The 57671-nt window shown below is 56.7% G+C and carries 47 protein-coding genes and 3 tRNA genes (2 of these 50 only partly in view); 19 read left to right on the top strand and 31 right to left on the bottom strand.

Annotation, left to right across the window (positions count from 1 at the left end; genetic code table 11):
* The 12 genes from ACAM29_RS04185 to ACAM29_RS04130 all read right to left on the bottom strand — a co-directional run.
* Nucleotides 1-727, bottom strand: the 5' portion of a protein-coding gene (locus tag ACAM29_RS04185; protein ID WP_369623296.1) for an acyl-CoA dehydrogenase family protein. 470 nt of this gene lie to the left of the window's left edge; only the first 727 of its 1197 coding nucleotides appear in the window; it begins with the start codon at nt 725-727; its stop codon lies off the left edge, out of view.
* Nucleotides 724-1920: an acyl-CoA dehydrogenase family protein gene (locus ACAM29_RS04180; protein ID WP_369623295.1), complete on the bottom strand. Its 1197-nt coding sequence runs from the start codon at nt 1918-1920 to the stop codon at nt 724-726. The genes ACAM29_RS04185 and ACAM29_RS04180 overlap by 4 nt, the downstream gene beginning before the upstream one ends.
* 68 nt (nt 1921-1988) lie before the next feature.
* Nucleotides 1989-3368, bottom strand: a complete 1380-nt coding sequence (locus ACAM29_RS04175) for a DUF1329 domain-containing protein (RefSeq protein WP_369623294.1) — start codon at nt 3366-3368, stop codon at nt 1989-1991.
* 17 nt (nt 3369-3385) lie between these two features.
* The gene (locus tag ACAM29_RS04170) at nt 3386-5017 is read right to left on the bottom strand and encodes a DUF1302 domain-containing protein (protein WP_369623293.1); all 1632 of its coding nucleotides are present in this window, start codon (nt 5015-5017) and stop codon (nt 3386-3388) included.
* Between the two features lie 141 nt (nt 5018-5158).
* Complete coding sequence (locus ACAM29_RS04165; protein WP_369623292.1) at nt 5159-5989, bottom strand: SDR family NAD(P)-dependent oxidoreductase; 831 nt, start codon at nt 5987-5989, stop codon at nt 5159-5161.
* Between the two features lie 78 nt (nt 5990-6067).
* Complete coding sequence (locus ACAM29_RS04160) at nt 6068-7228, bottom strand: helix-turn-helix transcriptional regulator (RefSeq protein ID WP_369623291.1); 1161 nt, start codon at nt 7226-7228, stop codon at nt 6068-6070.
* A gap of 95 nt (nt 7229-7323) precedes the next feature.
* Complete coding sequence (locus ACAM29_RS04155; protein WP_369623290.1) at nt 7324-8262, bottom strand: electron transfer flavoprotein subunit alpha/FixB family protein; 939 nt, start codon at nt 8260-8262, stop codon at nt 7324-7326.
* 11 nt (nt 8263-8273) lie between these two features.
* Complete coding sequence (locus ACAM29_RS04150; RefSeq protein WP_369623289.1) at nt 8274-9023, bottom strand: electron transfer flavoprotein subunit beta/FixA family protein; 750 nt, start codon at nt 9021-9023, stop codon at nt 8274-8276.
* Nucleotides 9024-9038: 15 nt separating this feature from the next.
* Nucleotides 9039-10136 (bottom strand): alkene reductase, encoded by a 1098-nt coding sequence (locus ACAM29_RS04145; protein WP_369623288.1) that lies wholly within the window; start codon nt 10134-10136, stop codon nt 9039-9041.
* 10 nt (nt 10137-10146) lie between these two features.
* Nucleotides 10147-10917, bottom strand: a complete 771-nt coding sequence (locus tag ACAM29_RS04140; protein WP_369623287.1) for an SDR family NAD(P)-dependent oxidoreductase — start codon at nt 10915-10917, stop codon at nt 10147-10149.
* A 201-nt stretch (nt 10918-11118) separates the two neighbouring features.
* Complete coding sequence (locus tag ACAM29_RS04135) at nt 11119-12159, bottom strand: 2Fe-2S iron-sulfur cluster-binding protein (protein WP_369623286.1); 1041 nt, start codon at nt 12157-12159, stop codon at nt 11119-11121.
* Nucleotides 12160-12170: 11 nt separating this feature from the next.
* Complete coding sequence (locus ACAM29_RS04130; RefSeq protein WP_369623285.1) at nt 12171-13397, bottom strand: acyl-CoA dehydrogenase family protein; 1227 nt, start codon at nt 13395-13397, stop codon at nt 12171-12173.
* Nucleotides 13398-13657: 260 nt separating this feature from the next.
* Here ACAM29_RS04130 and ACAM29_RS04125 point away from each other — a divergent pair, with 260 nt between their 5' ends.
* Both ACAM29_RS04125 and ACAM29_RS04120 read left to right on the top strand, forming a co-directional pair.
* Nucleotides 13658-14638, top strand: a complete 981-nt coding sequence (locus ACAM29_RS04125; protein ID WP_369623284.1) for a WD40/YVTN/BNR-like repeat-containing protein — start codon at nt 13658-13660, stop codon at nt 14636-14638.
* Nucleotides 14639-14640: 2 nt separating this feature from the next.
* The gene (locus ACAM29_RS04120; RefSeq protein ID WP_369623283.1) at nt 14641-17091 is read left to right on the top strand and encodes an RND family transporter; all 2451 of its coding nucleotides are present in this window, start codon (nt 14641-14643) and stop codon (nt 17089-17091) included.
* Between the two features lie 142 nt (nt 17092-17233).
* On the opposite strand, the gene ACAM29_RS04115 is transcribed toward ACAM29_RS04120, so the two are convergent.
* The 9 genes from ACAM29_RS04115 to ACAM29_RS04075 all read right to left on the bottom strand — a co-directional run bounded on the left by ACAM29_RS04115 (nt 17234) and on the right by ACAM29_RS04075 (nt 29518).
* The gene (locus ACAM29_RS04115) at nt 17234-18973 is read right to left on the bottom strand and encodes an anti-phage dCTP deaminase (protein WP_369623282.1); all 1740 of its coding nucleotides are present in this window, start codon (nt 18971-18973) and stop codon (nt 17234-17236) included.
* Nucleotides 18974-19255: 282 nt separating this feature from the next.
* Nucleotides 19256-19699, bottom strand: coding sequence for a nuclear transport factor 2 family protein (locus tag ACAM29_RS04110; protein ID WP_369623281.1), 444 nt, complete (start codon nt 19697-19699; stop codon nt 19256-19258).
* Between the two features lie 14 nt (nt 19700-19713).
* A complete protein-coding gene (locus tag ACAM29_RS04105; protein WP_369623280.1) occupies nt 19714-20607 on the bottom strand; it encodes an SDR family NAD(P)-dependent oxidoreductase in 894 nt (297 codons plus the stop codon).
* Between the two features lie 105 nt (nt 20608-20712).
* Nucleotides 20713-22320, bottom strand: a complete 1608-nt coding sequence (locus ACAM29_RS04100) for a FadD3 family acyl-CoA ligase (protein WP_369623279.1) — start codon at nt 22318-22320, stop codon at nt 20713-20715.
* A 1-nt stretch (nt 22321) separates the two neighbouring features.
* Complete coding sequence (locus ACAM29_RS04095; RefSeq protein ID WP_369623278.1) at nt 22322-23080, bottom strand: SDR family oxidoreductase; 759 nt, start codon at nt 23078-23080, stop codon at nt 22322-22324.
* Nucleotides 23081-23091: 11 nt separating this feature from the next.
* On the bottom strand, nt 23092-24777 hold the full coding sequence (locus ACAM29_RS04090) for an FAD-binding protein (RefSeq protein ID WP_369623277.1): 1686 nt from the start codon (nt 24775-24777) through the stop codon (nt 23092-23094).
* Nucleotides 24774-26507 (bottom strand): FAD-dependent oxidoreductase, encoded by a 1734-nt coding sequence (locus tag ACAM29_RS04085; protein WP_369623276.1) that lies wholly within the window; start codon nt 26505-26507, stop codon nt 24774-24776. Before ACAM29_RS04085 ends, ACAM29_RS04090 begins: the two co-directional genes overlap by 4 nt.
* Nucleotides 26508-26712: 205 nt before the next feature.
* Nucleotides 26713-28407: a class I adenylate-forming enzyme family protein gene (locus tag ACAM29_RS04080; RefSeq protein WP_369623275.1), complete on the bottom strand. Its 1695-nt coding sequence runs from the start codon at nt 28405-28407 to the stop codon at nt 26713-26715.
* Between the two features lie 34 nt (nt 28408-28441).
* A complete protein-coding gene (locus ACAM29_RS04075; protein ID WP_369623274.1) occupies nt 28442-29518 on the bottom strand; it encodes an MBL fold metallo-hydrolase in 1077 nt (358 codons plus the stop codon).
* A gap of 161 nt (nt 29519-29679) precedes the next feature.
* Between ACAM29_RS04075 and ACAM29_RS04070 the strand changes: the two genes are divergently transcribed.
* The 5 genes from ACAM29_RS04070 (at nt 29680) to bktB (ending at nt 36677) form a co-directional block, all read left to right on the top strand.
* Nucleotides 29680-31011 (top strand): spinster family MFS transporter, encoded by a 1332-nt coding sequence (locus tag ACAM29_RS04070; protein ID WP_369623273.1) that lies wholly within the window; start codon nt 29680-29682, stop codon nt 31009-31011.
* Nucleotides 31012-31157: 146 nt separating this feature from the next.
* A complete protein-coding gene (locus ACAM29_RS04065; protein WP_369623272.1) occupies nt 31158-32252 on the top strand; it encodes a Rieske 2Fe-2S domain-containing protein in 1095 nt (364 codons plus the stop codon).
* A 216-nt stretch (nt 32253-32468) separates the two neighbouring features.
* A complete protein-coding gene (locus ACAM29_RS04060) occupies nt 32469-33860 on the top strand; it encodes a DUF1329 domain-containing protein (RefSeq protein WP_369623271.1) in 1392 nt (463 codons plus the stop codon).
* A gap of 18 nt (nt 33861-33878) precedes the next feature.
* A complete protein-coding gene (locus tag ACAM29_RS04055; RefSeq protein ID WP_369623270.1) occupies nt 33879-35411 on the top strand; it encodes a DUF1302 domain-containing protein in 1533 nt (510 codons plus the stop codon).
* Nucleotides 35412-35498: 87 nt separating this feature from the next.
* Entirely contained in the window at nt 35499-36677 is a 1179-nt protein-coding gene (gene bktB / locus ACAM29_RS04050; RefSeq protein ID WP_369623269.1) for a beta-ketothiolase BktB, read from the top strand.
* Between the two features lie 91 nt (nt 36678-36768).
* Here bktB and ACAM29_RS04045 read toward each other — a convergent pair whose 3' ends face one another.
* Together ACAM29_RS04045 and ACAM29_RS04040 are read right to left on the bottom strand one after the other, a co-directional pair.
* Nucleotides 36769-37512 carry an enoyl-CoA hydratase-related protein gene (locus ACAM29_RS04045; protein ID WP_369623268.1) on the bottom strand — a complete coding sequence of 248 codons (744 nt, stop codon included), beginning with the start codon at nt 37510-37512 and terminating at the stop codon, nt 36769-36771.
* 7 nt (nt 37513-37519) lie between these two features.
* Entirely contained in the window at nt 37520-38965 is a 1446-nt protein-coding gene (locus ACAM29_RS04040) for a coniferyl aldehyde dehydrogenase (protein WP_369623267.1), read from the bottom strand.
* A gap of 202 nt (nt 38966-39167) precedes the next feature.
* On the opposite strand from ACAM29_RS04040, the gene ACAM29_RS04035 reads away from it, so the two are divergent.
* The 8 genes from ACAM29_RS04035 (at nt 39168) to ACAM29_RS04000 (ending at nt 47307) form a co-directional block, all read left to right on the top strand.
* Nucleotides 39168-40136 carry a flavin reductase gene (locus ACAM29_RS04035; RefSeq protein WP_369623266.1) on the top strand — a complete coding sequence of 323 codons (969 nt, stop codon included), beginning with the start codon at nt 39168-39170 and terminating at the stop codon, nt 40134-40136.
* Nucleotides 40137-40182: 46 nt separating this feature from the next.
* On the top strand, nt 40183-40953 hold the full coding sequence (locus ACAM29_RS04030; protein ID WP_369623265.1) for a glucose 1-dehydrogenase: 771 nt from the start codon (nt 40183-40185) through the stop codon (nt 40951-40953).
* 10 nt (nt 40954-40963) lie between these two features.
* Entirely contained in the window at nt 40964-41755 is a 792-nt protein-coding gene (locus ACAM29_RS04025; RefSeq protein ID WP_369623264.1) for a fumarylacetoacetate hydrolase family protein, read from the top strand.
* A 34-nt stretch (nt 41756-41789) separates the two neighbouring features.
* Nucleotides 41790-42701 (top strand): acetaldehyde dehydrogenase (acetylating), encoded by a 912-nt coding sequence (locus ACAM29_RS04020; protein ID WP_369623263.1) that lies wholly within the window; start codon nt 41790-41792, stop codon nt 42699-42701.
* A gap of 14 nt (nt 42702-42715) precedes the next feature.
* A complete protein-coding gene (dmpG, locus tag ACAM29_RS04015) occupies nt 42716-43744 on the top strand; it encodes a 4-hydroxy-2-oxovalerate aldolase (protein ID WP_206840176.1) in 1029 nt (342 codons plus the stop codon).
* A gap of 23 nt (nt 43745-43767) precedes the next feature.
* On the top strand, nt 43768-45063 hold the full coding sequence (locus ACAM29_RS04010; protein WP_369623262.1) for an MFS transporter: 1296 nt from the start codon (nt 43768-43770) through the stop codon (nt 45061-45063).
* Between the two features lie 94 nt (nt 45064-45157).
* On the top strand, nt 45158-45925 hold the full coding sequence (locus tag ACAM29_RS04005; protein WP_369623261.1) for an SDR family oxidoreductase: 768 nt from the start codon (nt 45158-45160) through the stop codon (nt 45923-45925).
* 26 nt (nt 45926-45951) lie between these two features.
* Nucleotides 45952-47307 (top strand): serine hydrolase domain-containing protein, encoded by a 1356-nt coding sequence (locus tag ACAM29_RS04000; RefSeq protein ID WP_369623260.1) that lies wholly within the window; start codon nt 45952-45954, stop codon nt 47305-47307.
* 289 nt (nt 47308-47596) lie between these two features.
* On the opposite strand, the gene ACAM29_RS03995 is transcribed toward ACAM29_RS04000, so the two are convergent.
* The 4 genes from ACAM29_RS03995 to ACAM29_RS03980 form a co-directional block, all read right to left on the bottom strand.
* Nucleotides 47597-47893 (bottom strand): IS3 family transposase, encoded by a 297-nt coding sequence (locus ACAM29_RS03995; RefSeq protein ID WP_369623259.1) that lies wholly within the window; start codon nt 47891-47893, stop codon nt 47597-47599.
* 525 nt (nt 47894-48418) lie between these two features.
* Nucleotides 48419-48503: transfer RNA gene (locus ACAM29_RS03990), tRNA-Leu, on the bottom strand.
* Nucleotides 48504-48539: 36 nt separating this feature from the next.
* Nucleotides 48540-48615, bottom strand: a tRNA-His gene (locus ACAM29_RS03985).
* A gap of 46 nt (nt 48616-48661) precedes the next feature.
* A tRNA-Arg gene (locus ACAM29_RS03980) sits at nt 48662-48738 on the bottom strand.
* A gap of 232 nt (nt 48739-48970) precedes the next feature.
* Here ACAM29_RS03980 and folD point away from each other — a divergent pair.
* Complete coding sequence (gene folD, locus ACAM29_RS03975; RefSeq protein WP_354406099.1) at nt 48971-49825, top strand: bifunctional methylenetetrahydrofolate dehydrogenase/methenyltetrahydrofolate cyclohydrolase FolD; 855 nt, start codon at nt 48971-48973, stop codon at nt 49823-49825.
* Between the two features lie 104 nt (nt 49826-49929).
* Nucleotides 49930-51777: a PAS domain S-box protein gene (locus tag ACAM29_RS03970; RefSeq protein ID WP_369623258.1), complete on the top strand. Its 1848-nt coding sequence runs from the start codon at nt 49930-49932 to the stop codon at nt 51775-51777.
* Nucleotides 51778-51834: 57 nt separating this feature from the next.
* On the opposite strand, the gene cysS is transcribed toward ACAM29_RS03970, so the two are convergent.
* The 3 genes from cysS to ACAM29_RS03955 form a co-directional block, all read right to left on the bottom strand.
* A complete protein-coding gene (gene cysS / locus ACAM29_RS03965) occupies nt 51835-53226 on the bottom strand; it encodes a cysteine--tRNA ligase (RefSeq protein WP_091823032.1) in 1392 nt (463 codons plus the stop codon).
* 69 nt (nt 53227-53295) lie between these two features.
* Entirely contained in the window at nt 53296-54189 is an 894-nt protein-coding gene (locus tag ACAM29_RS03960) for a hypothetical protein (RefSeq protein WP_369623257.1), read from the bottom strand.
* A gap of 7 nt (nt 54190-54196) precedes the next feature.
* Nucleotides 54197-55876, bottom strand: coding sequence for a glutamine--tRNA ligase/YqeY domain fusion protein (locus tag ACAM29_RS03955; RefSeq protein ID WP_369623256.1), 1680 nt, complete (start codon nt 55874-55876; stop codon nt 54197-54199).
* Nucleotides 55877-56062: 186 nt separating this feature from the next.
* Here ACAM29_RS03955 and ACAM29_RS03950 point away from each other — a divergent pair, with 186 nt between their 5' ends.
* Nucleotides 56063-56566, top strand: coding sequence for a peptidylprolyl isomerase (locus ACAM29_RS03950; protein WP_091823037.1), 504 nt, complete (start codon nt 56063-56065; stop codon nt 56564-56566).
* A complete protein-coding gene (locus tag ACAM29_RS03945; RefSeq protein ID WP_369623255.1) occupies nt 56566-57327 on the top strand; it encodes a UDP-2,3-diacylglucosamine diphosphatase in 762 nt (253 codons plus the stop codon). The genes ACAM29_RS03950 and ACAM29_RS03945 overlap by 1 nt, the downstream gene beginning before the upstream one ends.
* On the opposite strand, the gene ACAM29_RS03940 is transcribed toward ACAM29_RS03945, so the two are convergent.
* Nucleotides 57311-57671 carry the 3' portion of a tRNA-(ms[2]io[6]A)-hydroxylase gene (locus tag ACAM29_RS03940; RefSeq protein WP_369623254.1) on the bottom strand. 269 nt of this gene lie beyond the right edge of the window, so only the last 361 of its 630 coding nucleotides appear in the window; its start codon lies beyond the right edge, outside the window; its stop codon occupies nt 57311-57313. The two genes, ACAM29_RS03945 and ACAM29_RS03940, sit on opposite strands and share 17 nt — an antisense overlap.

Genomic DNA, 57671 nt, shown 5'->3' with positions numbered 1-57671 from the left:
CTTTCCAGCCATCACCCGGCTCTCCGACAATATCACCGGCATCACAGACCGCATCGTCGAAGAACACTTCGTTGAACTCGGAGGTGCCGGTAATCTGCTCGATGGGGCGTACTTCAACACCCGGCTGATCCATCTTCACCAGGAAGAAGCCCAACCCCTTGTGCGCCACCGAGTCGGGATCGGTGCGGGCGATCACGAAACAGTAGTCGGACTCATGCGCCAGCGAGGTCCAGACCTTCTGGCCGTTGATCACCCACTGGTTGCGCTCGGTATCGAAGCGGGCCTTGGTCTTCACATTGGCCAGGTCGGAACCGGCACCCGGCTCGGAATAGCCCTGACACCAGAGCTCGGTCCCGCTCAGAATTCCGGGAAGGTATTTGGCCTGCTGCTCGGGGGTGCCAAAGGCGATGATCGTCGGACCGGCCAGCCCCTCGCCAATATGCCCCACTCGCCCCGGTGCACCGGCGCGGGCATATTCTTCAAAGAAGATCACCTGCTGCTCAATGCTGCAGCCTCGGCCGCCGTGTTGCTGTGGCCACCCAACGCAGGTCCAGCCCCCCTCGGCCAGTTTCTGCTCCCAGCGCTTGCGCTCTTCAGGGAAACTGTGTTCGTCACCGGGGCCACCACGGAATTTCAGTTTGGCGAACTCGCCGGTCAGATTGGCGGCCAGCCAATCGGCCACTTCGGTACGGAAGCGTTCGTCTTCGGCGCTGAAGCTGAGTTTCATGCGGCAGCTCCTTTTGTTTGGGTGGAATGGGCGTACTGATCGTTATCCAGCAACAGCACGGCGAGGGATTCGAGGTGGTCGCTGGCAGCACCCAGCATCAACTCGCTGGCCTTGGCGCGCTTGAAATAAAGGTGCACGTCATACTCCCAGGTAAAACCGACCCCGCCATGCATCTGCAGCGCTTCACCGGCGTTACGGAAAAAGGCATCCGAGCAGTAGGACTTGGCAATCGCCGCCGCCTCCGGCAACTCGGCGGCAAGCTCGCCCCCCTGCCAGGCTTCGTCAGCAATACAGGCGGCGTAATAACAGGCGGAACGGGCTACTTCGGTGCGCAGCATCATATCGGCGGCCTTGTGCTTGATCGCCTGAAAGCCGGCGATGGGACGACCGAACTGCTCACGCTCCTTGGTGTACTGCACGGTAAGATCCTGTACCTGCTGCGCCGCACCCACCTGCTCGGCAGCCAGAGCAACCGTTGCCAGTTGCAGCACCTGCTCCAGCACGGCACCGGCCTGTCCCGCCTCGCCCAGACAGGCATCGGCCGGCAGCTCAAGTTGATTCAGCTGAATGCGTCCGAGGTGGCGCGTCTGGTCCAGCGTGGGAGTCCAGTAACGCTTGATGCCATCGGCTGCAGCATCTACAACAAACAGACTGATGCCTTCTCGTCCGATCGAGCCAGGCGTGCGCGCAGCCAGAACCAGAATCTCGGCGCTGTGACCATCGACCACCAGCTGATAATCACCTGATAAACGGTAACCCTGCGCGGTCTTCTGAAAGGTTGCGGTAACGGCATCGCAGCCGGGAGCTTCCTGTCCGATCCAGCCCAGTGTTGCGGTCGCGCTACCGAGAATACGTTCCAGCCAGGGACTGGCCTGCTCCCCGGCCGCCGCCAGCTGCAGGGCCGGAACGGCCTGACACACGGTGGAGAAATAGGGTGCGCACACCAGATGACGTCCCATCTGCTCCATGACCGCGATCAGTTCCACATAGCCCAGCCCCATGCCGCCAAGGGATTCCGGAAGGGTGATCGCGTGCAGGTAAAGGTCTTCGCAGATCTGTCGCCAGAGCGACAGGTCATAACCACGCTCGGTGGCCATCGCCTCTCGCACGGCTGCGGAGGTAGAGCAGTCGGCGAAAAAGCCGGCGGCGGTTTCGCGGATCATCTGCTGTTCTTCAGTAAAGCGGAACTCCATGGTTCGTCGCTCCCTGTTGGTTGGAATAGAGGTAAAGTGCGGGTATCCAGACGGACACCCGCGAACATTTAAAGTCCTGCGCGCCGTGCGGCTTGAGGACCAAAGTCACGCTCGGACAGGTCACCGACGTTCAACGTATAGCCTTTTGGCTGTTCGTTGATGAGGTTAAACGCCTGGTAGCTGCCTGCCTGAAGGTCATGGTAGAAACCGACACCCGCTTGCCAGGTTTGAGCTTCATAGGCGTAGAAGTAGTTCACCATGGAGGTGCGCCAGAGACTGCCGCGGGCGTCATAGTTGTCACCCATCACCATGAACAGAGTGTCCTCATCGACATACATGTGGCGTTTGCCGTATATATGGCGGTAGCCATCCTTCAGAGTGGCCTCCAACACCCAAACGCGATGCAGCTCGTAACGCATATGCTCCGGATTGGCATGACCAGGCGTCAGCAGATCTTCGTAACTAATATCAGGAGAATGCACTCGGTAGGTGTTGTACGGTATATACATTTCCTGTTTACCGACAATGTTCCAGTCATAACGCTGGGGTGAGCCATTGAAAATGCGGACCTCATCCACGGTAATCGAGCCCCCTGTGCCGGGGAACGACATGTCAAAACCGTATTCCGGCGACTGGCGCACACGACGGGTACCCGGGTCGTAGCGCCAGCTCTGACGGGGATCGGTGGTGTGGTTCCAGAATTCCATACCGGTGTTGATTTCGCCGCGATCACGCTCAGGCAGTACCGTTTCATTCAAGTAAAAGGATGATTTACCTTGGGTTTCACCCATCACACCGGTTTTGAGATGCGGTGCCAGGTTGCGGGATTTGACTCGCCCCCAGTTGATGTTGCCATCGTTCAAGACATAGGCATTGTCGTAGACCATCTCTTCTGTCCAGGGACGATAGGTAAAGAAGGATGAGGTCCAGAGCAATTCAAGCCCTGTCTTGGGAAACGGAAACAGAATTCCACCGGTAGTGGCTTCTACCCCTTCCCCTTCACTGACCAGTTTGGCGTCTTCGGCATTGCGCCGTGTGGCCTCACAGACCGAATCGGGAAAACGAAAATCACGGCGTGATTCATAGATCGGCATTTGGAAGCTGTCCGGGTATTGCTCAAACAGCGCTTTCTGACCCGCTGACAGCTTGTCGGCATGTTCAGCCATATTCTGCGCCGTAATCACGAACAGCGGTTTGTCTTCCGGGTAGGGATCGACCGGGTGGTTGCCTGTACCCTCGAAATTGACGTGTGGCGGTACTCCCAGCCATTTTCCGCCCCATTCGGGAATCGTCCCTTCGGCATTGCCGGCTTTGACTGCGCCCACACAGGTACGTGTAGCGCCCAGCTCCGCCAGCTCTTCGGCGGTGGCCGCAGCCAGTGCGGTACCCGTCATCAGGAAAGTCTGCAGCGCGACACCCGCTGCCAGCATTGAATAGTTCAGTTTCATCTCATCATCCCTGCCAGTTAGAAGGTGTATTTGGCGCTGAGCGACACATAGTCACGGTCAGCCATGGTACGGCCCTTTTCGAGGTTGGCTGAGCTGAGGTAATTCACCCAGGTCAGACCCACCTGCATGTTGCCCAGATACTTGAAGTCGGCACCGAGGGTCAGACGCTTCTCGTCACGGCCAAGACCGGCACTGGCCATACCGCTGCCATCGATGTTCTGGGTCCAGATCGCCTTGGTGGTCAGATCCCAACCGCTGAACAGGTTGGGGTAGTCCATATAGATAGCTGCCGCGAGGACGGCGTTGTCTCGGGTTTGACCGTCGTAGACAAAGTTGTCATGCGCAGTACTCACACCAGCGGATGTGATGGTCAACGTGTCCACATCATGAATACGTTCGTGCACCAGTTCAGCCATCAAGGTCGTTTGATGCGCCAGCGCTGACGGGCCAATCATGTAAACGCCGTTCAGGTTGGTCTGAAGATAACTGCCTCGTGCAGGAGCACCATTATCGAGATAGACCGGTGCGCCATCGCGGTAGCTGATATCACCGCCCAGCTGCACATCACCCACTTTGGAACTGATGCTGGCACCGGTCAGCTTGATGTCATCGAAATAGGCCAGTTGATAGCATGGGTTGCCGCCAACGCTTGCGGTACAGCCATTGAAGCTATCGAAGGATGAGTAGCGGGTATCACCGCTGAAATCGGTAAGCAATGCACCCACGCGGTCATGATAACGGTAGTGGAACAACCCTATCTCGGTGCTGTCACCCAGCAGATAACGCGCCCCCAGGCCCCACTGGCCGCTATCGTCAGGCTTGATTTCGCCGGCATAGTTGATGACGCCTGCATTGGGCAGGCTTGTAATCGCTCCTGCGCCAAAGCGGATGAACTGTGCGCCCGGACCAAAGGTATCGCTGCCGAAGAAATCCCCGACCGGATTCAGGCGCGTCTTTTCCCAGTCGTACTGATAAAAGCCTGTCAGGGTCAGGTTATCCGTGAGTGTGAGACTTGCAGACAACTGACCTACCGGCAGATACCCTTCCTTGGCCTCGGTGCCCGGCACGTTGAACACTGCCGCATCCACCGGCAGCTGGCCCTGGCTGATATTGGCAAAAAACAGACTTTCGCCCCAGGCGACAATGTGACGACCGGCTTTAACGGATAGATACTTATCGTCACCGATCACGAAGTTGCCGTAGACGAAAGCATCCAGCAAGCGAGGGTCGTAGCCACTCATCTCACGGGTTTTATCAGTGAACTGATTGACCGCGCCGATTTTGTTGACCGTATCCAGCGAGTCGTTGTCGTTACTGCTGCGATAGACATCATCGTAAAACACACTGCCTCGCAGCATGGCTCCAACATTGTCGTGCCGCAAGCGTATTTCACCCAGTGCATTGAGACGATTATTGATCAGACTGCCCCGATCAAAATTGCGGGTCGCGTCATCATCATTCGGGCTGTTCAGATACACGTCCGATGGTGATGAAGTTCGCGCTGACGCGGTATAGGACAGCGTAACCGATGCATCCAGTGTGGTGTTGTCACCCAGATAGACGGTTTCAAATGCATTGGCCTGACTGACAGCGAGCGCCAGTGCCAAAGGCACACAGCCCTTGGGCCCGACCAGGGTCCTTGTAATCATTGGGAATGCCCTCCGATGAGCATGATTCTTGTTGTTGTGCAGTAGCCGAAGTTCGGCCACGACAACATGCTCGGACAGCCTCCAATCTGCCTCATCGTTCAGACAGACTAGAGCGCGAACCAACGTACCGCCGACAGAGGGTTAAACCTCAGCTGAAATCCCGAGTTCGCGGGCAAGAGGCTGGGCCTGGATGGTCTGGTATTGGTACTGATCCGCCTCAGAGTTCTGCGCCAGCCACAGCAACACGGCGGCGGGCAGTTCAGGCGGTGCCGAGCCGTTGCGCAACGCAATCAGGCCCTTGTCACCGATGGTGGCCTTGAGCGTTTCCGTGGTCACGACGCCGGGGTTGACGGTGAAGGCACGGATGCCCTGCTCCCCCAATTCACGACAGAGAATGCCGGATAACCGCGAGACCGCCGCCTTGCCCGCCCCGTAGGCATAGCCCCAGCCTCCCTTTCCGGCCGGTACAGGCGGATCGCTTTCACCGGCGCCGGAGGTCATATTGATGATGGTGGCACCGCCCTGTTCCAGCATTCTAGGCATCAATCGGCGGGTCAGCAGGAAGGGCGCCAGAATGTAGCCCTGGGCTACACGCTGCAGGGTTTCGGCTTCCAGAGACATGAACGGCAGGTTGAGATCGCTGCCTTGGTAGACCGCGTTGTTGATCAGCACATCAACCCGGCCAAAGTGCTCAAGTACCTGGTCGGCTGCGCTGATGACCGACTCGGAATCCAGCAGGTCCATGCGAAACACCTTGACCTCAACACCGTATTCACGCGCTTCGGCAGCAGTTGCGTTCAGGCTGCCACTCAGGGCGCTGCCATCGGCATGACGCACGGCATGGGTAAAGGTTTCGCCTTCTTCAAGGGTGCGGGCGCTCAGTGCCAGATCGTAACCGGCACGGGCAAAGGCGATGGCGGTAGCGCGACCGATGCCACGGCTGGCACCGGTGATAAAAGCGACGTGTCTCATGGCTGCAGCTCCTCTGTTTTTATCCAGAGTGCTACAGCCCTTGGCTGATCACATACCCCAACAGGACGAGGCCGTTGATCAGTCTTCCTGATCACCCTGGCCAAGTGCCGCAACGCTGTTGAGGAAGATACGCACCAGTTCGGTCTGACGCCGCACGCCGGTCTTGGAGAAGATCGCACGCAGGTGGGCACGCGCGGTATTGCGACGGATATTGAGTGCTTCTGCCGCTTCCTCCAGCGACAGACCATTGGCCAGCTGGATCGACAGGGCCGTTTCGGCCGGTGTCAGACCGAACAGTTTTTTGGCCACCTCGTTACTGGCCTGGGACTTGCCCACCGCATCACGAATATAGACCACTGCCGCCGGCTGCCCTTTGCCTTCGGCCCAAGCGGTTGACGGAATGGGTTCAATAACCACACCGAGACTCACCTCACCGGACGGGCGGGTGATCGACATTGCTTCGGGTGGCTTGTGCACCTCAGGGCCGTAACCGGCTTCAAAGGTTTCTTTAATCAGACGACGCAATTCTCGATTGTCACTGGGGTAGCTGGCTTCAAGTCGACCACCCACAACCTTAAGGCCGTCGCCACTCTCGAGGATTTCGCGCGCGAAAACGTTTTGATCAAGAATCTGCCCGTTTTCGTCGATCAAAACTGTCGCAATCGACAGGCGACCGATCGCCTTGGAGTACAGCGAACCCAATGTCTGGCTGCGTTCCAGCAGATTTCGAATATTCAGAGAGCGTCTCAAATGCGGCAACAGAAAACTGCAAAGCTCGCGATCATCGTCAGAAAACGGCGGTGATCCTTCCGGTCGCGTCACCCGAAAGCGCAGCGTACCCGAATCAGGGGTGGAAATATCAACGGCCATTACATGGTAGACATCATTGCAGGCGCACCAATGGATACGATAGGAACAGTCGTGCCATTCCTCGGGGCTCATCAGATCCCGTTCTGTAAACACCTTATCGGGCGACTGATTGACGAAGGGCGTCAGGTTGTGGCGGTAGGGAAAAAATACCACCTTGCCCGAGTCGTTAAGGTCGCCAACGGAAACCATCAGGCCCAAATCATCCTCATCCTGTGGATCAGGCATCCTTAGAATAAGAGTGACATAGTTGGCAGAAAACAGTGCTCTCAACTCCTCAAGCGTATCGCCCCAAAGCGCGTTATCCAAAGAAGCCTCGTACATCGAGGACAGCAAGCTGTCGAGCTGCACTACGTCCAAACGATTCATCATTACTACCCCTGTTATTGTGTTTTATAAGGGTTTGTCGAGCCTGAACCGGTTTTACTGTGCACATTAAGGGGCATCAGGCTCGAACGGGCTGATTGTCAGCCCAATTGTTGGGTCAGTTCGGGCACAGCCTCGAACAAGTCCGCTTCCAGACCATAGTCCGCAATCTGGAAAATCGGCGCATCAGGATCCTTGTTGATGGCCACAATAACCTTGGAGTCACTCATCCCGGCCAGGTGCTGGATGGCGCCGGAGATACCGACCGCCACATACAGCTGCGGCGCGACGATCTTGCCGGTCTGGCCGACCTGATAGTCATTGGGTACAAAACCGGCGTCCACTGCCGCACGCGAAGCCCCCAGGGCAGCGCCCAGCTTGTCAGCCAACGGCTCGAGCACCTGTCGGTACTTGTCACCGTCACCCAGGCCGCGGCCACCGGATACTATCACGTCAGCTGAACCCAGCTCGGGACGGTCGGACTTGCTCAGTTCACGACCTGACAGTGCGGATACACCGACAACGGCGGCTGCCGTGTTCGATACCACCTCGGCACGGCCTTCCTGAGCGGCTGCATCGAAGGCAGTTGGACGAACCGTCAGCACCTGTACCGGTTCTGCCGACTCCAAAGTCAACATGACGTTGCCAGCATATATCGGCCGTACGTAGCTGCCAACCGCTTTAATTTCAATCACATCCGATACCTGTGCCACATCCAGCAAGGCGGCGACACGGGGCGTCAGGTTTTTGCCGAAGGTTGAGCTGGGCGCCAGAACCGCCTTGTAGTCGCCCTGCTGAACCAGCTCAACCACCAGCAATGCCAGTTCTTCAGCCAGTTGACCAGCGTAATGTTCGGCCTCCACCAACACCACACGACCTATGTCTGAAACGGCGGCGGCCTGTTCGGCCACGGCAGCACAGCCCTGGCCGGCCACCAGAATATCGATTTCGCCACCCAAACGGGTCGCCGCATTCACGACATTGAGGGTGACCGCGTTGAGCTGTTGGTTGTCATGTTCTGCAATTACTAGAGTTTTCATCATCATCACCTTCAGATCACACGGGCTTCCTGGCGCAGCTTTTCAATCAGCTCAGCCACATTTCCAACCTTGATACCGCCTTTGCGAGCGGCCGGGGGTGCAAAGTTCACCGCTTTCAGGCGTGGGGCCACATCAATCCCCAGGTCGGCAACCGGCTTCGAATCCAGCGGCTTTTTCTTGGCTTTCATGATGTTGGGCAAAGAGGCGTAGCGCGGCTCGTTCAGACGCAGATCACTGGTGACCACCGCCGGCAGGTTCAGCTTCAGGGTTTCCAGGCCACCATCGATTTCACGGGTCACTTTGATGGCATCGCCGTCCGGCGTTACCTCGGATGCGAAGGTACCCTGGGGCCAACCCAGCAGCGCCGCCAGCATCTGGCCTGTCTGGTTGGAATCGTCATCGATCGCCTGCTTGCCGCAGATCACCAGTTGCGGCTGCTCATCCGCGACCACCTGCTTGAGGCACTTGGCCACCGCCAGCGGTTCAAGATCGACATCGGACTCAATGTGAATGGCACGATCGGCACCCACCGCCAACGCCGTGCGCAGCACTTCCTGGCTGGCCTTGGGGCCGATACTGACCACAACCACTTCGGTTGCAGTACCCGCTTCCTTCAGGCGCACGGCCTCTTCCACGGCAATCTCGTCAAACGGGTTGATCGCCATTTTCACGTTGTTCAGATCGACGCCGCTGCCATCGGACTTCACCCGTACCTTGACGTTGTAGTCGATGACGCGTTTAACCGGTACAAGAACTTTCATCATGCTTTCCTCGAATTACTCAGCCGCTGTGGGGTAGTCGGTATAACCGGCCGCCCCTGCTGTATAAATGGTTTTGCGATCAAAGCGAGCCAGTGCCAGCCCCTTGCGGATGCGGGAAACCAGATCAGGATTGGCAATGAAATGACGGGCAAACGAGACGGCATCACCCTGCCCCTCACTGATGGCAGCGGCGGCTGTCTCAGGCCCGAAGCTGTCATTCAGAATCAGACTGCCGTTGAAGTGCTCACGCGCCAGCGCAAAGGCGTCAATCTCCGGCACGGGTGAACGCATGATGTGCACAAAGGCCACACCGATACGTGCAGCTGCCTGCATCAATGCCACATGACTGGCAACACTGTCATCGTCTGAAGTGTCGTTGTAGGTATTGCCCGGATTGATGCGAAAGCCGACCCGATCTCTACCGATGGCATCACTCATCGCCTGCAGGCACTCGGCGGCAAAACGCACTCGGTTCTCAAGGCTACCGCCATATCGATCGGTGCGACGATTGGTACCGGTGCACAGAAACTGCATTGGCAGATAGCCGCTGGTACAGTGCAGTTCAACACCATCGAACCCCGCCTCACGCGCATTGAGCGCGGCCTGCCGATGTTCTTCGACAACCGCAACAACATCTTCGGTGGTCAACTCACGCGGGCTATCGTAGGGCTGCATGCCTGCCGCATCGGTAAACACCTCGCCCTGCGCCTGCAAGGCGGAAGGTGCAACGGTTTCAACGCCTTCCGGCTTGATGCGACAACTGCCGATACGACCCGCATGCATGACCTGCAGAATGATCTTGCCGCCACGCTCATGGACGGCATCGGTCACCTTGCGCCAGGCGACAACCTGCTCGGCGGTCTCGATGCCCGGCTGGCGGCAGTAGGCCTGCCCGGTCACGCTGGGCCAGGTCCCCTCGGCCACAATCAGCCCCGCTTCTGCACGGGCGGCATAATGTTCGACCATCAATTCGTTGGGCGTGCCGTCAGCGTCGGCACGGTTGCGTGTCATCGGCGCCATCACAATGCGGTTCTTCAGCTCGATGGCACCGATCCGAACGGGTGAGAACAGCGGCTCTGCGCCCACCAGCGTATCCTGTTTGGCTGCTTGCATAGGATTTACCTCAGTCCAGCGCCGTCACCAGCACGGCGGAGCGGCCACCATCCACCGGCAGGGTTGCACCGGTGATATAGGATGCCTGGTCGCTGGCCAGAAACAGGATCGCGTTCGCCAGCTCTTCAGGCTGTCCGACACGCCCCATGGGAATCAGCTTTTCCGTACTTTTGCGGGAATGTTCATCCGCCAGCATCCCTTCAGTGGCGGGTGTCTCCACCACCGCCGGGATCACCACATTGACACGCACACCATAGGGGGCGCCTTCTGCGGCTGCGGCACGGGAAAAGTTGGTTACGGCTGCCTTGGAGGCGGAGTAACCGGACATCCAGGGGGTACCCAACTCGCCACAGATGGATGAGAGGTTGACGATGGAACCGCCATGTTCCTTCATCAGCTGCAGTGCGGTACGCGTGCCCCAGAAAGTGCCATCCACCGAGGTGGTGAAGTTGGCATGCCACTGCTCGGTGGTCATCTCATCGATGCTGCCCCAGGTGAACGCCATGGCGTTGTTCACCAGTACATCCAGCTGGCCGTGTTTTTCGGCCGTGGCGCGCAGCGCACCCACAAAGCCCTCTTCGTTGCTGACATCGACCTGTACCGCTTCGGCCTCGCCGCCGCCGGCACGGATGCGGTCGACAACCGCTTCAAGCGGTTCCATTCGGCGACCACAGATCACCACACGCGCACCTTCCTGCGCAAAACGTTCTGCCGTGGCGGCACCGATGCCACTGCCACCACCGGTAATAAATGCGACCTTGCCCTGTAGACAGCCCTGCATAATGTGTCTCCTGAGTTGTTGTTATCCAGAGAACAGACTCGCTGCCATATGCACTGCACATGACAGACAGGCATTTACACCTGCGCAGTCAGTATTTTCAGAGTAAGAGGGTGAGCGATGGCTGCCATCGTCCAATAAGACTAAAACGAAAAGACCGGCAAAAGCCGGTCTTAACGCATTGAATTAGAAAGGGATTGGTGATCAGGTATATTTGAGACTGACCCTGGCCGTACGCGGCACCGCCTGGCAGGTCAGCGTTAGCCCACGCGACAGATCGCGCTCATCCAGTACATCGTTGTGCAGCAGCTTGACCTCGCCCTCGGTCACTTCACACATGCAGGACGCACACATGCCGGCCATGCACGAGTAAGGCAGCTCAATCCCCGCCTTCTCGGCCGCATCCAAAATGGTCTCATCACCCTGGCATTGAAGCTCGTAGTGCTGGCCATCCAGCTCGATGCTGATCTGTGCCTGCTCGACCTCGGCGGATTCGGTCAGTACCGCCTGCTGCTCCTCGTCTCTCGACTCCTCGGATGGCAGCGAAACAAAGCGCTCCACATGGATATTTTCGGCGGGCAGCTTCAACTCCTGCAACGCCTGCTCGGCGGCATCCATATACGGACCGGGGCCGCAGATAAAGGCTTGCGCATTTTCATAACCACGCGACAACCGCTTGAGCAAACTGACAGTAGGACGCCCCTGAACGCTATCCAGCAGATGGATAACATCCAGGCGATCGGCATACTGTTCCAGGAGCTCTTTCAACGCCTCACGGAAGATGATCGATTCTTCATCACGATTGGCATAGATCAGACGTACCTGGCCACGACCACGCAGCAGCACCGAACGCAGAATGGAGAACACCGGCGTCACGCCACTGCCACCGGCAAACAGCAGGAACTCTCCATCCAGCGACCCTGGTGTAAACACGCCCGCCGGTTGCATCACCTCGATATGATCACCGGCTTTGACATGATCACAGATCCAGTTGGACCCCCGTCCCTCCACCACACGCTTCACGGTTACCCGCAGCCGTGCATCCGCCGTGGGCGCGCTCGACATGGAGTAACAACGCAACAGGTGCTCACCCTGCCAAGGCAAACGCAGGGTCAGAAATTGACCTGGCTTATAGCGGAAACGCTCGGCCTGCTCAGGTGACAGTGCAAACTGCAGGGACACCGCATCGGCGGTTTCCTGCACCACCTGCTCAACCAGCAGGTTGTGGTAGCGGGACGTTGACATCTTACCCCTCCTTAAATGTAGGGATCGGTGTTGGGCAGGCCCAGCATCATGGCACCGCTGGCACGGGCATAGGCATCCGCATTGTTGGCAATGTGGCCACGCGCCTGATGGATATCGCGGAACACACGCTCGATCGGATTGCTCCGGTAAAGACCGGATGCAGCACAGGCCCGCAACAGTTCACTGACTTTTTCAGCACAGAGTTTCGGCACCAGCGAGGCCTGGGCACGTTGCATCAAACGCTCTTCCACCGGCATTTTCTCGCCGGTTTGGGCACAGTGCACAATGCGATCATAGTTGCGGAACATCACCAGCTTGAGCTGATCGACCGCAATCATGGCCTCGGCAACCGCCATCTGGGCATTGGGATCTTCAGCGGTCTTGGCGCCATGCTTGCCAATATGCGCTGCGGCACGAGTGCGGAACTCCTCGATCGCGCCTTCCAGAGCCCCCAAACACGCTGAGGAAACAGCACGCTGGAACACCTGCGTAAACGGGATTTTGTAGGTCCAGTGAGGATTGCTTTCACGCCCCGGACAGCCCGCATCAGAGTGATCGTTGGTGCGGTGGGTGCGGTGCTCGGGCACGAAGGCGTTTTCGACAATGATGTCGTGACTGCCCGTCGCACGCAGACCCAGCACATCCCAGTTTTTCTCTACACGGAAATCACTGCGCGGCAGCAGGAAAGTGGTGTGCTCCAGCTCGTCCGGATTGTCCTTCTTCGGCAGCAGACCTCCCAGGAAGATCCACTCACAGTGATCAACACCGCTGGAAAAGCCCCAGCGACCCGAGAAACGATAGCCGCCATCGACCTTCTCGGCCTTGCCCACCGGCATGTAAGTGGACGCAATCAGGGTACCGTCATTGCCGTTGGCCCAGACATCCTGCTGCGCCTGCTCCGGGAACAGCGGCAGCTGCCAGTTGTGAACGCCGATGACACCGTAGATCCAGGCCGTAGACATGCAGCCCTTGGCCAGTGCCATCTGAACCTTGTAAAACACGCGGGGATCCAGCTCGTAGCCGCCCCAACGTCGGGGTTGCAGCACGCGGAACAACCCGGCTTCCGCCATTTCCTTGACCGTTTCACGCGGCACCATTCCGGCCTCGTCAGCGGCTTGAGCACGCTGCCTTAACCTCGGCGCCAGATCCTCGGCAGCCTTGACCAGGCGGATTGCCTCAGGGGTCATGTAATCTTCTTCGACTGAAGCAGCAATAAAATTGTTTGTTAGCACGCCCATCGCACGAGTCTCCTCGATTATTATTTGTCTGACCGGGCATGACCGGCAGCACCGACCATCTCCTCACGACATGCAGATTTCCACACCCCTTCCACTCACTCATCGTCAATTCGGACTAACAGACTCGCTGATGCCAATAGCCCGTTTGGACGATGCCCGCAGGTATGGGGTGCGAATAATGGAACGCGTACTCGTCGAGCTCCAGGCCAGCAGTACAACAATAAATTTGCCTGAAAGCCTCAGACCAAAGGAGTTAAGTCATGCGCGTGACCCTGGGCATAGCTGTTTCACTGATAGTGGCAGTCGCCGGTATTTTCGCGTTTTCCCATCGTGACACCCTGTCACTTGGCACACGCCAGATACCAATAAACAACATGAACCTGACCAGCCTCGTGGAGACGGATGCCGGACTGGTAACCGCCGGTGAGCTTGGCCACATCCTGATCTCCAAGGATCAAGGTCAAAGCTGGACACCGGCTTCGCTTTCCCAACAACGATACGCACTTTTAACACGCCTGCATTTCAAGGATGGACGGACCGGACTTGCCATCGGCCATGAGGGCTGGATTCTGCGCACCAATGATGGTGGTCTGAACTGGCAGGAGGTCGCGTTCAACCCCGGCGGTGAGCCCTTGCTGGGCATACACCTGCTGCCATCCGGCGCCTGGGTCGCGTTCGGAGCCTTTGGACAGGCACTGATTTCACGTGATGACGGCAACAGCTGGTCTGACCTGCCGCCACCTGAGGGCACCGACTGGCACCTCAACAACATCCTGGCATCCATCGACAAGCGTACCTGGCTGATCGTGGGCGAGTCGGGCACCCTGTTCCGCTCGACAGACGGCGGTGAAAACTGGGAAACCGTCCCTGAGTTCTACAACGGCTCCCTTTATGGCGGCCTCAACCTCGGCGGCGACAACTGGCTGGTGTATGGCATGCGCGGCAATATTTTCCGCAGTGAAGACAATGGTCTGACATGGACTTCAGTGGGCGGTGAACTGCCGGTGTCGATTTTCACCCATCAATCGCTGGATAACGGCAAACTGCTGCTGGCAGGCCAGGGAGGCGTACTGTTACTGAGTGACGATGATGGCAAAAGCTTCAGCTTCCTGCACAAAAGCGGCCGTATGACGCTGACCGATATTACCCGCCTGGAATCGGGGAAATTACTGATGAGCAGTGACACAGGTCTGCTGCCACCGCTTTCTCTCGACCAACTGAAACAGCCGTCTGGAGCCTGATCATGTCGCATCAACACTCTTCTGCCGTGCAAAAATTTGTTGACACATCGGCCCGTCTTCTGATCATCGGTCGAAAGCCGCTGGGTTTTCTGTTCCTGCTGATCACCGTCATGCTGGGCTTCTCTGCGCTGCAAACGCGCTTTGACCCGGGATTCAACAAGCTGATCCCTCTCAAACATGAATACATGCAGGCGTTCCTGGACCACTCGGCCGAATTCACCGGTGCCAACCGCGTTATGGTCAGCCTGGAATGGACCGGCGAAGGCGATATCTACAACGCCGAGTTCATCAACAAGCTGCAACAGGCAACCGACGAGGTGTTTTTCACCCCCGGCATCAACCGCACCACCGTGCGTTCCCTGTTCACACCGGAAGTTCGCTATATCGAGGTCACCGAGTACGGCTTTACCGGTGGCGTGGTGATCCCGTCCCGTTTTACCGCGGATGCAGAGGGTTTGGCCCAGGTACGCTCAAACGTGCAGAAATCCGGACAGGTCGGCAACCTGGTGGCCAACGATCTGAAATCCGCCATGGTGCAGGCCGAATTGCTTGAAATCGACCCTGAAACCGGCAAGAAAACCGACTATGCCGCCGTTGCCGGCCATCTGGAGAAAATTCGCGCCGAACTCAGTGATGACAACATCAACGTCCAGATCATCGGCTTCTCCAAGGTCATGGGTGATGTGATGGAAGGCCTGATGACGGTCGTCATCTTCTTTGCCGTCGCATTCATCATTACCTTTGTATTGCTGTGGGCATACTCACGCTCGATCCGGTTGACCTTGCTCGCCATCGTGGTTGCACTGCTGCCGGTCGTCTGGCTGCTGGGTATCCTGCCGCAGATCGGCTACGGCATCGATCCCATGTCCGTACTGGTGCCCTTCCTGATCTTTTCCATCGGCGTCTCTCACGCCGTACAGATGACCAACGCCTGGAAACTGGACGTACTCTCGGGCATGAGCGCCATCGAAGCGGCGGAAAGTTCGATCCGCAAGCTGGCCATCCCGGGCACCGTTGCCCTGCTGGCCAACGCCCTCGGGTTTATGGTGATCATGGTAATCGACATTCCGATTGTGCATGAACTGGGTGTGACGGCATGCCTGGGCGTAGCCTTGATGATCGTGACCAACAAGATGTTCATGCCGATCATCCTGTCGCACCTGCGACTGGAGAAGATGGCACTGAAAGATAACAGCAGTGGCGAACGTCACCCGGTCTGGTGGGCCATTTCGGCGCTGTCACAGCCGCGCCCGGCCCTGTTCAGTCTCAGTGTCATGCTGATCCTGCTGGCGGTCGGCACCTGGCAGTCCCGCTCGCTGCTGACCGGCGATATCGGCTCCGGCGTGCCGGAACTGCGTGCAGAATCACGCTACAACCAGGATAACGACACCATCATCAACAACTATTCCATCGGCATGGATGTGCTTTCCGTGTACGTGGAAACCGATCGCGCCTCAGAAGCCTGCCTTGACTGGGACGTGATGAACGCAGTGGATCGGTTTGATTTCCACATGCGCGGTGTGCCCGGGGTCGAATCCGTCAGTACCGTGGCGGGCATGGCCAAGCTCTATGTCTCCGGCAACAACGAGGGCAACCCGCTGTGGCGCACCCTGCAGCGCTCCGAAATGGCACTGCGCTCGGGCAGCCAGGCCGCCAACCCGGAACTGGGCCTGAACAACGAACTGTGCAAAACCATCAACATGATGGTGTACCTGAAGAATCACCAGAACGACACGCTCAAGCACGTCATTGGCGAGATTCAGAGTTTCATCAACAGTGTGGAAGTGGAAGGCGTAACCTTCCGCCTGGCCGGGGGTAACGCCGGTGTTGCCGCCGCCACCAACGAAGCGGTGGAAACGGCTGAAGTGCAGATGATCGCATCCATCTTCGCAGCCATTACCCTGCTGTGCTGGATCACCTTCCGCTCCTGGCGCGGTGTGCTCTGCGTGATCGTGCCGCTGATGCTGGTGACCATCCTGTGTAACGCCCTGATGGCGCTGCTGGGCATCGGCCTGAAAGTGGCGACGCTGCCGGTGATCGCGCTGGGTGTGGGCGTCGGCGTGGACTACGGCATCTACATCTACGAACAGATGCAGCACTCGTTGAAACGCGGCATCGACCTGCGCACGTCCTTCTACGAAGCGATGCGCCAGCGCGGCACCGCCGCGGTGTTCACCGCCGTGACCATGACCATTGGCGTAGGCACTTGGGCATTCTCGGCACTGAAGTTCCAGGCCGATATGGGCATCCTGCTGGCGTTCATGTTCATGGTGAACGTGCTGGGCGCCATCTTCCTGCTGCCGGCACTGGCCTGCTGGCTGAATGTTCAGCCCAGTAAAGTACCGGCCAGCAATGCCGACCGCATGGCTGAGCCATCCCCTGCCACAACCGCTGGTACCACTAAACGTTCCAACCTGAACACACGCCAACAGGCCATTGTGACCTCAGACTGACCGACCCGATGGCGGAGGTTAGCCTCCGCCATCGGCTTTTGTGTTGTGACGGTATTCTGTAGTTGACCACCTCTTACCGTTCAACCATGAGTGTCGCAATTATTATCTGAATTCCCACGACCTTAAAGGCATTAAAACATTGCTACGCCCCTTTCAGGTAATTGATTTCATCTTTATAAGACATAATTGGCTCATAGAGCTGGTGATAACCTTTCCCAACAGCTCCTCTAAACTGAATCAAATTTGGTCGACTACTTCCTATAGATAAAATATGATCTATTGCGATACCAGGATACGGATCAATATAGACAATTTCCTTTATACCTAACTGGTAAGCTTTTTTTGCACATAGTTCACATGGACTCGCTGTTGTGAACAATTTACCCCCTTCAATGCCAGCGGTTCCGTACTTGGCAAGCTGGAGGAATGCATTTTCTTCAGCATGTAGGGACCTAGTGTGAACTTGATTACCAGAACGGTCCAAACTGTTCTTTATATCTTTAAAGCAATAGGATAAATTTTTACCTTGAGTTCCATCTTTAGATTGAATTTTTATCAACTCAATCTTGGCTGCCTCTCTAAATGGCTTATCATGACGCTCATAAAGACTATATGTAGCTTCATCAAAGTTATTAATAAGTCCACTTAATGACCTTAGATTACATGGGACCTGACCTTTAGCTACGTCATTCCATCCAACTGCCTTTATAGAGAAATTTTCATCAGTAACAGCAGCACCCACTTGCCTAGATATACATCCTGAGTTCACTTTGGCCGTATATGCAACTTGCATAACCCTTTCAAGGTTCGTTGGTGATATAAGCCCCGGGTGTTTTATCAATGCCAAATACCAAGCTAATTGAGCTTTAAGAACATTGTTATTATCAAGTTCGTTACGCGGGTTAAATATATGAATGTCTGATATTTCAATACATCGTTTCACATTTTGACTTATAAAGTCAGCATCATCTATTTTGGTTTTTCCAGATTCTCTACGCTCAAGCTCGTCAAACTCATCAACAGTATATTTATGTTCGTTTTGCAAATATGCTTTACGATCTTCATTTGGCGCATTAATTGATATCAAGTAGAAAGCCGAATATCTATCCTTAAAAAATTTTGCTTCAAAAGGATTTCTAATAGCATCAATAACAACAAAAGCACCATCTGATTTAATTTGCCTAATATTTTTTATACATCTATTAATTGTTTCAGGCAGGTGAAATACTGATTTAGGTTCAAATGCAAACTCTTCGAAATTAGACTGTACTTTACCCGTTCTACGAATAGAGTTACCTGCCGCCTGATAAACTTTAATATAAAGCTCATTATTCAACGCTCTCAATTCTTTTTTGAAATCATCCGTAAACTTCCTGATCAACTTCATAAAAGAAAAAAACTTTGTTTTTTCTCTAGAAGTTAACTCTATATTACTTTCATGATCTAGTATTTTATCAGATATAGATTTTAATATTCCTTTTTTAGTAAAACTTGAAGAAAAACTTCCTCTCCTTATCAATTCTTCAATCTTAACCTTACTTATTTCACCTGTCTGAGACTTTATAAAATCAATCGCTTGCGTAGTACTTAATGTCAGTATATAAGCAGATATCAAGTCGCTAACTTTTATTGATATGAAAGGGCTATAATTTTCTTTTATATAGTAAGAGGCGATTTTATATCTTTTTGAATCGAGGTTAGAGTAGAATGAATCACCACCATATCTTACATCTTCGACGCTAGGAAAGTCAGCCTTTTCATTTTCAAGTATGTTTGCCGCAGTTGTGCAACCTGACCCCGTCCTACCTGTCAAACCTAAGACAATAAATTTACCTCGCTCATGAAATAGGCTTGATATCATAGAATTATTTTTATCTGACAATTTATAACTCCCTTTATTAAATAAAGTTAATAAATAAAAATATTTATTTTAAAAACAACACTTCACGAAAGGTGATAAGTTAAAAAATGGGCATTAGACAACGCTTCCATCTCCCTTCCGTTGAAAATGCGCAGGCGTACATGTGCTGTCTGGCCGGGCGCTGTGCGCACGGCCTTTAATCCATAAGGCGTTAATCCTGCCCCATTAGCCTCTGCTTTTCCAGACATTACTTGGGCTGTAATACGCAGGAAATCGCCGGTGCTGGCACCGGCCCTACCGCAATCAGGTAGCTGTTGGTGATGACAGCTCTTGCAGCCGTTCAAAGCGCGTCGCCACAATCTTCCATTGGCCATCAATGCGCCGATAGCGGTCGTAATAAACCCCGCCCAGTTGCAGGGTCGCGCCGGTTTCGCCGTCCAGATTGAAATAGAACAGGCCGCAGCGGCCGGTGGCTGTATCTTCGCTGATCAGTTCAATCTCGGGGTTGCTGCCGTGGTGCAGATCTTTAACCCGTTCGTGACAGGCCAGGCGTTGGTAGAGCTCCACAAAGCGGTCACGGTCGCTGAAGCAGCCGATGGGACCGTAGTCGATCTGAATTTCACCTGTGGCGAAGCAATCGCGGATAGTTTCCACTTCCTTCAGGTCGCAGGCATTGAGGTAGCAGTGCTTGAGTTGCCGGATCGCTTCCAGTGCTTCGATGCGGGCAATGCGTTGTTCCAGGGTCATGGCTATGCTCCTTTTCAGTCGATCCGTGCCGGGTGCCAGCTCAGCGGTGCGCCGAGCAGGCGGCGGAAGGATGGCGGCTGACAGCCATCTGCATCGGTGATGCCGTATTGCTGCGCCAGCTCTGCAGTGATCAGGGTCTGCCCGGACAGGCTGTGCAGTTCAAGATCATCCAGCAGCGCATGGATTACCCGGCCGTTAAACTCGGGAGTTTCACCGTTTTGCATGATGTCGCCATAGGCATCGGGACGCGACTGGGCGGCGATAGCGGAGCGTTCGGTGCGTTGGGGACCAAGCCAGAGCGAGACGCAGGCCACGCCGGTGCCCTCGAAGTCCACCGCCATATCGGCCGCCATCTTGTCGCCGCCCGCCTTCTGGGCGCCGTATGCGGGGCCGTGCATGTAGCAACCGGCACCGTAGGACGAGGTAAAGGCGATCAGCCCTCGGCCATTCTTCAGCAGCAAAGGCGCAGCGAAATAGCTGGCCACGTAGGACGATCTCAGGCCCACATCGAGCATGGCGATCATATCGAGCGGCTTGGCCCAGAAGGGGCCGGGGTCAATCAGGTTTTCATGCAGGGCGATGGCGTTGTTGACCAGCAGGTCCAGTCGGCCCTGTTCCCGCGCAACCTGCTCAAACAGGGCCTGTACCTGGGCATCGTCGGCGTGATCACAGGGCACGGCGATGCCAATGCCACCGGCCTGGGTAATGGCATCGGCTGTTTCGGTCAGAGTGCCTGACAACGGCTGCCCGTGCAGGGTCATCTCGCTGTGGGTGGCAGAACGCCCGGTCACGTAGACGGTCATACCCGCCTCGCCCAAGGCAACAGCGATGCCCCGGCCGACACCGCGGCTGGCGCCGGTGACCACGGCTACACGGGGATGGGCATTAGCGTTGGCGGCTTGATTCATGGTTGGCTCCTTCTTGTTGTTCTGTTTTAAGCAAAAAGGGCCGGTGAACAGTTCTCACCAGCCCTTGTGAATGGGTTTCAGCCATTTTGTGGTCAAGTTATCGTGTCAGGCCTGGGCGTAATCCCGCTTGAGGATCAGCTTGTCGACCTTGCTGGACGCATTCACCGGCAGGGCCGACACAAAGCGAACCTGCCGCGGCACCTTGTAGTTGGCCATCTGTTCACGCGACCACTGAATCAGTCCCTTTTCATCGAGGTTGCTGCCGTGGCGCTTGACGATAAAGGCGCAACCCACCTCGCCCATACGCTCGTCCGGCACACCGATCACGGCCGCCTGAGCCACTTCGGGATGCTCCACCAGTGCCGCTTCGATCTCGGCCGGGTAGCAGTTGAACCCGCCGACGATGAACATATCCTTCAGGCGGCCGGTGATACGCAGGTAGCCGTTCTCGTCCAGCGAGCCCACATCCCCCGTGTGCAACCAGTTGTCGGCGTCGATCGCTTCGGCCGTGGCTTCCTTGTTCTGGTAGTAACCCAGCATGATGTTGGGGCTGCGGATGCAGATCTCGCCATCCTCGTTGGGGCCCAGCTGTCGGCCTTCCTGGTCGAAGATCGCCACTTCGGTGCCGGCTATGGCCTTGCCGCTGGTTCCGGCGATCACTTCGGCGGGATCATCAGGATCACAGATGGTGGCGATGCCGCTGCATTCGGTCAGGCCATAGGCGGTGGTGACTACCTTGAAGCCCAGCTCGTTGCGCATCCGCTCGATCAGGATGGGCGGGATGGATGAGGAACCGGTGGACGCCGCACGCAGGCTGCTCAGGTCTTTCTGCGCCAGCTGCGGGTGAGCCAGCAGCGACAGGTAGAGCGTCGGCGGTCCCGGCAGAACCGATACCTTGTCGCGTTCGATCCGCTCCAGCACCTCATCGGCATCGAACACCGGGTGCGGCAGAATGGTAACGCCGCACATCAGGCTGCACAGCCATCCCGCCTTGTAGCCGAAGGTGTGGAAGAACGGGTTCACGATCAGGAAACGGTCACCCGGTACCAAGCCCAAAATTCTGGCGAACTCGGCAAAGGCACGCAGGCCCGCGCCATGGGCACTCATGACGCCCTTGGGCTTGCCCGTTGTGCCGGAGGTAAACATCAGATCGGACAGGCTGTCGGTGGTGAGTTCAGCGGCACGTACCCGTGCGGCGGATTCACTGACCATCTGTCCCTGCTGGATGAATTCATCCCATTCCAGACTGTTGGCCAATGGAGTGCCACTGCGCGGGCTCATAACGATGGTCATGTCGAGCAGGTCGGCATATCGCTCGCTCAATTGAGCCGGATAGTCGATACCGAGAAAATCACCCACCGAGAAAAGGATACGGCTGCCGCTGCGACTGATGATATCCTGGGCTTCAGCGGCTTTCATGCGTGTATTGATCGGCACCAATACCGCTCCAGCCATCTGCAGACCGAGGGTTGCCAGTATCCAGCGGGCGCAGTTCGGTGCCCAAACCGCTACCCGATCACCCGGTTTTACCCCCAATCGCATTAAACCGCGAGCGACCTCCAGTACACGACTGGAGAGATCGGCATAATCGATCTTCTCGTCGTGGTCTTCGATGGCAACCCTGCCGGCAAACTGCCGCGAGGCCTGAAATACCAGTTCCGGCGTGGTCTGTGCCATCAGGGGTATGTTCAGTTGTGTGTGCATGCTGGTCATCTCAAATACTCATGATGAATTGGCCGCTGTCTATCCGCAGCTCGATACCGTTGATCGCCCGCGCCTCGTCCGATGCCAGAAACGCCACCGCAGCCGCCACGTCTTCCGGCTGGCACATGCGGTTCATCGGGTCCTTGTCGATGGTGAAGTTGTTCGGGTCGATGCCCTCCGGATAGGAGGCACGGGTCATTGGCGTCAACACGCCATCGGGGTGTACCGAGTTGCAGCGCACCCGGTATTTTTCACGACGACAGTGTGCCGCCACGACGCGTGTCATGGCTGCAACCGAGCCTTTGGATGCACTGTAGGCCAGGTAATCCGGGCGCCCGGCTAGGGCTGCGATGGACGATACGTTAATGATCGACCCACCCTGAACCTTCAGCATTTCCAGTCCTTTCTGGCAGCCCAGAAACACGCTGTCGGCGTTGATGCGGTGCAGCAGCTTCCAGTCGTCATAGGAGGTGGTTTCGATGCTGCCGGGCTTGAGAATGGCGGCGTTGTTGACCAGTACGTCCAGCCTGCCCTCCTGCTCACGGATGCTGCCCAGTACGCTGTCCCAGTCATCGGGATCAGCCACATCCATGGTCATGAAGCGCACATGCTTGCCCAGCGCTTCGGCTTCCGCTCGACCACGGGCTTCCTGCAGATCGGTCATGATGACGCGAGCACCTGCTGCAACCAGCGCATGTGTCACGGCCAGCCCCACACCACTGGCGGCACCGGTGACCAGTGCGATTTTGTTGTCCATTGAGTTGTTCATGTTGGAATCCTTTAAGCTGTTGCCAGTGCTTCGGCGTGCGTTGCTGCAGGCTGTTCAGCCGCAGCCGCTGCACCGGCGCGGCGGCCTGAAAACACGCAGTCCGCCAGTGAAAGCCCACTGATATAAAGATTGGAAGGTATGCCTATGGCCGTGCGGCCCGCCGCATAAAGGCCCTTGACCGGATTCGCGTTGGCATCCAGTACCTGACCGCTGTCCTCGTCCACTTTTAGCCCGCCCAGCGTCAGCGCTCCCAGCGGCAGAACCCCGGAGCTGACGGAGATATCCAGTGCATAAAACGGCCCCTGGCGCAGGGCCTGGCAGGACTCGGCGGACTTGCCCATGGGGTCAGGCTGGCCGTTGCTGATCGCCTGGTTGTAGGCACTCAACGCAGCTTCAAGCGCAGCGGTGTCCATGCCGGTTTTGCGTGCCAGCTCAGCCGGAGTTGCGCCTTTTTTGGCACTGAGCAGCAACATGGCCAATGCCGGTACCGACTGGAACCACCAGTAGCCGCCGAACAGAGCCTGACGAATCGATTGTCGACGCAGAGGCTTGTCGAGGATCAGCCAGGCCTTGCCGTTCTGCTCTTCGCAGATCGCATGGCCCAGGGTGGCGCCGTACACCTCTTCATTGTAGAAGCGCTCACCCCGTGCGTTGACGACGATCCCCTTGGGCCATTTCTGCGGCGGATTGATAAAGCGCCAGGCGGATACGGTATCCAGCCTGTCCGATGCCGCACCCACCGACAGACCAAGCCGCAGACCACTGCCGTCGCAGCCGGTCGCGCCGATCTTGAAGTTGCGGCGATACTTGGGTGCAACCTCTTTAATCAGCTCTTTATTGAAGATAAAGCCGCCGGTACTGAGGACCACGCCCTTGCGCGCCCGCACCAATACGGGACAGGCATGTTTGCGCTCCAGTGCCGTTAGCCTCTGCCTTAAACGGTTACAGTAACCGGGTGCCAGATTCTGCAGTTTTTCGGCCTTTTGCGCCCAGCGCGCATGCAGTCTGGCGGCCTTGGTGTCGGCTGGCATCGACCAGATCTCGGCGCCGATGACCTGATTTTCACCATTCACCACCAACCGCCGTACCGCTGACTGGGTCAGGCTGCGGATACCGCGCTGGCGACAGGCGGCCTGCAGGTGGGAATACAGCACGACCCCGCCATGCCCCTTGCCCACGGTGCGGTGTCCTCGCGGTGGCGGCGGCAGTTCGCCGCGATAGGCCGGTACCAGCTCATTGCCGGAGTAATAGAGGTAGTAACCATCCTGGGGATAGGAAGTTTTGCCGCCGGGCGGTAGAGTGTGGCTATAGGGTGTCCCCATCGCTTCCAGCCATTGCAGGTTCGACACACTCTCATCGCAGAAGCGTTTCAGGGTGGCATCACTGATCACACCCTGAGTTTCATGCTTGAGGTAGTCGAACATCGCCTCGGGTGTATCGGCAAAACCGGCGCGCTGCTGCTGGGCCGTGCCGCCACCGGCATAGACGACGCCACCACTCTTGGCACTGGCTCCGCCGCCCTGGAAACGGTCTACCACGAGTACATCCGCCCCCTGATCATGGGCTTCAATGGCGGCACAGGCACCGGCTGCGCCCCACCCCACGACCAACACATCACACTCTTGTTCCCAGCGTTGCTGTTCGGGTTCCCGTAAGCGCAGTGGTGCGCTGATTTGAGTTATGCTGCCTACACTCATGCCGGTACCTTTTGCTTCGCTTTTTGCTGCACCAGGTCGTTGACGGCGATATAGGCAAAGGTCATGGCCGGTCCCAGCGTTGCACCCGCTCCCGGATAGGAGGTTCCCATCACCGAAGCGGAACAGTTGCCGATAGCGTAAAGCCCCTGAATTTCACTGCCGTCCTCACGCACAACACAGCCTTTCTCATTGGTCAGCAGGCCACCCTTGGTGCCGATATCCCCGGCATCCAGGCGCATGGCATAAAAGGGACCTTTCTTGATCGGTGCCAGACAGGGGTTGGGTTTGACGTTGCTGTCGCCGTAGTAACGATCGAACACGTTGCCACCGCGCTGGAAGTCTTCATCGTTGCCGGTGGCCGCGAAACCATTGACCCGCTCGACCGTGTGCTTGAGGCCTGTCGCATCCACACCGATTTCAGCTGCCAGCGCCTCGAGGCTGTCAGCCTTCCAGTACACATTTTTGTGCCATGACTTGGGCATGCGGCTGTCGGGCATCACCTGTGAGGGCATCAACGGCCCCATGGCATAGTTGAAGCGGAAGTGGGCATCGAAAATGACCCATGCCGGTACGGTCTTGCCGTTGGTCTTGATGTTGTCCTTGTACATCTCATCGACGAATTCGAGGTAGCCCACCGCTTCGTTGACGAAGCGCTTGCCCTCGCCGTTGACGACGATGGCACCCGGGAAGGCACGCTCGGCAAACACGCCCCGCGCCTTTTCCTCTTTCGGCACGCTGATGGTCGGGGTCCACCAGGCCCAGTCCAGCATGGCCGTCGCGGCACCTATGGCCTGACCGGCTTCCAGCGCCGCCCCGGTGTTGCGACCCGGTGGTGTGGCACTCCACTCCACTTTGGTCGGTTTCGGCAAATATTTGTCACGCAGCGCCTGATTCTGCTCGAAACCGCCGGAGCCCAGAATCACGCCCTGACGTACGTTGATCAACTGCTCCTGACCGTTGCGCTTGACGATGAGACCGGTCACACGGCCCTCATCGTTCTGCACCAGTTCGCGGAAATCGGTGTTCAGCCAGAGGGGAACCTTACGGTCCATCAGCGAAGCACGCAGCGAGGCGATCAGGGCGTTGCCCAGCGCGGCGCGGCGGTCACGTTTGGTTTTGCGGCGCTGCTTGAAATCCAGCTTATAGCGCAGCATCAGCCACACCAGCAGCAGTCGCCAGCCACGCTCGCGCGCCATCGCCTTATGGGCATGACGAGCCGTCCAGGCGATCTTGCCCATCAGCAGGGTTGTCGGCGAGGCCGGCTGCAGGTTATCCACTTCATCACCCAGTGCGCTGGTGTCGAACAGCTCCGGGTCCAGGGTGCGGCCACCGGCAGCGGCGCCGGGCAGATGTTGGTAATAATCCGGGTAGCGCTCGGCCACCGTGTAGTTCAAGCGGGTGTTTTCCTGCAGGTATTGCATCATCTTGGGTGCATTATCGAGGTAGGCCCTCAGGCGTGACTCATCGACTTGCTCGCCCACCGATGCTTTCAGGTAGGTCAGCGCCTTTTCGTAGCTGTCACTCCCGCCCTTGGCCTTGAAGAAATGGTTGTTGGGCACCCAGATACCGCCACCCGACAGTGCCGATGTACCGCCGTACTTGTCGCTTTTCTCGACAATCAGCACACTCATGCCCTTGTCGGCGGCAAAAATCGCCGCCGTCAGTGCACCGGCACCGGACCCTACCACCACCACATCATAGGTGTCGGTGACTTTAGCCTGTGAAGTCATCTGCTATCTCCATTTTATTATTTTCAATCCGGGGGCAGCCGACCGACTGCGACCTGAAGCCAATGCCATTGGCACTCATGCCACATGATGCGCAAGGGCTGCAGGGTGGGGCATCGTCAAAGCGGACTAAGCGGAGAGGACTTACTGGGAACATGAAAAGGCGGACACCCAGGGGGTATCCGCACAGAGGAAAGGACGTGGATGTTTAGAGGAAAAGCTGTTTTTTGATCTGTTGCTTGAGCAATTTGCCGGCGGGATTGCGTGGCAGTTTTTCCTGCTGAACGGAAATCATTGACGGCACCTTGTAGGCGGCCAGATGCTCACCGACAAACTCCTGCAGTTCGGCTTCGTCCAACTCTTCACCCGGCTGAATCGCGACCACGGCCACCACAGCTTCACCGGTTGTCTCATCGGGAACACCCAGCACGGCGGCTTCTCGCACCAGCGGGTGACGCAGCAGACAGGACTCGACCTCCGCCGCGGCAATATTTTCACCGGCACGGTTGATCACGTCCTTAAGACGGTCAACGATGTAGAGGAAGCCGTCGCTGTCCACATGACCCAGGTCGCCGGTATGCAGCCAGCCATCCCGAAACGCATCACGGCTGGCACTTTCATCCCCCAAATAGCCATCCATCAGGGCAATTGAGCGAAGACATATTTCGCCATTTTCACCAACCGGCAGGGCATTGCCTGCCGGATCTTCAACACGAACGTCAACGAGCGGCGATACCACCCCCGAAGCCGTCGGCTGCAAGCGGAACAGGTCGCCGGAAATACCCGCGCCGACACCGTTCGACTCGGTCATGCCATAACCGATGCCGACCAGTTGTTCAGGCAGCGCATCCAGTACTTCATCAATCAGTCCCTGGGGCAGGCCTGCGCCACCAAAGCCCAGCCCCGCCAGACCGCCTTTGACGGCAGCCGAATGGAAGTCGGCTTCACGCAGTAACTGCATCACCATAGAGGGCGCGCCATTGAACTGGGTGACCTGCTCATGGGCCATCAGCTCAACCGCTGCTTTGGGATCCCACTTGTGCATGAACACCAGGCGTCGGCCTGTGCGTAACGCCGTCAACAGCTGGGCATGCAACCCACTGACATGGAACAGAGGCACAGCGGTAAGTATCACCGGGGCTCGCGCCATTGACTGAATGCGCGCCAGGGCATCAGGAGAGCTCATCACCGACATCGCGCTGATGTAATCGATATTGAACAAGGCCTGACAGACGGCGCGTTGATTCGATACCACGGCTTTGGCACGACTGGTTGCACCTGAGGTGAACAGGATCAGTGCCGGGTCTTCCGGTGCAGGGTTTACATCAGGCAAGGTTCCGACCGGACGACTCATCACCTGATCCCAAGCCTGGCAACGATGGGCATTTTCCTCTGGTGCAGGTCCTACCAGCAAAATGCGCGTATTCTCGGCAACAGCCTCAACCCCTATTCTGTTGAGGCGATCGCTGTCACAGGCCAGAACCGCCGCATTCAGCCCGCCCAGAGCATCGCGCAGCTCTTCACCCAAACCGAAACTGTTCAGCGGTGCCGGTACCGCACCCAGGCGAGCGGCCGCAACAAACATTGCGACCCATTCCGGGCGGTTGCGCATGGCGATCGCAACACGATCACCCGGTTTAACTCCTTCGCAATACATCCAGGATGCCAACGCATCGACGTGGGCATAGAAACGGCGAAAGCTCCAGCGGTCATCCCGATATACCAAAAAACATTCATCGTCATCCCGACGGGATTGGCGGATCAGCTCAACCAGATTCTGCGCTGCATTTTTATAGACCTTGTACGTCCCGTTCGTCGTTTCAATCGTGGATAGCTCGAATGGCGCTCCAGGTGCTGTCAACTGAGCCCGAATGGCCGCAGCCTGTCCTGCTATGGCATTCATGTTGTGTCCTCTTATTGTTGTAAACAGAATTCAATCATTGTGCTCGGTAACGATCCAGCCCATCCTCGTCCATCTGACGATAAAGTGATCCATTCCGACACAGATAACTCAGATGAGCGAGCGTCTCACCCAGTGCAAGCATCAGCTCGATCGACTTGAGTTCACGCGGGAACAGCCAGCTCATTGCCTCCCATGCAGTAAACTGCTCTCCCTTGCGGGCAGGCCCCATCAGTACTTCGAGCTGCCGCTGATGATGTGCATGCAGCTGTTCAACACGCGTATGCAAGCCTTTGAACACCAAACCATGAGCAGGCAGCACCAGAGCATCTTCAGCCAACGTTTGCAGTCGATCCAGCGATTTCAGCCACAGGCTCAATGGGTCTGCCTCGGGCTCGACATCACTGACCAGTACGTTGGAGCTGATGCCAGGCAAAATTTGATCACCGGCCAACAGGATACGATCCTGCTCACTGTAGAGGCAGGCATGCTCGGGAGAGTGCCCTTCACCGATCACGACCTGCCAGCGGCGTCCGCCGATATTGAGGCTTTCGTTGTCACGCAGACGGATAAAAGCGGGCGGAAATTCGGGCATGAACGGGTCACGTCGGTGAGACGCCAACATTTTCTGAAATCGCTCTTCGGGCATACCGGTACGCTGAAAGAAAGCGCGCTGCGCATCTTCCTTGATGGTGGTATCCGAGCTTGCCAGCGCACGCATCGTGAAGTACTCACCGTGCGTCATATACAGGGGCGCGTTAAACTCTTTCATCAACCAGCTGGCCAGGCCTGCGTGATCGTAGTGAAAGTGAGTACAGATAACCCCCTTCAGGGGTTGTTGCGGAAAATAGCGCTGCGCCAGAGTTTGCCAGCACTGACGTGACTCGTCCGTATTCAGTCCGGTGTCGACCAGATACCAGCCATCATCATCCGCCAGCAGATAAACGTTAATATGATCCAACGCCATCGGCATGGGGATGCGGGTCCAAAATACGCCCGCTGCAATTTCGATCGCTTCACCCGGCTCTGCAGGATTGGGGTAAGGATACTCCAGCGCATCCCGCTCGGCCGCCTTGCGCTGGCGGATCTGAGCCTCGGTTTCACGTTCCGGCATAGCCCTCTCCTTGTCCGGCGCCACGCCGGCTGTTGATGGTAAGTTGACGATGCCCATAACACGCGATTCACAAAACCCTCACTACGTCCAAAAGGACGATGTTTGAGTAGTCCACTCGGGTAACTTGTCACCAACAAGAATAATCCCAATGGAGCCCTGCAATGTCGATCATGCCACCCAAAGTGACCACCCGGAGTCACTTCACCCTGGTCCTGCTGGCCCTGGTTTATGTATTTTCGTTCATTGACCGCAATGTCATTGCGATCGTGATTGAACCCATAAAGCAGGAATTTGGCGCCTCCGATACCCTGATGGGCCTGCTCACCGGACTCGCCTTTGCCGTTCTCTACGGCGTTCTGGGAATTCCTCTAGGTCGTATGGTCGACCGGGGCGCGGATCGGCGTAAGATGATCTCAATATGCTGTGGCCTCTGGAGCATGGCTACCATGGCCTGTGGCCTGGCCACCAGCTTTTGGCAGCTGCTGATCGCACGCATGACCGTCGCCATCGGCGAGGCCGGAGGCATGGCCCCTTCTGTCTCCATGGTAGCGGATCTATATCCCAAAGCGCGTCGTTCAATGGCAATGGGCATCTTCATGCTGGGGCCGCAGATGGGCATGCTGATTGCCATGGTTGTCGGCGGCTATATTGCGCAGACCTATGGCTGGCGTACCACCTTCATCGCGTTTGGCATCCCTGGCATACTGATCGCGGCAACCCTCTTTTTCTTCACGCGCGACCCGGGGCGCGGCGTTTTTGACAGTGAAGAGGAACGCCGCCAGGCCGCTTTGGCTCGCGATATCAAGGTCGGGCCACAAATCAAGAGCATCTTTGCGGTACGTGCTTTTGTTCTGCTTTGCATGGGCGTCGCCCTGACCGGTGTTGTCGGTTATGGCTTTGGCATCTGGGCACCGACTTTCCTGCTGCGCACCTATGAAATGTCACTGGCCCAGGCCGGCCTGCTGTTTGGCATTTCGAGCGGCCTGTTTGCCGTACTGGGCACCCTGTTCTGCGGCTGGCTTTGCGATCGGCTCATTGTGCGTGATACCCGCTGGCAGATCGCCCTGCCGATGCTGGGCATTCTGATCAGCCTGCCCATGGGCATCGCCTTTTTGCTCTGGCCCAAAACATCCACCTTTGACATCGCCGGATATGACATTCCCTTTGCCATGCTGTTCTGTGCCGGCTTTGCCTTCTTCCAAAGCTGGTGGCCCACCCTGACCTTTGCCGCCGTGAGCCACCTGCTGACCAGCTCGCAGCGCGCCATGGGCGCCGCTTTCGTCAACATGTTCATGACCCTTGTCGGCGCAGGCCTTGGCCCCTTCCTTTCAGGCACTCTCAGTGATTTCTATACCCGCAGCATGGGTCCGGACGGCCTGCGCTGGGCGCTGGCAACCGTTCTCGGCCTGCTGCTGATCACGGTCCTGCTCTACGCAATGGCAATCAAGCCTTACCAGCGTCGCCTTGTGGAGCTGGATGCCAATCTCAACTGACGCGCACACAAAACCCTGTCTGCCCCTGTCACTCTTTTGATGCAGGTCAGGCGCAGGATCCCATATCGTCCAAACAGGGTATGTCCCGCACCCGACCGATATTCAGAATCGGTCGGGTGATAACAACAAGATCAAGGAGTTTCCCCATGGCAACATCTCAGGACTACCGGCTCGGTGATTATGCCTTTCCTCGCGGCTGGTTCATGATTGCAACCGCTGACGAGATCAATACCCACAAACCGCTGGCGGTGCGTTTCTTCGGCCGCGATTTCGCCCTCTATCGTGGCCGCGCCACCGGAAAGGTGGTTCTGCTCGACGCCTACTGCCCGCACATGAAGACTCACCTGGCAGCACCCAATGACACCTCCTACGTCATCATTGACGGCGGTGGCACCAATATCGAAGGCGACAGCATTCGCTGCCCTTACCACGCCTGGCGCTTCGGTCCTGATGGACAGTGTGATGATATCCCCTATCACGAAGGCCCGATCCCCAAGGCTGCCTGCGTAAAGTCCTGGACCGTGAAGGAAAGCCTGGGCGCCATCTGGGTATGGCATGATCCTGAGGGTGGCGAGCCCGAATGGGATCATCCTTCATTGCCCGAGTGGGACGACCCGTCCTGGGTGCAGTGGAAATTCGATGATCTGGGCATTCTTGAGCAGCACCCGCAGGAAGTGGTCGATAATATCTGTGACTACGGCCACCTCAGCCCGATCCACGGCTCCACCGTACAGCGCTACGAGAACGAGTTTAAAGGCCATTTGGCCATTCAGCGCCAGTGCGGCCCGCACCGCACGCTGGTGGGTGAAGACGGCGCCAGCCCCATTCTGCACACCATCACTACCTACAACGGCCCGGGTGTGCTGATTTCTTACCTGACCGGTTTCTATGAATCGATTCTGATGATCAACCACACGCCGGTGGAAGATGGCAGTGTGCATGTCTGGCACTCTCTGCTGGTAAAGTCGCCCAACGGAAATGACAAGGTTACCGTGGAAGATGAGATTGCGGCACGCCAGTTCCAGGAAGCCAGCCGGCTGTCATTTGCTCAGGACTTTGAGGTATGGACCAACAAGGCGCCCTGCCTGAATGGCATGTTTATCCCCAGCGATGGTCCGTTCATGAAGGCTCGCATCTGGTATAAGCAGTTTTTCAACCCGCGGGATCGCAAGGCGGAATTCCTCGACAAAGTTGAAGGGGTGTACGTCCCCAACGGCATCCCACCGTATACCGACAGATAACAACTTAACGTCTGTTAGCGACATAAAACGGCCTGAATAGCGATTTTCATGCCGTTTTTCTTGAAGATACAAAACACAAAAACCAACCCGCCTAGTCTTTTCAGACGATTTTTTAGACCGCCATCTCCTCAACAATCAGCGGACAACAACAATAAAACCCACTGCAGACCCGCAACAGGAACTGGTCCTGTCATCGGGTTCACATCTGGAGGCAAGATGAGAAAGCAGCATTTGTGGAAGCCGCTTGCGGCTTCGATCGCACTGGCCCTGTCCGCATCCGCTTACGCCAAGGTTTCACCCGAGGAAGCCGCCAAACTGGGTAACGAACTTACCTGCATGGGCGGTGTTGCAGCCGGTAACGAAGCAGGAACCATTCCCCCGTTCTCCGGCAAATGGCTGGGTACACCGCCCGGCATCGACTACACACCCAATGTTGGCCAGCACCCGGTTGATCCCTACCACGAAGACAAACCTCTGTTTCAGATCACCGGCCAGAACTGGGAAGAGTACAAGGCTAACCTGACCGAAGGTCAGATTGCCCTGTTCCAGCGCTTTCCTGACAGCTTCCGTATTCCGGTTTATCAAGGTCGTCGTGACTTCCGTTACCCGGACGAGATCTGCGAAATCGCCAAGAAAAATGCGGTAGAAGCGGAATTGATCGATGGCGGTATGGGCTTCAAGGGTTACATGGGCCCTGTCCCCTTCCCGGTCCCCTCCGGCGAAAACCAGGCGATGCAGGTGCTGGCCAACCATAACTATCCGTATCGTGCTTTTACCGAGCTGACTGAAGTTCGAGACCTCGCGAATGTAAACACGGACGGCGAAATCACCTGGGGACGCACACGCAACGCCGCACTTAACGTGATCACCCAGCCCGACCAGATTGGCAAACCTGTTGGGGAGATCATGGCCTATAGCGATAACTCCACCTTATTGCCCACCCGTGATAAGGGCAAACGGACTGTTTCAATCGAGCCGATGAACTTTGCTCAGGGCCAGCGCCTGGCCTGGACCTACAACCCGGGTACCCGCCGCGTGCGCCAGCTGCCTGAATACGGCTTCGATACCCCGGCTGCAGGCACCTCGGGCAAGATGACCATCGACCAGGACCGTTTGATGAACGGCTCTCCTGAACGCTACAACTGGGAACTGAAAGGCAAGCGCGAAGTGTATGTGCCGGCCAACGCCTACCGCGTTCATGAAGAAGATGTTTCCTATGAAGAACTGTTGACACCGAACCACGCCAACCCGGACCTGCTGCGCTACGAATTGCGCCGTGTATGGGTATTGGAAGGCAGCCTGAAAGACACCCACCGTCACAAGTTCGGCAAGCGTGTGCTGTTCATTGATGAAGATACCTGGCATGGCGTGATGAGTGACTACTATGACACCCGCGGTGAGTTGGTTAATCATGGTTTCGTAAATTACTACTACGCCTACGACATGGATGCCTGGCAAGCCGGCACCAGCTTCTTCCAGGATCTCGCCACCGGTGGGTATGTGGCTTACAACCTGTTCCAAGACCAGGAGAAAGGCCCGATCCTGAACGCCGGTGGCCTCAATTCCGATATGTTCACTCCTGCGGCCCTGCGTCGTCGTGCTCACTAACTTGCGAGGAATTTTGTCATGACAGGATTTAAACCCAACCTGCTGGCGCTCGCGATTGTTGCTGCGGGCGCTACGTCTTCGGCCATGGCCGGCGAAAGTATCGATATGGGCAACGGTGTTACCCTGGATTGGAAGGGTACGCTGAGCTATGGCACCGGTGTCCGCCTGGAAGACCCCGACGACACCCTGCTGAACAGCAGCGGCAACCGTAACTTTGATCAGGGTGATTTAATCAACAATCGCCTTTCGCTGCTGATGGAAGGACGACTGCACAAAGGCAACAGTGGTCTGGTGATGTCGGCCAGCACCTTCTATGACGACATTTATCAGGATGATGACAAGTTCACCACCGATGCCGAGAAATATCACGGCGGCTATACCCGTCTGTTGGATTTTTATGGCTACACCAGTTTTGATCTGGGGCAGGATCGCTACCTGAACCTGCGCGCCGGTAAACATGTAGTTGCCTGGGGTGAAGCTCTGTTTATGCCGAGCATGTCACTGGCACAGGGTCCGTCGGATGCCACTAAATCCGGCATTCCGGGCGTGGAGGTAAAGGACATTCTGTTGCCTGAGGACCAGGTTTCTGCCCAGCTGGAGATGAATTCCAACTGGTCACTGCTGGCTCACGCACAATATAACTGGCACCCCACTCAAGTACCTGAGCCCGGTAGCTTTCTCAGTACCAGCGATGCTGTCGGTGAAGGTGCAAACTGTCTTGGTGGATTGTCGACCACTACCCCCTGTGCCTTTGGAGTCCGGGGTGATGACATTGAGCCAGATGAAGTTGGGCAGTGGGGCATAGGCACTCGGTTCCGTACCAGTCTGGAAACGGAGTGGGGCCTGTACTACATGCGTTACAGCGACCGTATTCCGTTGACTCAGTACAATGCGCTGAACAACACTTACCAGATCCGCTACTTCGATGATATCGAGCTCTACGGTGCCACCATGACCACAAGTTTGGGCATGGCATCCGTTGCAGGTGAGATCACATACAAAAAAGGCGCTCCGGTTCTGGTAAACACCCAGTTGCCCGTGGGCGGTGGTTTTACGATTCCCATGCCATCAGCGGCACGGGCTGACATCATGCAGACAAACGTAAACGCCATCGTAAACTTCGGTCGTTCCTGGGTTGCGGACACCACTACTCTCACCGCTGAACTCTCCTACGTCGATATCATGGATGTGGATGCAACCGGCTTAAATGGGTTGCCGGGTACGGAAACCGATGAGCTTTACTACACTGGCCATGGCCTGGCATTCTCCAGCAGTCTGTCATTGAGCTATCCGGGTATTACCGAAAGCTGGGATCTGAGTGTGCCGCTGGCTTACTCCCATCAGATCAGCGGCCGTACGCTGACCGGTGGTATTGGTGGCGAAGGTGATCACCGTTTCAGTATCGGTGCCGACTTCACGCACCGCAGCGGTGTTCAGGTCGGGGTTAATTACCTGACCTACATGGGCGATGCCGATGCCGACATCCCGGTTGAACAGAAGCTGTTGACAGATCGCGATAACATTTCACTCAGTGTGAAGTACGCATTCTGATCAGAGTTTGATACAACGTTTTTCCTTCACTTCTTTCCGGCCTCTTTTGAGGCCGGCTTTTTTCGGGCTAACCGGAGGAGCAACCCCATGCAAGATGTTGTATTTATCAATGGCCTGCGAACCGCCATCGGTGGCTTCGGTGGCTCACTGGCGCAGCAGCGCCCGACAGAACTGGCCGCGGAAGTGGTCAAGCAGTTGCTGGCACAAACCGGCTGCGCCCCTGAACGGGTCGGTCAGGCGGTGTTCGGTAATGTGATTCACAGCGAAAACGCAGACATGTATCTGTCCCGCGTGGCGGCAATCAAGGGCGGCCTGCCCGAAACCACAACGGCACTGACGCTCAACCGTCTGTGCGGCAGTGGTCTGCAGGCCATCATTACCGCAGCCCAACAGATCCAGCTGGGCATCTGTGATGCCGTGATCGCAGGCGGCGCGGAGTCGATGTCACGTGCACCCTACCACCTGCCCAGCGCGCGCTTCGGTCAGCGCATGGGTGACAGCCAGATGGTCGACCCGATGACCGGCGTGCTCACCTGCCCGTTCAATCTCTATCATATGGGCGTCACCGCCGAGAACGTGGCCGAGCGGTTCAACGTCAGCCGCGAGGATCAGGATGCGCTGGCTCTGAGCAGCCATCAGCGTGCGCAGAAGGCGATTGAGGACGGTCGCTTTGTGTCACAGATCGTGCCGATCGAGGTGGGCAAGCGCGGCAAGTCCGAACAGTTCAGCCGCGATGAGCATGTGCGCTTTGACTGCCAGCTCGACCAGCTCAGCAAGATGCGCCCCGTATTCAAGAAGGATGGCAGCGTAACGGCGGGCAACGCCTCGGGCATCAACGATGCCGCCGCCGCGGTGCTGATGACCAGTGCAGCCGAAGCCGAACGCCAGGGACTGAAACCCATGGCCAGGCTGGTGGACTATCATCTGGTCGGCGTTGATCCGCAGATCATGGGCATCGGCCCGGTGCCGGCCATTCGCGAACTGCTGCAGCGCCACCAGCTGACGGCCGATGATATCGACCTGTTTGAAGTCAACGAAGCCTTTGCCGCTCAGGCGCTGGCGGTACAGCGTGAGCTGAACCTGCCCGCCGATCGCCTCAACCCCAACGGCAGCGGCATTTCCCTTGGGCATCCGATCGGTGCTACCGGCAGTATCATCATGGTTAAAGCCCTGCATGAGCTGCAGCGCATTGGTGGCCGCTATGCGGTGATCGCACTCTGCATCGGCGGTGGCCAGGGTATAGCCGCGCTGATTGAACGCTGCTGAATCCATCGGTAAGCGCTTGAAACGCAAAAGGCTGCACAAATGGCAGCCTTTTCCTGTTACCTTTTCCTGCTGATGGCAAGCGTTTAACGATTCAGCGACTCACAAAAGCCTTCAACGCCCGCTGTGCGGCTTCACCTTCCAGCAGTGATTCGAACAGATCCATCTCCGCCTGCATCAGGGCATCCAATTGCTCACCTGCTGCCAATTGCAAACGGCGACTGGATTGCTGCACCGCCTGAGGGTCCAGCGCCGCCAGTCGGGTCACTGCCCTGTCGACCTGATCTGAAAGCTGATCAACGGGCAAGACCGCATTGACCAGCCCACACTGAGCCGCCTCCATTGCCGAGCAGGGCTGCCCCAGCACCAGCCATTCAAAAGCCTTCACATGACCGGCCAGCTGCGGGATCAGTTGAGTGCTGCCACCCTCAGGGCACAGCCCCAGCGCCACAAAGGGAAACACAAGCGCCGACTCTTCACTGACATAGACCAGATCACAGTGCAGCAGCAGTGTTGCCCCTATGCCCACCGCCTTGCCATGGACCTGCGCCACAATTGGCTTGCGACAGGCACGCATTGCCTGCAGCAGCTTCAGGGGCGGGTCGGTACGTCGCCCCTGTTCCGGTTCGGCCAAAAAATCGGCGATATCGTTGCCGGCACTGAAACAACCACCTTCGGCCATTAATTGAATGACACGTACCTCGGGATCAATGTCTCCCGCCTGAATGGCATCAGTCAGGGCCGCATACAACCCGCGGTCGAATGCGTTGCGTTTGTCCGCTCGGTTGAGCGTAAGGTGAAGCACTCCCGCATCCAGCGTGTGTAAAAGTGTACTCATCCTCACCTCAATCCTTGGTCACCTGGGCACGCATTATGTTTTCAAACTGATCATGGTGTGGCGGCAGCATCCCCCACTCTGCGCGTGGATCATACTGAGGAGCTCGGAAAACCGTGCGTGCGTGGCTGAATTCCAGGAAGCCTTCATAACCGTGATAATGGCCCATGCCGGATGCGCCCACACCGCCAAACGGTGCTTCATGCATGGCGGCATGCATCAACAGATCATTCACGGTGACGCCACCCGACAGGGTATGGCTCAACAGTTTCTGCTCTTCATCCGCATCCCAGCCGAAGTAGTACAGTGCCAGTGGCCGTCCGCGGCTGTGGATATCGTCTATGACCTCATCCAGCTGGTCATAAGGCTTGATCACCAGTGCCGACCCAAAGATCTCCTCCTGCATGATCAGGCTGTCAGCCGGCGGGTCGATCACCAGCTTCAGGGGACGCTTGCGGGTTTCATCACCGGCCTCAGGGTGAGTGGACTCGATACATACGCCGCGTTCACGTGCATCCGCCAGATAGCTTTCCACGCGCTGCAGGTGCTGTTCATTAACAGCTGCAACGAGGTCCGGATTGCCATCCACATTTGGGTAGAAACTGCGGAAATGCTCCTTCAGCGCCGAAACGGCATTTTCAACCTGCTCGGAAGGAACATAGAGAATATCGGGGCAGATACAGATCTGACCGCCGTTGGTGCCCTTGGCAATGGCCAGGCGACGGCAGGCATCATCGAGGTCTGCACTGCGCCCCATGACCACCGGCGACTTGCCACCCAGCTCCAGTGTGACCGGCACCAGATTTTCGGCCGCTGCACGCATGATCTTGCGCCCAACAACCGTACTGCCGGTAAACACCAGGTGATTGAAGGGGGAGGAGGCAAACGTCGCGCCCACTGCGGCATCACCGGTGACAACGCCCACCACTTCAGGATCAAGGTGAGCACTGACCAGCTCGGCCACCAGCGCAGCGGTTTGCGGCACTACCTCGGAGGGTTTGAGGATGGCGCGGTTACCGGCGGCAAGTGCGCAGGCCAGCGGGCTGAACAGAGTAAACAGCGGTGCATTCCAGGTGCCGATAATACCCACACTGCCCTTTGGCTGATGCATGACCTCAGCCTGAGCACCCAGCTGATCATAGGGCGAAAAAGGCGGACGCGGATCCGCCTGCATCCATTGCTCCAGATGATCACGGGCATGCTTGAGTGAACCCAGTGATCCCAGAATATCGTTCATGATCGAAAAAGCGCGTGGCCGCCCACCGGCCCCGCCTTCTCCAAAGTCAGAGCCCATTGCATCGGCAAGGGCGTCACAATGATCAACCAGCAGATCGATCACCTGCTGGATACGTGCCTTGCGGACTTCGGCAGGCACTCTGCCCTCACGATTAAATGCGTTCTGTTGGCGCTGCAGCAGGGCGCCAATGGCCTCTGGGGTCGTAACGGCATCAGCCATCGGTTTCTCCTCGGTTCGGCTGGCGGCTTACTCAAACCGCCTGTTTATATTTTTGACTGTCACATTACTACCGTCTAAAGCCCCTGAATACCTCGTCCGGACGGACGACTGCACGCCTGAACTGTTAGTCCATTAAGACGATGAACACCCCTGTGCCCACTGTAATACTCGACCCAGACTCACCGGCCAGCAGAGGCAGACCATGACCAATAATAACTTCGACACCAAAGCCTTCCGTACCGCGCTGGGCACATTTACCACCGGTGTCACCATCATCACCACAACTGCAGCTGACGGCACACCGGTTGGCATTACAGCAAACAGTTTCAACTCCGTATCGCTTGACCCGCCACTGGTGCTCTGGAGTCTGGCCAAGACAGCCAACAGCCTGCCGGTATTTTCCGAATCCAAATACTGGAACGTGCATGTACTCTCAGTCGGTCAGGAGGGGTTGTCCGGACGCTTTGCATCCCGCGGTGAAGACAAGTTCTCAGGCCTTGCACTGGATGACGGGCTGACCAATGCGCCTCTGTTACCGGACTGTACCGCACGCTTCCAGTGCCGAACGGCCTTCATGCATGATGGCGGCGACCACATCATATTCATTGGAGAGGTGCTGCGATTCGATCAGAGCACCCTGCCGCCACTGGTGTTTCAGAGCGGACAGTATGCCCTGGCAGCGCGCAAGCCTCGTGAAGAGGTACGCCTTACACAGGCAGAACCCCCACCGGAGTGCAGCTATACCGAAGACCTGCTCGGCTACCTGCTGGGCCGTGCCCATTTCCAGATGATCAACCGTCTGCAGGGGCTGCTGGAACAGCAGCATCTTGAGCAGGCGCAGTTCTTCATTCTATCGGTCCTCTGCATACGTGACCGACTGACGCTCAATGAGATCAACGACTATATCGCCTACACCGGCTACACCGTTGATCAGGCCGACATGAATGTGCTGATCACGGGTGGTCACGTTGTGGTGGAGCAGAATCGTTACTGCCTCACGGCCGATGGCCGAGAAGCCTCGCTGCATCAAATTGCACAGGCCAAGGCAATTGAAGAGGAACTTGTCGAAGCGCTGGGGCCGGGTGATGCCATGGCACTCAAACTGTTGCTCAAGCGCCTGATCGAGCGTACGGACCCCGGACTGCCTGATCTTTGGGCCGTTTCAGCCTAAGGCTGAATGACTCGATTATAATGCTCAATAATAACAAGGAGTTGTCATGTCCATTTTGAACAAGTTCAACCTGGAAGGTCAGGTTGCTGTGATTACCGGTGCAGGCCGTGGTCTGGGCCGCGCCATCGCGCTGGCGTACGCCGAAGCCGGAGCCGATATTGTCTGCTCCGCCCGTACCCTTGCCGATGTGGAGGCGGTTGCCAATGAAGTGCGCGCGCTGGGTCGCCGTGCTCTGGCCGTCAGCTGTGATGTGAATGATCAGGCGCAGCGCGAGGCACTCGTCGCTTCGGCCATCGAAGGGATGGGCAAGATTACCCATCTGGTCAACAATGCCGGTGGGTCCGGTCCCAACGATCCGCTGAAAATGAGCCCGGCAGACTTTGCAGCCGTGCTTGAGTTTAACGTCACCTCCGCCTATTCACTGACCCAGCTGTGTGTGCCTCACATGCGCAGTGCCGGTGGCGGCAATGTGATCAACATCACCTCGGGCGCTGCGCGCTATATACAGAAACATTTCAGTGCCTACGGCACCGCCAAGGCGGCACTCACCCATCTGACCAAGCTGCTGGCACAGGACTTTGCGCCGCATGTTCGTGTCAATGCCATTGCACCGGGCCCCATTCGCACAGCAGCACTTGAAAATGCCGCTCCGGCCGCCATGCTGGAAAAGATGGCGCAGAACACACCCTTGCAGCGCATCGGTGAACCGGAGGATATCGCTGCCGCCGCGCTCTATTTTGCGACCCCCGCCTCCAGTTGGGTGACCGGCAAGGTGATCGAGGTGGATGGTGGCGCTGAAGGCAGTGTCTGGGACTGAGGAGCTGAACATGACCACATCTCTGATTGCCCAGCTGGGCGAAGAGCTGCATCAGGCACTGAAAGGCGCCCACACCCTGCCGCCCCTGGTAGAACGCCACGATGGCCTGACCATTGATGATGCCTACCATATCTCGCTGCACACGCTGAAACTGCGTGAAGCCGATGGCGAGCGGGTGATCGGCAAGAAGATCGGCGTTACCTCAAAGCCGGTGCAGGAGATGCTCAACGTGCATCAGCCGGATTTCGGTTTTCTCACCGACCGCATGCACTTTGCCGATGGCGCTGAAGTGAGCTTGGCCAAGGCCGGTCTGATCCAGCCCCGTGCCGAGGGCGAGATTGCCTTCTGCCTGAAAGCGGATCTGGTCGGCCCCGGCGTCACCGCCGCGGACGTATTGGCCGCCACCGAGTGGGTCGCGCCCTGCTTCGAGATCGTGGACTCGCGCATCGACGACTGGCGCATCAGCATCGTCGATACCGTGGCCGACAACGCCTCCTGCGGTGTCTTCGTCATCGGCGAGACGCACACCGATCCAAGCACTCTGGATCTCGCCGCCGTGGCCATGCAGATCGAGAAAAATGGTGAACCGGCAGGCTCCGGCCTGGGCTCCGCCGTACAGGGGCACCCGGCCGAAGCGGTGGCTTGGCTGGCCAACACCCTGGGCGAGTACGGCATTCCCTTCCGCAAGGGCGAGATCATTCTGTCCGGCGCACTGGCACCCTTGATACCGGCAGCCGCCGGCGATCACTTCAGCCTGACCGCCAAAGGGCTGGGAAGCTGCTCGATCCGTTTTGCGCCCTGACTCACTACCGAATACGACTAGCTGGAATCAAACCATGTCCAAAAAACTCAAAGCCGTCATCATTGGCCCGGGTAATATCGGCACTGATTTGCTGATGAAAATGAAGCGTTCCGAGTGGATCGAGCCGGTTTGGATGGTGGGCATCGACCCTGAGTCCGAAGGCCTCAAACGCGCCGCCGAAATGGGCATCAAAACCTGCGCCACCGGCGTGGACGGTATCCTGCCGCACATCATTGAAGACGATATCCGTGTCGCCTTCGACGCCACCTCCGCCTACGTTCACGCGGAGAACAGCCGCAAGCTGAACGAACTGGGCGTGATCATGGTTGACCTGACCCCCGCCGCCATCGGCCCGTTCTGCATCCCGCCGGTCAATCTGACCGACCATGCCAAGAACCTGGAGATGAACGTCAACATGGTCACCTGCGGTGGCCAGGCCACCATCCCGATGGTCGCTGCCGTCAGCCGTGTGCAGTCGGTTGAATACGGCGAGATCATCGCCACCGTCTCCTCCCGTTCCGTAGGCCCGGGCACCCGTCAGAACATCGACGAGTTCACCCGCACCACGGCCGGTGCCGTTGAAAAGGTCGGCGGCGCCAAAGAGGGCAAGGCGATCATCATCATCAACCCGGCCGAGCCACCGCTGATGATGCGTGACACCATCCACTGCCTCACCGAGAGCGAGCCGGATCAGGCCGCCATCACCGAGTCCGTCCACGCCATGGTGAAAGAGGTACAGAAGTACGTACCGGGTTACACCCTGGTCAACGGCCCCGTGTTTGATGGCAACAAGGTCTCCTGCTTCATGCAGGTGGAAGGGCTGGGCGACTTCCTGCCCAAGTACGCCGGCAACCTGGACATCATGACGGCTGCTGGTCTGCGCACCGCCGAGATGTTTGCTGAAGAAGCGGCCAACGGCACCATCACACTGCCGGCACGCGGCTAAGGGGAGAACAGAACATGAACCTGAACGGCAAAAAAGTAACCCTGCACGACATGAGCCTGCGCGATGGCATGCATGCCAAGCGCCACCAGATCAGCCTGGACGAAATGGTCAGCATCGCCTCGGCGATGGACGAAGCGGGCATGCCGCTGATCGAAGTCACCCACGGTGATGGCCTCGGCGGTCGCTCACTGAACTACGGCTTCCCGGCCCACAGCGACGAGGAATACCTCAGCGCCGTCGTACCCAAGATGAAAAACGCCAAAATCTCCGCGCTGTTGCTGCCGGGGATCGGTACCGTTGACCACCTGAAAATGGCCCGGGACTGCGGCGTCTCCACCATCCGTGTGGCCACCCACTGCACCGAAGCGGACGTATCCGAACAGCACATCGGCATGGCCGCCAAAATGGAAATGGACACCGTTGGCTTCCTGATGATGGCGCACATGGTCAGCCCGGAGAAGATCCTGGAACAGGCCAAACTGATGGTCAGCTACGGCGCCAACTGCATCTACGCCACCGACTCCGCCGGCTACATGCTGCCGGATGACGTCACCGCCCGCATCGGCCTGCTGCGTGCAGAACTGCCGAAAGAGGTCGAAGTCGGCTTCCACGGTCACCACAACATGGGCATGGCGATCGCCAACTCCCTGGCCGCGATCGAAGCCGGTGCCTCACGCATCGACGGCTCCGTAGCGGGTCTGGGTGCCGGTGCTGGTAACACCCCGCTGGAAGTGTTCTGCGCCGTGCTGGACCGCATGGGCGTCGAGACCGGCGTTGATCTGTACAAGATCATGGACGTAGCTGAAGACCTGATCGTGCCGATCATGGACCAGCCGATCCGTGTCGATCGCAACGCCCTGACACTGGGCTATGCCGGTGTGTACTCCTCGTTCCTGCTGTTCGCGGAACGTGCGGAGAAGAAATACGGCATCTCGGCGCGCGACATACTGGTCGAGCTGGGCCGTCGCGGCACCGTAGGCGGGCAGGAAGACATGATTGAAGACCTGGCACTGACCATGGCGAAAGAGAAGGGGTTGATCTGACTCAACCAGCAAGGAGCCTGCCAATGACGACGCTTGCCCCCACCGCGATCGCCCCCGTCTGGCGTCGACATGGCCTGCTTTTTTTGCTGGCCTTGCTCTACACCAATACATTCGTGGGGCGCCAGATAATGGCGGTCATGATTGAACCGATCAAGCAGGAGTTCGATGCCAGTGACACCGCCATGGGGCTGGTATCAGGACTTGCCTTTGCCGGGGTCTATGCATTTTTCGGACTCGGAGCCGGGCGCCTTGCCGACCGGTTTCCACGCACCCGTGTGTTGGCGGCCAGCGCATTGATCTGGAGCGCAACAACCATTCTGTGTGGCTTCGCAACCGGGTTTGCCGTACTCGTCATGGCCAGGATGCTGGTGGCTGTCGGTGAATCTGCCGTTACACCCAGCTCAATATCGATGATCGCTGACCTCTATCCCGCGAACAGGCGTGCATTTGCAATCAGTTGCTTCAGCACAGCACCGACACTCGCGGTTATTATTGCCATGAGTGTCGGTGCCTGGTTGGTTGAGCTGTATGGCTGGCGCACCGGCTTTATCGTGGTAGCCATTCCAACCAGCCTAATCGCACTGGTTATCTTCATGGCGCGTGATCCTGCACGGGGTGCATGGGACCTTCATCAGGCAGATACACCTCCCTTGTCGTTGGTTGCAACACTGCGGTCACTGTGGGCCTTGAAGCCCTATCGTTACCTGATTCTGGCCGCCGGCATGAGTACCCTGGGTGCCAATGCCTATGGCATGTGGAATGCCACTTTTCTGGTTCGATCTCATGGCCTTGACCTTCAACAGGCCGGAATACTGGCCGGTTTTGTCGGCGGTGGCTCGGCTGCCCTGGGAATGCTGGCCAGTGGATGGATGACCGACCGTCTGCTCAGCGCACACCCACGCTGGCAACTGCTTATCCCACAAACCGGCCATGCCATCGGAATTGTGGCGATGGCAACCTATCTGCTCTGGCCTGCTGACAGTACGATGACGTTGTTTGGCAATCCAGTGCCAACGGCCATGATCTGGTGTGCCTTGAACGGTTTTTTTTCCGTCTGGTGGGTAGGCCCCTGCTTCAGCATGATTACCCGTCTGGTCTCGCCAGACAGCCGAGCTGTCGCCATGGCTTGCCAGACCGTATTGGTTACACTTCTAGGCGTTGGTATTGGCCCACTGTCGGTAGGCGCTTTCAGTGATCTAATGACCCCTCTCCTCGCCACAGAGTCGCTGCGATACTCCCTGTTGCTGGGCTGTATCAGTACCACTGCCGCCATAATGTGCTTACAGGGAGTGTCCAGGGCTCAACAGCAAAACCCTTGATGCCGAGAGCGCCCATAGTCTGAACGGACGAAGCTGCGGCGAGACTGTGACTTGCATAGTTGAATATAAAACCGATAACAACGAGGTAAAACCCATGTCCATTATCGCCGTCACCGGTGCCGCATCCGGCATCGGAGCAGCCGTTTGCAACCACCTTGAAGCTGCAGGCCACACACTGATCCGCGTTGATCGCGCCAATGCCGATGTAAACGCCGATCTTTCTACATCCGACGGCCGTCGTGCTGCGGTCGAACAAACATTGGCCGCCTGCAACAATCAGCTGGATGCCGTGGTCGCCTGTGCAGGCGTCGGTGTTACCGCGCCCAGCATCAGCCTGATTGTGGGCGTCAACTATTTCGGTGTAACCGAATACATCGATGGCCTTGAAGAGGCTTTGGCTGCCAGCGGCAAGGGTAAAGCGGTCATCATCGGCTCGGTTGCCGGCAGCCATCAGGTTGAGGCTCCGCACGCCATGGCCGATGCCATGCTGAACAATGATGAAGCCGAGGCATGCCGTATCGCGGAGGCAAGTCAGGAGCCGCACACAACCTATGCCGCTTCAAAGTATGCAGTCACGGTATATGGCCGCCGCAAATCCATCGCCTGGGGCAAACGGGGCATGCGCCTTAATATCATTGCCCCCGGTGCCGTTGAAACCCCGCTGCATCAGGCATCAAAGGACGACCCCCGTTTTGGCGAGGCCGTGAAAAACTTCGTCGCCCCCATGGGCCGTTCGGGCGTACCCGATGAAATCGCCGATGGCGTGGATTTTCTGCTGTCTGATCATTCCGCCTTTGTGAATGGATCGGTACTGTTTATCGATGGCGGCATGGATGCCATGGTGCGCAGTACCCGGTTTTAACTCGATTCCCATATGTGGAGACACAGATGACGACCCCGACCAACCTGACGCAAAAAATCGGCCTGTGCTCCACTGCTCTGGCCCTGTTCCTGACAGGCCAGACCTGGGCTGCAGTGTGTGCACCAATGGATCGAGGGCAAACCTTTTTGTCTTCGCAGGAATCCAGCTTTGACCAACAGGGCTGGATGAAGGGGAGCCCTCCCCCCGCCGAGAAAACCCTACGTCTGGCGGATGGCTCCTTCTGGAGTTTCCCGGCACTGCGTTACAGTGTTGCCCATATGAGCGAGTTTCTGCCGACCACGCTGGTCAATCGCCGCAACACGGCTTCCACTCCTCTCGAGTACGCCGCAGGTGCTCCGATTGAATCAATCACCTTTACGCCCTGGGGATATGAAAAGCCCATTCCATGGAGCGTAGGCCTGCTCGAAACCTATACGGACGGTATTCTTGTCCTGCACAAGGGCAAGGTAATTTATGAGCGCTACCTGGGAGGATTCAAGGACTACCACCGACACGCACTGATGTCGGTAACCAAATCCATCACCGGCACGCTGGCACTGGATCTGGTGCACAAAGGATTGCTGGACGAGTCGAAACCGGTCAGCTATTACATCCCCGAGCTGACCGACTCAGGCTTTGGCGATGCCAAGGTGCGAGATGTACTTAACATGACCACCGGCATTGATTTTGACGAGGACTATACCGACCCTGAGTCCGAGATATGGACCTTTTCAGCCGCAGGCAACCCTCTACCCAAACCCGCCGGATACACGGGACCGACCGGATATTACGAGTACCTCCCCAGTGTGAAAAAAAGCGGCGAGCATGGCCAGGCGTTTGGCTACAAAACAGCCAACACCGAAGTGGCCGGCTGGCTGGTTGCCCGTGTGACCGGCATGTCAGTCGCTGATTATCTTGAAGAGCAGGTGTGGAGCAAGCTGGGTGTCGAACGTGATGCCTTCTTCCAGGTGGATGAAAAAGGCACGCCCTTTGCCGGGGGCGGACTCAACATGAGCTTGCGTGATCTGGCCCGTTTTGGTGAGATGCTGCGCAATGCAGGCACTCATAACGGGCAGCAAATTCTGCATCAGGATATTCTGAAAGACATTATGGCCGGTGCTGAACACCCCGTCTTCACTCAGCCACAGCATGAGGATATGGAGGGCTGGTCATACCGTTCCATGTGGTGGGTAACCGGTAAACCCGGTGGTGCCTTTATGGCCAGAGGCGTTCACGGCCAGAACCTGTATATAGATCCGGAAAATGAGCTTGTGATCGCACGCTTTGCTTCGCACCCGATTGCGGCAAACAGTGCCAATGACTGTTTTACGCTGCCGGCCTATGATGAGTTGGTCGAGTTCATTAAAGACACACAACCGTAACCTGATATCCATCACTGGACAGGCGGGATATCTTCCCTCTTGTCCACCGTCACCCCTTTCACCTGCCCCACGCGCCAGGACCAGAATACCGACTGAAAGTACTAATACGGCCAGGAAGCTATACTCTGCAAACCCACTTCAGCAGCCTGCCTCTCATTTACGAACGGGTTCTACGCCAATTCCAAACAACTGATGGCCGTAATCGACTGTATTAATCGCAGTGGCTGAGGACAAATTTTTTAGCCAGACAGGGCACCACAAAGACCTAGTCATTAAACGGGAACATCTTTCACCAATTGACCTGCCGCCAACATTTAATCCAACCGGCTTTTAGTAATAATGAATCCATGACAAAGTCCATTGACCAGCTCTGGTTGGGTCGATCGGGCAGTGTCAGTAGGTGACGTTCCAGCATGATGTCTCTGAGGCGTTTACGCTTGCGAACGGCTAACTCAGCCTGCCGGTATAACCGATAGACCTTCTTATGGTTCACTTCGGTACCTTCCCGACGTAAGAGCCGATGGACACGCCGATAGCCAAATCGGCGTCGCTCCAACGCGAGCTCACGGATTTGTTCGACTAACACATCATTCTCGACGGAGCACCGAGGTTCATCGCGCTGTGTGGTGCGGCATAACCCGACGAGTGAACAGACCCTGCGTCCGATATTGCTGTTTCAGATCGCATCGTGCGCACGGCCTCGCGCTTGTTCCCGACGGTTAATACTTTCGGTTCAGCGCCGCCCTCAAGGCCTCGGTATCTAGCATCTACTTCGCCAGAAGCTTCTTCAGTCGAGCATTCTCATCTTCTAGCGCCTTCAGCCGGCGGGCTTTTCATGTTCATCTTCCTTCTCTGTGATGAACATTACTAAGAGCTTGCTGGATTAGAAAGTGGGGAGCAGGTCACACGGAGTCCGCAAGTGGGAAGCGCTTGATATCTTGCCGCTTCATCTCAACCTCTTTGTACAAACCTAACTGGATAGTACAAGGCTTTGTACAAAGGTGACAAGCATAAGTGGGGTTAAGCTGGTGCTAACAGGTGACTCTAAAAACAGAAAACCCCGTAAAAACGGGGCCTTAAGATGTAATTACGGATTCATAATTACTGTGTTTGGTGCGGACGGAGAGACTCGAACTCTCACACCTTGCGGCACTGGAACCTAAATCCAGCGTGTCTACCAATTCCACCACGTCCGCCAGCTTTTCAGCCAGCGGCTGAAGCTTCCAAGGTAATGGGGTGGACGATGGGGCTCGAACCCACGACCACCGGAATCACAATCCGGGGCTCTACCAACTGAGCTACGCCCACCATAACCTTGTATACTCAACCTTTTAGACGACCTTAACCAGCATGCTGGCGCGCCCGGCAGGGCTCGAACCTGCAACCTACGGCTTAGAAGGCCGTTGCTCTATCCGATTGAGCTACGAGCGCATAATACGCCGCCTCGTCTTGAGTATCTACCCCGTCTCGAGGAGGTGCGTATCCTAAGGCAGTACCTCGGTAAGGTCAACACCCGGAATCAATATTTTTCAGCAGAAACAACACTCTGTATCAGTACCACCAAAAGAAAAGTGCATTGGCCCTGCAAGCCCAAAGATGAGAAAATCAGCTTCATTGTTCATTTCCTACTTATATATGCAGCTTAAAGGAACATTCCCCAGCCATGAGCGCCCGCATTATTGATGGCAAGCAAATCGCCGCCGAGGTCAGACAGAAAGTACGCGCAGGTATTCAGGCCCGCTTGGAACAGGGTAAACGCGCACCCTGCCTCGCCGTGATTCTGGTCGGCAGCGACCCCGCTTCCCAGGTTTACGTTCGCAATAAGAAAAATGCCTGCGAAGAGGTCGGCATTACCTCACGCGCCTATGATCTGCCGGCTGAAACCGGTCGTGAAGAGCTGCTGGAGCTTATTAGCACACTCAACGATGACAAAAATGTGGACGGCATTCTGGTCCAGTTGCCTCTGCCGCGTCATCTTGATGCCACCGAAGTTTTGGAGCAGATTCGCCCGGACAAGGACGTGGACGGCTTCCATGCCTTCAACCTTGGTCGCCTGGCTCAGCGTATGCCGGTTCTTCGCCCCTGTACTCCCAAAGGCGTTATGACACTACTGGAGTCCACCGGCATCGACTTGCATGGCCAGGAAGCCGTCATCGTCGGCGCCTCCAATATTGTTGGCCGCCCAATGACGCTTGAGTTGCTACTTGCAGGCTGTACCACTACAACCACGCACCGCTTTACCCGCGACCTTGAAGCCCATGTCCGCCGCGCCGATATTGTTGTGGTTGGCGTTGGCATCCCCGGACTCGTGAAGGGCGAATGGATCAAACCCGGCGCGGTTGTGATCGATGTCGGCATTAACCGGCTGGATGACGGCCGCCTGGTTGGAGACGTTGAATTCGCACCCGCTGCCGAACGTGCAGGCTGGATCACTCCTGTGCCAGGTGGTGTAGGACCAATGACCGTTGCCAGTCTTATGGAAAATACGCTCGAAGCATCTGCCATGCTCGAAGGCTAGTGGAGGCGGGTGTCGATCACGGATAATATCGACACCCAAAAACACCTGTTTTAACAGCGAAAATCTGCTAGTTTTATCAACAGGCGTTGCAGGAATATTGCAGGATGCAAATGGACAAGGACACCCTCCCCGAGCAAAACAAAACTCCCTTTCATTACCGGCTGCGCCAGCTCGGCCTCCCGGTTGCGATTTTCATCGTCGGCACAGTGCTGAGCATTAGCTTGGCCAAACACGAGGCAAATCGACAGCGACTGGAACTGGAAGACCGTTTCAAGGCAACCGTGCAGCAAACCACCCGCGTGCTACAGGAAAAGGTTGATCGTTTTACGCTGTTGATGAAAGCGGGCCGCGGACTGGTGCTGAACCATCCTGACGCCCCCACCCTGCAGCTGAATCGACGCTGGCACCAGATGTTTGACTCCTACGAGATGCGATACTCCGATTTCGGAATCATTGGGCTCTCCTACACTCGCTACCTTGCACCAGACGAACGCCAGGCTTTTGTTGATCGTTTCAATCAAGAAAGTCCGCGCAAATTGACAATCTTTCCACCGCCTGCCCCCAACCAGCCCAGCTTTCTGGTCATGCACTTGACGCCGGCTGCCGTGGAAAGCCGCATGCTTGGATATGATATCTATAATGGTGATTCACGACGCAAAGCCGCTTTACAGGCTATGACCAGCGGTACAATGAGCGCTACCCAGCCCCTGTCATTGCTGCCAACCGATATCAACTCTCTGGATTACCTTCTACTACTGCCTGTGCAGACCAATGCAGCTTTTCTGGGCTGGGTAACACTCGGTTTCAGCATGAGTCAGCTAGTGCAGGAAAGCCTGAACGACCTGACCAACCCACTGCGCATTCAGCTGATAGATCCTCGACAAGGCAGTCAGTCAATCAGCTATGACTCCCACCCTGAACTGGGTCAGCCCGAACCAAGTTTGCAACACGCCGCAAGCCTGACACTGGCGGGACAGGAGATCCACCTTCAGATCAGCCCCCTCGACCCCGACCTGCACCGAGAGGCATCCAGCCAGTACCACGGCCCAACGCTGATATCAGGCTTGTCATTGACCCTTTTAGTCGCCTCATTGCTGCTGTTTTTTATTCAGGCACGGCATCAGGCACTGCGCCTGAGCAACCACATGGCCGCCCGCGCAGACGAGATGTATAAGCGCTACAGAACACTATTCACACAATCGCCCGAAGCAATCGTGGTACATGTCAACGGAGTTGTTGAGCTGGCCAACGAGCATGCCGCTGCTCTGTTCGGCTGCAACTCACCGGATAAATTAGTACAACTCAGTATCGATACCTTGGTACACCCCGACAGCCTGAGTTTTGTTCGTGATCGTGGTGCCGCACTGGAGCGTGGCGAAGCCCTGAAACCCGCTGAACAAAAACTGATGCGGCTGGACGGCTCCACTTTTGAAGCCGAGGTCTCGAGTACAATGATCCAGTATCGCGGCAAACAGGCCATTCAGGTGATGTTTCGTGACATAACTTCGGATAAGGCGCAGCGTCAGGAGTCACGAATTGCCCAAGCGGTATTTCGTCACAGTCATGACGCCATCATGGTCACGGACGGGCGCGGCAGAATCGAGCTGGTAAATGCAGCCTTCCAAAAGCTGACGGGGTACGCTCCGGCTGCCATGACAGGTCGCAACGTTTCAGTACTCAATTCCGGCCACCACGACAGCTCGTTTTTCCATCGCATGTGGATGGCCTTGATCAATACTGGCGAATGGAGCGGTGATATTGTCAATCGCACCCGCGAAGGACGACTCTATATCCAGGAGACCAACATTACCGCTGTAAAGGACGAACAACAGCAAACCCAGCATTATGTTTGCTTGATGCGAGATGTAACTGAACAAAGACGTGGCCTTGATTACACCCAGCTGCAGGCGCTAAAGGAACAACTGGCTCAGACACACGGCCTAAGCCAGTAAGGAAGGGATGGCAGGCAGCCCCCCCCCCCCCCAGGAACCTCAACTGCCTGCCAACAATCAGCCTTCGCGATACCAGCTTGTGCCGTCACGACTGTCTTTCAGGACAACACCCTTCTCAGCCAGCAGATCCCGGATACGATCGCTTTCGGCAAAATCCTTGTCCTTGCGCGCTTGAGCTCGCTGCTCGATAAAGGCTTCAATCTCTTCCGCCGACAGATCACCCTCACCTGCTTCCCCCTGCAGAAACTGATCCGGCTCCTGTTGCAACAGACCGATCATACCGGCCAATTGCTTCAACTGAGCAGCCAGCTGGGGCGCTACAGGATCATTATCACGCGCAGCCTTGTTCAGTTCGCTGGCAATTTCAAACAGCACCGCCAATGCGCGCGGGGTATTGAAATCATCATCCATGGCTTCAACAAAGCGCTGCTCATAATCATTCTGCAGCGTCATCTCCTGCGCCAGCTCAGGCACCGCCTTCAGTGCCTGATAGAAACGTTCAAGCGCACTGTGCGCCTCCCGCAACCCATCTTCCGAGTAATCGATATAGCTGCGGTAGTGCACACTTGAGAGGAAGTAGCGAACCACTTCAGGATTGTAGTGCTTGAGCACCTCACGAATGGTGAAGAAGTTGCCCAGCGACTTGGACATCTTCTCCTGCCCCATGCGAACAGGCCCTGCGTGCATCCAATAATTGACGTAGGTGCAGCCATTGGCCGCCTCAGACTGAGCGATTTCATTTTCGTGATGCGGAAACGGCAGATCTGGGCCGCCACCGTGAATATCAAAGGTCTTGCCCAAGCAGCATTTGGACATGGCCGAACACTCAATGTGCCAGCCGGGGCGGCCCTGACCCCAGGGGGAAGACCAGCTAACTTCACCAGGCTTGGCTGCCTTCCACAGGACGAAATCAAGTGGGCTTTCCTTGGCTTCTTCCACCTCCACACGGGCACCCGAGCGCAGGTCTTCCAATACCTTATTGGTCAGACGGCCGTAGGTTTCAAACCGCTCGACCCGATAGTAGACATCGCCATTGGCTGCCGCATAGGCATAGCCCTTCTCGATCAGGGTCGACACCATATCGATAATATCGCCGATATGCGCCGTGGCACGGGGCTCCTGATCGGGACGCAACACAAACAGCCGCGCCTCGTCCTCATGCATCGCCGCAATCATGCGTTCGGTCAACGCATCAACAGACTCACTGTTCTCAGCTGCACGGCGGATGATTTTGTCATCCACGTCGGTGATATTGCGCACATAGGTCACGTCCCAGCCACGGGCACGCAGATAACGCGTAATCAGGTCGAAGGCAACCATTACCCGAGCATGACCGATATGACAGTAGTCGTACACGGTCACACCGCACACATACATGCGGACCTTGCCGGGCTCAATAGGAGTAAAGGCTGTCTTGCTGTTGGTCAGAGTGTTATAGATTTGAAGCATTACTATCCGCCAGACCTGAAATGAGTTGAAAGCGCAAAAACGGGATTATAGCGTGAAAGCGGCCTGTGATCATGGCAATGATACGGTACCCAACCAGGCCTGACCCAGCAGGCTGCTCTCACGGGTCAGGAGAAGGCCATCTTGGGTCCAGACAACAGCCTCCCATTGCCCTGCAGGTGTAAGACTGTGATATTGAGCCCCCTCCCAGTCCGGAAGGTTATCTTTGACAGGCACCGTCCAGACAAAGGCTCGCGAACTGATTCGCCCCTTGGTATAGCCCAGCAACACCAGGCGCTGCCGCCGGGGATCGTAGTCCGCAGCCGTAATCAAACCACCGACCGGGTAACGCCCCACGGGTTCAACGACCTGGCGTGACACCCCTGCCGGATCGACCTGATATACTCGGGTATGCTGATCCTGCCAGTTCTTGCTGAACACCCATACCTTGCCGTTGACCACGGCGGCGGCTTCACAGTCGTTGTTATGAGCATAGGCACCCGCTGACTTGCCGGCATCGGCAAAGCGGAATTCCAGCAGCCGCGAGGGAACTTCGTTACCAGCCGAGGCCTGCAGCAGTGACTGCCAACGTATCGAGTAGATCTGCATCCACTCCCGCCGCCCCAGATTGTTACCGCAATCCAGCACATGTAGCCAATCGGCATCATACGCCATCTCTTCCCAGTCAAAGTTCAGTGCATCCCGTACACGCAGGGTTGAAAGCACTTCACCAGACATCGGGTTAAGGCGGTACAGTTGGGGTTTATCACCACTGTCATTATGGGTCCATAGCTGACCCTGATGCCGAGAGAGACCCGATGACTCTATCACCTCCAACGGCAACACGGCTCGCCGCTCTACCGTCAGTGAATCGATCGGCCCCGCAACAGGGTGACTGGCACAGCTGGTCAGCAACACTACACTGAGCAGTGCTGCCAACGAGCCGACACGCATCCTTGCCTGCATAATCACATCACTTCGCCTGAATTTTGGCCCAGGAGTCTCGCAAGGTGACCGTGCGGTTGAAGATCAGATGCTGTTCACTGGAGTCAGGATCAACGCAGAAATAGCCATTACGTTCGAACTGGTAGCGACTTTCAGCCACTGCATGTTTGAGTCCGATCTCAGCACGAGCATTGACCATAACCTTGAGCGACTCGGGATTGAGGAACTCATGGAAGTCACGATTCTTGTCCGCATCGGGGTTGGCCTCGGTGAACAGGCGGTCATACAGACGCACCTCACACGCTACAGAGTTATCAGCCGACACCCAGTGAATCACGCCATTAGGCTTGTAACCAGTAGGGTTTTCACCCTTGGTAGCCGCATCATAGCTGCAGATCAGCTCTACCACTTCACCCTGCTCGTTCTTGATCACCTCGTTACAGGTAATCACATAGGCCCCACGCAGGCGCACGGCATCACCCGGCGCAAGACGCTTCCACTTTTTCGGTTTTTCCTCAGCAAAGTCTTCACGCTCAATCAGCAGATTGCGGGTAAACGGCACCTTGCGCAGCCCCATGGACTCATCCTTGGGATGCGCCGGCAATTCAAACCACTCCTGCTCACCCTCGGCAAGATTGCTGATGGTAACCTTTATCGGATCGATAACGCACATGGCCCGGGGCGCATTGGCATCCAGATCGTCACGGATAGCCGCTTCCAGCATTCCCATATCAACCGTGCCGTTGGAACGCGTTACACCGATCATGTCGCAGAAATTGCGGATTGAAGCCGGTGTACAGCCACGGCGACGCATACCGGAGATGGTCGGCATACGCGGGTCGTTCCAGCCATTAACGTGCCCTTCGTCAACCAGCAGCTTAAGCTTGCGCTTGCTGGTGATGGTGTAGTTCAGGTTGAGACGGGCAAATTCATACTGACGCGGCTTGACCGGGACCGGCAGATTCTCAATGAACCAGTCATACAGTGGGCGATGATCTTCAAATTCCAGTGTGCAGATGGAATGCGTAACGCCTTCAATCGCATCGGACTGACCGTGAGCGAAGTCATAGGAGGGGTAGATACACCACTTGTCACCGGACTGATGATGATGAGCGTGGCGAACGCGGTAGATCACCGGGTCGCGCATGTTCATATTGGGTGCAGCCATATCGATTTTGGCACGCAGGGCACACTCACCCTCCGAGAAATCACCGTTGCGCATCTTTTCGAACAGGGCCAGGTTCTCTTCTATGCTGCGCTCACGGTAGGGACTGTTTTTGCCAGGCTCAGTCAAGGTGCCACGGAACTCACGCATTTCATGGGCGCTAAGGCTGTCCACATAGGCCTTGCCTTCATTGATCAAATGGATCGCCCAAGCATACAGCTGCTCGAAATAGTCAGAGGTGTAACGCACCTCACCGCTCCATTCAAACCCGAGCCAGCGCACATCTTCGATAATGGAATCGATGTACTCCTGACTTTCCTTCTCGGGATTGGTGTCGTCGAAACGCAGCTGGCACTGACCATTGAAGCGCAGTGCCGTGCCAAAGTTCAGGCAGATCGACTTGGCATGACCAATGTGAAGATAGCCATTGGGCTCAGGCGGGAATCGAGTCACCACTTGCCCATCGTTCAGGCCTTTGCTGAGATCATCTTCAATAATTTGGTGGATAAAGTTATTCGGCTTGGGACTGTCGTTTCTGGTCATATCCATGTCTTGTCGAAGCTGAAAAGGCCGGCCGATTGCCGGAACTGAAGCCGATCATTATAACCGCAGATCAGCCCTGCACGCACGCGGACACCGGCTCAAATCGCAGCCAGCGACATCATTGGATGCAGCGATGTAAGACTTGAGTATAATAGCTCTACACATAAGAGAAACAGGGAAACCGATATGATCATCCTGCAAACCAATTTCGGCGACATCACACTGGAACTGGACCACGAAAAAGCGCCGGAAACAGCAGCTAATTTCGAGCAGTATGTACGCGATGGCTTCTATGACGGCGTGATTTTTCACCGCGTAATTGACGGTTTCATGATCCAGGGTGGTGGCTTCGAGCCCGGCATGATCTCCAAAGAGACCCGCGAACCGATCAAGAACGAAGCCGATAACGGCCTGTCCAACCAGACTGGCACTATCGCCATGGCCCGCACCATGGACCCGCACTCTGCATCAGCTCAGTTCTTCATTAACATCTCCGACAACACCTTTCTCGACCACACAGCCAAAACCACCGAGGGCTGGGGTTACGCCGTATTCGGCAAGGTTGTCGATGGCATGGATGTGGTCAACAAGATCAAGGCAGTCAACACTACCATGCGCGCCGGACACCAGGACGTTCCGGTTGAAGACGTGGTCATTGAGTCAGCCAGCATCAAACAAGCGGAAGAGTAATGCGACGGCTGTTTATCGCCGACCTGCACCTGCACCACAAACGCCCGGACATTATCCGGGCGTTTGTGGTCCTGCTTGAGCAAAAGGCACCGCAGTTCGATGAGCTCTACCTGCTGGGCGATATATTTGAAGCCTGGGTGGGTGATGATGGTGCGCCGGAATATCTTGAGCCGGTTTACCATGCACTGCGCAACCTGGCTGCCCTGGGCACACGTATTCTGTTTCAGCACGGCAACCGAGACTTTCTGTTCGGCCAGGCAGCCGCTACACGCCTTGAGGTTACATTACTGCCTGAAGTGGTACGCCTTGAATCGGAACAGGGTCCTTTTCTGGTACTGCATGGCGACCAGCTGTGTACTGACGACCGTGACTATCAGCAGTTTCGCACCATGGTGCGTGACCCCAAGTGGCAACAGGCATTTCTCGCCAAACCTCTTGCCGAGCGTGAGGCGATAGCCCAGCAGCTGCGTGAGACCAGTCGCAGCGAAACAGCCAACAAGACCGAAACCATTACCGATGTGTCTTCCATTGCCGTTAGCGCGTTGATGCAGCATGAGCAGGTCGACCTGATCATTCACGGCCACACCCACCGCCCCGCCCTGCATCACCGGCAAAACGGTGATCGCGGCGAGCGCATTGTGCTGGGAGACTGGGACCGAGAGGGCTGGTACTTGGAGATGGACACACAGGGCATCCGCCTGTATGCCTTTACCTTACCCGTAGGTGAAAAGCTGCAGTCCGAACTCAGGCAGCAGCTGTAAGAGCCGCCGAAGGACGACCGCTGTGGAAGCGAAACTCGTCGTCCTCGGCCAGAATCAACTCGCACTCTATCTGACGAAAATACTCGATACGATCATCGATCGGCTCACCTGCATAGTCTCGTGCAAGCTGCAGATAATCCTGATAGTGACGCCCTTCGGACTTCAGCAGAGAACGGTAGAATTTTGCCAACTCATCATCCAGCGAAGGCGCCAAAGCAGCAAAACGCTCGCAGGAGCGAGCCTCGATAAACGCCCCAATAACCAATACATCAATCAACCGCCCCGGTTCTGACGTTCTAACACCGGTACGCAAACCGCCTGCATAGCGCGCAGGACTCATATGG

The sequence above is a fragment of the Marinobacterium sp. BA1 genome (genome assembly GCF_041155135.1).
Taxonomy (GTDB): Bacteria; Pseudomonadota; Gammaproteobacteria; order Pseudomonadales; family Balneatricaceae; genus Marinobacterium; species Marinobacterium iners.
This window is presented reverse-complemented; position numbering and strand designations above follow the sequence as displayed.

Bases quoted from the DNA above. Each gene is read 5' to 3' on its own strand.
- ACAM29_RS04180 (WP_369623295.1), bottom strand. From the start codon at position 1,920: ATGGAGTTCCGCTTTACTGAAGAACAGCAGATGATCCGCGAAACCGCC.
- ACAM29_RS04175 (WP_369623294.1), bottom strand. From the start codon at position 3,368: ATGAAACTGAACTATTCAATGCTGGCAGCGGGTGTCGCGCTGCAGACT.
- ACAM29_RS04170 (WP_369623293.1), bottom strand. From the start codon at position 5,017: ATGATTACAAGGACCCTGGTCGGGCCCAAGGGCTGTGTGCCTTTGGCA.
- ACAM29_RS04165 (WP_369623292.1), bottom strand. From the start codon at position 5,989: ATGAGACACGTCGCTTTTATCACCGGTGCCAGCCGTGGCATCGGTCGC.
- ACAM29_RS04160 (WP_369623291.1), bottom strand. From the start codon at position 7,228: ATGATGAATCGTTTGGACGTAGTGCAGCTCGACAGCTTGCTGTCCTCG.
- ACAM29_RS04155 (WP_369623290.1), bottom strand. From the start codon at position 8,262: ATGAAAACTCTAGTAATTGCAGAACATGACAACCAACAGCTCAACGCG.
- ACAM29_RS04150 (WP_369623289.1), bottom strand. From the start codon at position 9,023: ATGAAAGTTCTTGTACCGGTTAAACGCGTCATCGACTACAACGTCAAG.
- ACAM29_RS04145 (WP_369623288.1), bottom strand. From the start codon at position 10,136: ATGCAAGCAGCCAAACAGGATACGCTGGTGGGCGCAGAGCCGCTGTTC.
- ACAM29_RS04140 (WP_369623287.1), bottom strand. From the start codon at position 10,917: ATGCAGGGCTGTCTACAGGGCAAGGTCGCATTTATTACCGGTGGTGGC.
- ACAM29_RS04135 (WP_369623286.1), bottom strand. From the start codon at position 12,159: ATGTCAACGTCCCGCTACCACAACCTGCTGGTTGAGCAGGTGGTGCAG.
- ACAM29_RS04130 (WP_369623285.1), bottom strand. From the start codon at position 13,397: ATGGGCGTGCTAACAAACAATTTTATTGCTGCTTCAGTCGAAGAAGAT.
- ACAM29_RS04125 (WP_369623284.1), top strand. From the start codon at position 13,658: ATGCGCGTGACCCTGGGCATAGCTGTTTCACTGATAGTGGCAGTCGCC.
- ACAM29_RS04120 (WP_369623283.1), top strand. From the start codon at position 14,641: ATGTCGCATCAACACTCTTCTGCCGTGCAAAAATTTGTTGACACATCG.
- ACAM29_RS04110 (WP_369623281.1), bottom strand. From the start codon at position 19,699: ATGACCCTGGAACAACGCATTGCCCGCATCGAAGCACTGGAAGCGATC.
- ACAM29_RS04105 (WP_369623280.1), bottom strand. From the start codon at position 20,607: ATGAATCAAGCCGCCAACGCTAATGCCCATCCCCGTGTAGCCGTGGTC.
- ACAM29_RS04100 (WP_369623279.1), bottom strand. From the start codon at position 22,320: ATGACCAGCATGCACACACAACTGAACATACCCCTGATGGCACAGACC.
- ACAM29_RS04095 (WP_369623278.1), bottom strand. From the start codon at position 23,080: ATGAACAACTCAATGGACAACAAAATCGCACTGGTCACCGGTGCCGCC.
- ACAM29_RS04090 (WP_369623277.1), bottom strand. From the start codon at position 24,777: ATGAGTGTAGGCAGCATAACTCAAATCAGCGCACCACTGCGCTTACGG.
- ACAM29_RS04085 (WP_369623276.1), bottom strand. From the start codon at position 26,507: ATGACTTCACAGGCTAAAGTCACCGACACCTATGATGTGGTGGTGGTA.
- ACAM29_RS04080 (WP_369623275.1), bottom strand. From the start codon at position 28,407: ATGAATGCCATAGCAGGACAGGCTGCGGCCATTCGGGCTCAGTTGACA.
- ACAM29_RS04075 (WP_369623274.1), bottom strand. From the start codon at position 29,518: ATGCCGGAACGTGAAACCGAGGCTCAGATCCGCCAGCGCAAGGCGGCC.
- ACAM29_RS04070 (WP_369623273.1), top strand. From the start codon at position 29,680: ATGTCGATCATGCCACCCAAAGTGACCACCCGGAGTCACTTCACCCTG.
- ACAM29_RS04065 (WP_369623272.1), top strand. From the start codon at position 31,158: ATGGCAACATCTCAGGACTACCGGCTCGGTGATTATGCCTTTCCTCGC.
- ACAM29_RS04060 (WP_369623271.1), top strand. From the start codon at position 32,469: ATGAGAAAGCAGCATTTGTGGAAGCCGCTTGCGGCTTCGATCGCACTG.
- ACAM29_RS04055 (WP_369623270.1), top strand. From the start codon at position 33,879: ATGACAGGATTTAAACCCAACCTGCTGGCGCTCGCGATTGTTGCTGCG.
- bktB (WP_369623269.1), top strand. From the start codon at position 35,499: ATGCAAGATGTTGTATTTATCAATGGCCTGCGAACCGCCATCGGTGGC.
- ACAM29_RS04045 (WP_369623268.1), bottom strand. From the start codon at position 37,512: ATGAGTACACTTTTACACACGCTGGATGCGGGAGTGCTTCACCTTACG.
- ACAM29_RS04040 (WP_369623267.1), bottom strand. From the start codon at position 38,965: ATGGCTGATGCCGTTACGACCCCAGAGGCCATTGGCGCCCTGCTGCAG.
- ACAM29_RS04035 (WP_369623266.1), top strand. From the start codon at position 39,168: ATGACCAATAATAACTTCGACACCAAAGCCTTCCGTACCGCGCTGGGC.
- ACAM29_RS04030 (WP_369623265.1), top strand. From the start codon at position 40,183: ATGTCCATTTTGAACAAGTTCAACCTGGAAGGTCAGGTTGCTGTGATT.
- ACAM29_RS04025 (WP_369623264.1), top strand. From the start codon at position 40,964: ATGACCACATCTCTGATTGCCCAGCTGGGCGAAGAGCTGCATCAGGCA.
- ACAM29_RS04020 (WP_369623263.1), top strand. From the start codon at position 41,790: ATGTCCAAAAAACTCAAAGCCGTCATCATTGGCCCGGGTAATATCGGC.
- dmpG (WP_206840176.1), top strand. From the start codon at position 42,716: ATGAACCTGAACGGCAAAAAAGTAACCCTGCACGACATGAGCCTGCGC.
- ACAM29_RS04010 (WP_369623262.1), top strand. From the start codon at position 43,768: ATGACGACGCTTGCCCCCACCGCGATCGCCCCCGTCTGGCGTCGACAT.
- ACAM29_RS04005 (WP_369623261.1), top strand. From the start codon at position 45,158: ATGTCCATTATCGCCGTCACCGGTGCCGCATCCGGCATCGGAGCAGCC.
- ACAM29_RS04000 (WP_369623260.1), top strand. From the start codon at position 45,952: ATGACGACCCCGACCAACCTGACGCAAAAAATCGGCCTGTGCTCCACT.
- folD (WP_354406099.1), top strand. From the start codon at position 48,971: ATGAGCGCCCGCATTATTGATGGCAAGCAAATCGCCGCCGAGGTCAGA.
- ACAM29_RS03970 (WP_369623258.1), top strand. From the start codon at position 49,930: ATGCAAATGGACAAGGACACCCTCCCCGAGCAAAACAAAACTCCCTTT.
- cysS (WP_091823032.1), bottom strand. From the start codon at position 53,226: ATGCTTCAAATCTATAACACTCTGACCAACAGCAAGACAGCCTTTACT.
- ACAM29_RS03960 (WP_369623257.1), bottom strand. From the start codon at position 54,189: ATGCAGGCAAGGATGCGTGTCGGCTCGTTGGCAGCACTGCTCAGTGTA.
- ACAM29_RS03955 (WP_369623256.1), bottom strand. From the start codon at position 55,876: ATGACCAGAAACGACAGTCCCAAGCCGAATAACTTTATCCACCAAATT.
- ACAM29_RS03950 (WP_091823037.1), top strand. From the start codon at position 56,063: ATGATCATCCTGCAAACCAATTTCGGCGACATCACACTGGAACTGGAC.
- ACAM29_RS03945 (WP_369623255.1), top strand. From the start codon at position 56,566: ATGCGACGGCTGTTTATCGCCGACCTGCACCTGCACCACAAACGCCCG.